Raw genomic sequence first — 43,423 nt, 5'->3', positions numbered from 1 at the left:
ATCTCGCCGCCATTCAGGCCGCCGGCCTGCGCCTTGGCATCTCCACCCACGGCTACTTCGAGCTGATGCGGGCCCGGGAGTTGGCACCCTCCTATATAGCCCTGGGTCATATCTTCCCCACCAACACCAAGCAGATGCCGTCCCGCCCCCAGGGGCTGGTGCGGCTGCACCACTACCGCTCCCTGATGCAGGACTGGCCCACTGTCGCCATCGGCGGCATTAGCGAGGAGCGCATAGTGGCGGTGAAGGAGAGCGGGGTGGGCAGCATCGCCCTGGTCTCCGCCATCACAGGGAGCGACGACTGGCAGGGGGCCACGGCCCGTCTGCTGGCCGCCGTGGGGGCCGGGGATCCGGCGCGCTCCGCCATAGCGGCGCAGGAGGTGGCACATGCGCTCTGACGAGGCATCTCTAAGTGACGAAGAGTATCTGCGCTATGGCCGCCAGCTGATGCTCGCCGAGATAGGGGAGGAGGGGCAGGTGAGGCTGAAAGCCAAGTCGGTGCTGATCGTCGGCCTCGGCGGCCTCGGCTCGCCGCTCGCCCTCTATCTCGCTGGGGCCGGTGTCGGCACCCTGTGGCTCGCCGACGGCGACGTGGTGGATTCCAGCAACCTGCCGCGCCAGATCCTGTTCGATGGGGAGGGGCTGCGCCGCTCCAAGGCCGAGCTGGCCCGGGAACGGTTGGCGGCCCACAACCCCCACGTCGAGCTGATCGCCATCAACCAGCACCTCGATGGGACTAGTCTGCCAGCCTTCGTGGCCGAGGTGGATCTGGTTGTCGACTGCTGCGACAACCTGGCCAGCCGCCACGCCATCAACGCCGCCTGCGTGGCCCAGGGCAAACCCTGGATCTCCGCCGCCGCGGTCGGCTGGCAGGGTCAGTTGATGGTGCGAAGCACCCCTGAGCACCCCTGCTACGCCTGCCTCTACCCGGCGGATACCGAAATCAGGGAGAGCTGCCAGAGCAGCGGCGTTACCGGCCCCCTGGTGGGGGTGATGGGTTCCCTGCAGGCGCTGGAGGCACTGAAACTGCTGCTCGGGCGTCCCAGCCCGGTGGCGGGCACCCTGCGCCGCTTCGATGCCCTGGCCCATGAGTGGCAGACGCTGCGCCTGCCCCCCGATCCCGCTTGCCCGGTGTGTGGCAGCCATAAGGATGACCAATGAATATTCGATTGAACGATATCGAGCTGACGCTGCCCACCGGCCAGCGCCTGACCGAGCTGCTGGCGGTGCAGGAGATTGCCCCCCAGGGGGTGGCGGTGGCCCTCAATGGCGCCGTGCTGCCCCGCAGCCGCTGGCCAGAGACCCGCCTCAATGACGGGGACGAGATCCACCTTTTCACTGCCATCGCCGGAGGCTGAGATGCTGACCATTGCGAACCACACCTTCTCATCGCGCCTCTTCACCGGCACCGGCAAGTTTGCCCACCCCGAGCTGATGGCCGCCGCCATAGCGGCGAGCGGCTCCCAACTGGTGACCATGGCCATCAAGCGCCTCGAGCCCGGCAAGCGCCACGACGACATCCTGAGCCCCTTGCTGGCCCTCGGGGTCAAGCTGCTGCCCAACACCTCCGGTGCCAAGACAGCCGCCGAGGCGGTGTTTGCCGCCCACCTGGCCCGGGAGGCGCTCGGCACCAACTGGCTCAAGCTCGAGATCCACCCCGATCCCAAGTACCTGCTGCCGGATCCCATAGAAACGCTGAAAGCCGCCGAACAGCTGGTGAAGGAGGGCTTCGTGGTGCTGCCCTACTGCGGGGCCGATCCCGTGCTCTGCAAGCGGCTCGAAGAGGTGGGCTGCGCCGCCGTCATGCCGCTGGGCGCTCCCATCGGCTCCAATCAGGGGCTGGTGACCCGGGATTTCCTCTCCATCATCGTCGAACAGGCCAGGGTGCCCGTGGTGGTGGACGCAGGGATAGGGGCGCCGAGCCACGCGGCAGCGGCCTTCGAGCTGGGCGCCGACGCCGTGCTGGTGAACACGGCCATCGCCGTGAGCGGGGATCCTGTCGCCATGGGCCGCGCCTTCGCGCTCGCCTGCGAGGCCGGTCGCAGCGCCTATGAGGCGGGCCTCGGGGCGCGCGGCAGCCAGGCCCAGGCTTCCAGCCCTCTGACCGATTTCCTGGGGGCGTTATGAATCATGATGCTGGCTTAGGGCGAGAGCCAATGGCAATGCCCTCTTTCGACGCGTCCCCCGATTCTGCCGCACTGTGCCCCCCTCTCCCTCTGGGAGAGGGGCTGGGGGTGAGGGCGTCGGGGGTGAGGGCGCAGGAAGCAGAACCCTCCTTTATCGACCGCTGGCGCGAGCTGGAGTGGGACGATATCGGCATGCAGATCCGCGCCAAGACGGCCCGGGATGTCGAGCGGGCGCTGGCGGCGCCCCGCCGCACCCTGCAGGACTTTATGGCGCTTATCTCCCCGGCTGCCGAGCCCTTCCTGCCCCGGATGGCGGAGCTGGCGGAGCGCCTCACCCGCCAGCGTTTCGGCAATACGGTGGGTTTCTACGTGCCCCTCTATCTGTCGAACCTGTGCGCCAACGATTGCAGCTATTGCGGTTTCTCCATGAGCAACCGCTTGAAGCGCAAGACCCTGAATGCCGAGGAAATCGAGCGCGAGTGCCTGGCCCTCAAGGCGCGCGGCTTCGACAGCGTGCTGCTGGTGACCGGCGAGCACGAGACCAAGGTGGGCATGGACTACTTTCGTGAGCACCTGCCGCGGATCCGCCGCCACTTCAGCACCCTGGCGATGGAGGTGCAGCCCCTGTCGCAGGCCGAATACGCCGAGCTGAAAACCTTAGGCCTGGATGCCGTCATGGTCTACCAGGAGACCTACCACGCCCCCGCCTATGCCCGCCACCACCTGCGCGGCAACAAGCAGGACATCGAGTGGCGCCTCGCCACCCCTGACCGGCTGGGGCGCGCCGGGGTTGACAAGATTGGCCTCGGCGCGCTGATCGGCCTCTCGCCGGACTGGCGCGCCGACAGCTACTTCGTCGCCGAGCATCTGGCCTGGATGGAGCGTCACCACTGGCAGAGCCGCTATTCGCTCTCCTTCCCGCGGCTGCGCCCCTGCACCGGGGGGCTGGAGCCCGAGGTGACCATGTCGGACAGGCAACTGGTGCAGCTTATCTGTGCCTGGCGCCTCTTCTCGCCGACCCTGGAGTTGTCGCTCTCCACCCGGGAATCCCCGGCGTTTCGCAACGGCGCCCTGCGCCTTGGCATCACCCAGATGTCGGCGGAATCGCGCACCCAGCCGGGGGGTTATGCAGAAGGGGATAAAGAAGAGCTGGAGCAGTTCGCCATCCACGATGCTCGCCCGCTGGGTGAGGTAGCCGCCGCCGTCAGGCAGGCTGGGTTGCAGCCGGTGTTCAAGGACTGGGAACCCTTCCTGGGCCGATAGGGGCGGCCAGGCCCCCTTTACCGGTGGCCCCCGGTGAGTTCGGCCAGACTTCGTGCCTGTGGCAAGTCTGATGGCACGGCGCTGCCGTGCAATCGTAGGGTCGATTAGCCGGTAGGCGTAATCGTCCGTTTCGTGATGTTTGGGGAGTTGGGCCGAACTCCGCTGCTGCGGTTAGCCTGATGGCACGGCTTCGCCGTGCAGGACGCGAGGCCGCTGGCCTCGAAGGGGGTTCGCCCGCCCTTCGGGCTGGGGCGAGTGACTTTGGAAAGACCCAAAGTCACCAAAGGTCTTTTCCCCCGCCAATCCGACCGCTACGCGGTTTCCCTCGGGTCAGGTGCAAGGTCGGACGGACCGCCGCAGACGGCACATCCCTGTGCCGGCTGCGGCTGCGCCATCATCCCTGATGGCGCTCCTGACCTTGCCCCTTCCCCTCGGCGGACTGGAGGGGGAACCAAAACCATGCCCGCCATAACCTCGGGAGAATCGTAGGGTGCAATAAGCGGAGCGCATTGCACCGCCAACAAACTTGCCATGGTAAGCGGTGCAATTCACGTTGTTCATTGCACCCCATGTTTTGCTTCGTTTGAACCACATTTAACAACATGGTTGATTGTGGATTGGGCAAGGCATGGCGAATTACAAACGGGCATGGCAACCGGGGGGAACCTGGTTTTTTACGGTCGTGCTGGCTGAACGTCAGAACAACCATCTACTGGTCGAACGGATTGATCTGTTGAGGAAGGTTGTCAGGGAGGTGCAAGAGAGCCATCCATTCCGGATCCACGGCTGGGTGGTCTTGCCCGAGCATTTACACGCCTTGTTGGAATTGCCGCAAGGGGATACAAATTTTCCCCTGCGCTGGCGCCAAATAAAGGGCAAGTTTTCAAGAACCATCCCCAACACAGAGGGGCGTTCTGAATCACGCTGGAATCGTGGTGAGCGGGGTATTTGGCAGCGGCGTTATTGGGAGCATTTGATCCGCGATCAGGAAGATTTCAATCATCACCTCGATTACATACATATCAATCCCGTCAAACATGGATTGGTAACAGCCCCGAAAGATTGGCCCTATTCCACCTTACATCGCTGGGTTCAGCAGGGCAGGTATCCCTTATCATGGGGAGATACCGCCACGCCAGAATATGAAATACCACGCGACAATACATAAGCGGTATCAACGTAGGGTGCAATAAGCGGAGCGCATTGCACCATTTTCGGTACCTGTGGTTGGGTGTATTGAGGTGCAATTCACTTCGTTCATTGCACCCTACGGCACTTCCTGCTTGGTGGTGTTTATCGGGCCGCAGCTTCCAGCGCGGCTATCCCCCCGCCGCCAATCAATTTCAAATTCCGGCTGATTTGCTCCACCGGCCAGTCCCACCAGGCAAGGGCGTTGAGACGCGCTATGATGTCGTCGTCGAAGCGGTAGCGGATCACTTTGGCGGGGTTGCCGCCGACCACGGCGTAGTCGGGAACGTCAGTGGTGACCACGGAGCGGGCGGCGATGATGGCGCCGTTGCCGACCTTGACCCCCGGCATGATCAGCGCCTCATAGCCTATCCAGACGTCGTTGCCGATGACGGTATCTCCCTTGTAAGGAAGCGTGCCCGGCGCGGGGGCGGCGCTCTCCCAGCCGTTGCCGAAGATAAAGAAGGGGTAGGTGGAGAAGCCGGAGCTCTGGTGGTTGGCGCCGTTCATGATGAACTTGACCCCGCGGGCGATGGCGCAGAACTTGCCGATGATGAGCTTGTCGCCGATGAAGGGGAAGTGGTAGAGGACGTTGCGCTCAAAGCCTGCGGAGTCTTCCGGGTCGTCGTAGTAGCTGTAGTCACCCACCTCGATATTGGGCCCCTTGATGGTGTTCTTGATAAAGCACACCTGGGGGAAGCCGGTCATGGGGTGGGGATTGGCGGGATCGGGGCCGTGCATGGGGCGCTCCTCTGGGCTGTGGATTTTGAACACCCTAACGGAACCTTGTGGCCCTGTGCCACCTTTTTGTTCGCCCCGGTTCGCCAGCCTTTGTCGCCCCCGGCCCATGTGCCCATCGACCCGAAGCCACTTTTTCTCTAGCATGAGCTGATGCGGGGCGCGGGCTCCGTCACACGGATTTTTGACGGAGAAGAGATGATGAAGATGCGTCCCCTGTTGCTGCTGAGTGCTGTGCTGTTGGGCGGTTGTGCGGTCAATCCCTATGGCGGCACTCCGGCGCCGGTCACTGAGCCGAGCCAGCCGGTGAGTCAGCCGGACAAGCCGGTGCCCGAACCCGAAGCGGTCAAGCCTGCCCCCAAACCCGTGGCGCCGACCGGTCTGGCGCTGGCCATGGCGGATGCCTTCTTGAAAGCCCCCGAGGTGCAGGGGCTGAGCCAGGGTGGCAGCCCTGTGTTGCTGCTGATGGCGCCCCAGAACGGCACGGGCGAGCCGTTCAACACCCAGTCCATGGCGGTGGCCATGATCCAGCGGATCCAGTCCCACGGCGGTTTCAGCTTCGCCGACCCCGGTCAGGTTTCCGCCATCACCAGCCAGCTCGAGTATCAGCAGGGGGGGATGAATCCAGCCTCCCTGGTGCGGCTGGGCCGTCAGACCGGGGCCGGTTACATGCTGTACGGGGATCTGGTCTCCGAGGGGAGTCGCTATCGACTCACCATGAGCCTGATGGACTTGCACAGCGGCGAGCTGCTCTGGAACGAGAGCCGCGCCGCCAACCGCTGAACCATGAGTTATCTGGCCCTATGTGGTCATCGACGGGGCAGTGTCTGCTGCCCGCCATATTCTGATGACCTCATCGGGCCCCGCCGCTAGCCCTCCTCTCTATGTTGCCGCTCTTCCCATGATCCAATGACTTCCTCCTGGGGGCACCTGCTGCCCACCATATTCTGACGACCTCATCGGGCCTTGCCGCTACTCCCCCTCTCCATATTGCCTTTCCACTCATGACCCAATGACTTCCTCCTGGGGGCAGTGCCTGCCGCCCGCCATATGCTGACGACCTCATCGGGCCTTGCCGCTACTCCCCCTCTCCATATTGCCTTTCCACTCATGACCCAATGACTTCCTCCTGGGGGCAGTCGCGGCGGGTATTGCCTCTCCCATGCCTACTGATCGCAGACCATAAAAACGCGGCCAGAGTGCCAGGGGCAGGGCCGCGAAGGGTGGTTTCATGACGCCGCCGGGGCGGCTGTGCCTAGCCGAGCAAGCCGGAGATCCCTTGTCCTGCCATCAAGACGCCGGTGGCCAGTACGGCAAACCAGATCAGGGTGGCCGCGACCAGGGTGTAGCCAAGGGCGACGAACAGACCGTCACGCTGCAACATGCCGGTACAGAGCAGCAAGATGGCCCAGGCAGGCAGGGTATTGGTGAGGGGGATGGCGCCAAAGGGCATCATCAGCAAGACGGCGGCCAGCATGATCATCAGGCCGTTGCCCCTGTTGATACTGCTGCTGGCGGTCAGCACCAGCAGGCGGGGGCGCACGAACTTGTCGAGCCGGGCCAGCAGATCGGCGCCCTTGTGCAGGGTTGTTTTGAGCTGCTGGGTGGCAAAGCTGCGTGCCATCAGTCTGGCGGGTAGCCAGGGCACCCGGTTGAGGGTGATGCCGATACCGATAAAGAGGATCAGCAGGCCGAACACGCTGCTGATACCGGGAATGCTGACTGGCAGCAGGAAGGGCACCGTCAGCAGCAGGCAGAACAGCAGCATGCCCTGTTCCCCCACCAGACCGAGCAGCTCCCGCAGGCTGATCTGACCCTCACCCATGGCCTGGGCTGTGCTGCGCAGGGTCTGGGAAAGCAGGACGTCAGGATCCTTGAGCTCGATGGCAACCATGTTTGTGTCCTTGAAAAAAGTATGGGGCCGCATTGTCGGGGCCCGGGCGCGCCACAGCATACGGGGGCAGGGTGAATCGCCGATGAATAGGGCGTCGGAGCCGCGCTGGGCCAAGGAGAGTGTCACTCGCTGAATAATTAAAATAGGGAAAAGGGTTCCATTGGAGGATGTCGTTGGTGGCTTATTTCATGTTTCTGTCATCTGGCAACGTCAGGATGGCGACCTCGCTTTCAAGGATAACATCATGAACAAGAAGCCATTTATTCTCTGCGTGAGCCTGGCTCAGGCCCTGCTATTCTCCCAGTCGGCCCAGGCCCTCAACATAGTGATCAGCAATGATGATGGCTGGCAGACCAACAACATCCAGACCCTGCAGCAAGATCTTGTGGCGGCCGGTCATCAGGTGATCATCTCGGCCCCCTGTACCGAGCAGAGCGGCAAGGGCGGGGCGGTCAATATCTTCAAACCGGTGCCGGTCGATGAGAGCCAGGCGGCAGAGAATATCTACTGCGTGGGGGAGACGGACAGCAGCAAATCCTTTGCCGACTACTCGGAAGGCACCCCCGTCATGGCGGCGCTCTATGGCATTCAGGTCGCGGCCCAGGCCCAGTGGCAGAAGAAGCCGGACTTGCTCATCTCCGGCCCCAACGTTGGCAACAACCTGGGGGCCATGAACGAGAACTCGGGCACTATCGGGGCGGCCATTCTGGCCCTGACTCAGGAGGTGCCGGCCATCGCGGTCAGTGCCCATCAGAACTCGGGCACGGACGCCAGTCAGGGTCACAAGATAGCCGCCGTGGTGGTCGACATAGTGCGCCAGCTTGAGGCGACCCGTCCGGCGGGCCAGCCGCTGCTGCCACCTTATATGGGGCTCAATATCAATCTGCCCGAGGAGATAGATAGCAACCTCGGCTACAAGTTCACCGACATCGGCTGGAACGGCGGCGGCATGACCTGGGCCTTTGCCAGTGACCTGGATCAGAATCCGCAAGTGGTGGATGTGTTGACGCAGAAGGCGGCCGAGGCCACGGGTCAACCGGCGGCCGTGGTGCGTCCCCTGGTCAAGCAAGGGCTCAAGGGCAAACAGGCGGTGACCATAGCCCCAGGGGATAACCAGGATCAGGATGAACAGTCGGAAGGGGTGGTGGTGAAGCAGGGTTACATCACCATCAGTACCTTCGATGGCATCATTCAGGCCTCCAGCGCCAAGGTGCAGTTGACCCGGCAGCGCCTGTTCGGTCTGGCTCAGGAGTGAACCCATGAACAAGTTACTGTTCTGCATGCCGTTTATCCTGCTGTTGGCTGGCTGTCAGCAAAATGAGAGCCAGGCCCCCGCCCTCTCCTGGACGCAATACAAGGGCAGCACCCAGGATGAGGCGGGGCGTGCCACCCTGTTTGAGCTGAGCCAGGACAGTCAGGGCCGGCAGTTGCTGACCCGCTGGGATGAGCGGGATAACCAGCAAAGCTATGCCCCGGATGAACAGGAGAGCGCCGAACTCAGCTTCGCTCAGGGAGAGTATCAGTGCCGGGCGGGGCAGGAGCGTGTCGATTGCCGCTCACCCCAGGGGGAATTCATCCTCTATCCCCTGGCGGAGGGCGCCAGCGTGGATCCCCTGTCCTGGGTGGGAGAGTACAGCGCCGTATCAGAGGGGGAGCATTATCGGCTGAGCCTCAATGAGCGGGGCGGGCTGACCCTGGCCAGTGATCGCTGTCAGAGCACGGGCTCCTGGCAGGCGGGGCAGGGGGCAACCAGCGGCCGCTATCAGTTCAGTGAGGATGGCTGTGGTGTCGATGGCCTGAGCGGGCCCCTTGAGCTGGCCACGGAACATGGTCAGCTGATCAGCCTCAACCTGCAGAGCCCGCATGAGGCACTGCCTGTTACCTGGCTCAAAGAGGACGGGCCGAGCGGTGTCACCGGCAGTTAGTCGGGGTCATCTCTCGCGGTATCCGAGTCACCGATAGCAAACAGGGAGCCGAGGCTCCCTGTTTGCTATCTGCTGCGGACAGGGTTCAACCATGCCGCTTCACCATAGTGTTATATCAACCATGCACCTTCATCATACTGCTAACCCTGCACAGGCTCGGCGCTGTGCTCATCGTGCAGCAGCGCCTTGTCGGTCTGGCCGAGCAGCTGGCTGGTGATGGTGCCGGCCGTCATGGCGCCATTGACGTTGAGGGCGGTGCGGCCCATGTCGATGAGGGGTTCGACCGAGATCAACAGTGCCACTAGCGTGACCGGCAGCCCCATGGCGGGCAGCACGATCAGGGCGGCGAAGGTGGCGCCGCCGCCGACACCGGCCACGCCAGCGGAGCTGAGGGTGACGATGCCGACCAGGGTGGCTATCCAGATCGGATCCAGGGGGTCTATGCCCACGGTCGGGGCCACCATGACCGCCAGCATGGCCGGGTAGAGACCGGCGCAGCCGTTCTGGCCTATGGTGGCGCCAAAGGAGGCGGCGAAGCTGGCGATGGCCTCGGGCACCCCGAGGCGACGGGTCTGGGCTTCCACATTGAGGGGAATGGTGGCGGCGCTGGAGCGGCTGCTGAAGGCGAAGCTCAGCACGGGGGCGACCTTGCGCAGGAAGCTGAGGGGATTGACGCCAACCAGGGCGAGCAGCAGGCCATGGACCAGGAACATCAGTCCCAGCCCCAGGTAGGAGGCAAGCACGAAGCTGCCCAGTGTCATCACCTCCTGAGGGTTGGAGCTGGCGACCACCTTGGTCATCAGCGCCATCACGCCGTAGGGGGTGAGAGTCATGATGAGGCGGACCAGCTTCATCACCCAGGCTTGCAGGGTATCGATGGCGGCGAGCACCTTGTCCCCCTTGCTGGCATCCTCCTTCTTCAGCTGCAGGGCGGCCACACCCAGCAGGGCGGCGAAGATCACCACGCTGATGATGGAGGTGGGGTTGGCCCCGGTCAGATCGGCGAAGGGGTTCTTGGGAATAAAGGAGAGCAGCAGCTGCGGCACACCCAGCTCGCTCACTTTGGCAAGGTAGCTGGTCTCAATCACATCGAGGCGCGCACTCTCTTTGACGCCCTGCACCAGGCCCTCGGCGGTCAGGCCGAACAGCTGGGTGACCAGCACGCCGATCAGGGCGGCAATCAGGGTGGTGAACAGCAGGGTGCCTATGGTGAGCAGGCTGATGCGCCCCAAGGAGCTGGCGTTGTGCAGCTTGGCCACGGCGCTCAGTATGGAGGCGAACACCAGAGGCATGACAATCATCTGCAACAGTTGCACGTAGCCGTTGCCGACCAGATTGAACCACTCGATGGAGGCGGCGATGACGGGGTGACCGGTGCCATAGCAAAGTTGCAGGGCGAAACCGAACAGCACCCCCATCGACAGGCCGGTCAGTACCTTGCGAGACAGGCTCCAGCTCGGCTTGCTGAGTCTGGCCAGGGCCGTCAGCAGGGCGGCGAACAGCAACACATTGATGATGAGGGGTAGATTCATGGGGCCTCCAGCGGCAGAGTTGAGTCACTGCGGACGGGGGAGCCCGGATCCGGCAGGGCTGCGTATGGTACCAGCGCGCTCGAGGCTGGCTTAGACAGAAATGGAATTTTATAGAAGGATCAGGCTGTTGGATTGATTTCTGAGCAAGCTGTCGAGTCCACTGGCCATGGCAGCGGGGCAAGCAAGAGGGGATTGCCTTGCCAGTCTTGCACTTCGCGAGGGGGCGCGGCCATCACCACCATCGCGACCAAGGGCCATCCCGTTGCCACAGGGTGGTGCAGCGCCGCCAGCTTGTGTGGCACAGAATCATGCCAGATAGACAGTGTGGCGTGGCGCACATGTTGGGGGATGCGGCGGGGCCGCGTCAGCCCGGCAAGCCAAAATGGCGTTATACAGCCTCTGTTTAGGAGTGGGTGAAGCGGGCTCTGATATGCTCTGGCACAACCAATGCACATCAGGGAATGGTCATGACGAGAGCAGGAGTGATGGTGGTGGGAATGTTGCTGCCGCTGGGTCAGAGCTGGGGAGAGGAGTCGGCCGCCGATCTGGGCTGGCAGCTGACCCCTTTTCTCGGTTACAGCTCATCGATCGACTTCGAGAAGATGGATGAGCTGGCCCCCATGCCGGTCTCGACCGCCGTTGACTCCCTGCAGGGGGAGAGCTCGGGCAACTGGGGCCTGTTCATCAGCAAGGAAGTCAACGACCCCGGCATGATAGAGCTGCTCTACAGCCATCAATCCACCCCCATCGCCCCGGAGCAGCCGGACAGGCTGACGGTGGACACCCTGCACTTCGCCGGCGCCCTCACCCTCTTCGACAACGTCATGGCCCCCTATATAGGTGCCGGCATCGGGGTGACCCGCTTCGATGCCTATGAGAGCGAGGTGGCGCCCTCCATGTCGTTGGCGTTGGGGGTGCAACCCCGTCTGACCCAGCGACTGGCGCTGCGGGCCGAGGTGCGCGGCTACGGCTCCCTGGTCAATGACGACAGCCAGTTCCTCTGCAATCCCGAGGTCTGTGCCTTCCGGGTACGGGGGGATCTGCTCACCCAGTGGCAGGCCAATATCGGGCTGACGCTGCGCTTCTGACGCGCCGCCGCCCATGGCGGTATCGATATCAGAGACCAGAAGGGGGCCAGCGTGGCCCCCTTTGCAATGAGCAAATCTGGGTCATCAGCGAGGGTTGAGTAGCCAGCCACTGACCCTGTTCGCCGCCAGCAGTCGGTAGGCGAGCAGGGAGAGCACCAGCAGCACCGGCACCTTCACCAGCTCCCACCACAGCAGCTTGCCCTGGGGGCCGAACACCATCAGCCAGACCACCAGCATCATATGCAGGCAGTAAAGACCCAGCACCTTGGGGGCCTGGCGTTCCAGCCAGCTGCCCTTGCCCCAGCTTGGGTTGGCCAGCAGCAGGCCGAACAGGCCGAGCGCCCAGGGCAGGGAGCCCAGCAGGAAGTCATGACGGTTGAGGGGCACGGCGGCGAAACGCAGCAGGCCCGCGGCCTCCAGGGCATAGAGACCCATCCCCGCCACCATCAGCAGGGCGCAGCGCCTGGCATCGGGTTGCCAGCCACGCAGGCGCAGCTCGGCACCAAGCGCCACAAACAAGAGCGAGAAGAAGGGGCCGTTGCGGGTCAGCAGGGCCCACTCGCCCCCCGACAGCAGCGGGCCATAGGAGCCGCCGATCAGGGCAAGCCCGTAGAGCAGCACGCCCGCCACCAGGGCCAGCCGGGGCAGCTTGACCCGCCAGCAGAGGGCCAGCAGCAGAACGGCCAGCATCAGGGCGGGCAGGAACCAGAGGTGGATCATGCCCCCCACCCACCAGGCGTTGAGGGGATCCCCCAGCTGCATCTGCCACTGGCCCGCCATGGCGGGCAGATAGCCTTCCGTCATGGCCGCGACCGGGTTGAAGGGCACCAGCAGATAGACAAGGCTCCACACCAGCCAGAGCCCCAGCAGGGGGCGGCAGTAGCGCAGCGCCACCGCCATAGGCTTGTCTGCAGCCAGGGCGGGTTGCAGGAAGTAGCCAGCGCAGAGGAAGAAGAGCGGCACCGCGAAGCGGCAGAGCTGGTTGATGATGGCCCCGAGCCAGAGGTAGGGGGTGCCGTCCCAGAGGGTGGGATCGAACGGATTGCTGAAGGGGGAGAGGTGAATGGTCATCACGGCCAGGATGGCCAGGACTCGCCCGCACTCGATGCTGGAGATGCGCATGATACCTCGTTGGCGCTCTGGATCAGGGGAGCAGCATAGCAGTCGCAACTGACGCTCCTCCAGCCTGGGTTGCGACAACTGTGACCCCTGCCGATGGCCGGTTACCCTTTGTTACCCTGGCGCGGACCTGGCTCCCCGGGAGGGCATAGCAGGGCTTGGTCTGCCATGGATGGCTGGTTTACCATCGAGGGCAGCAAGCCACCGTCGTTGTGGCCTCATCATGGATCAGGGAGTCAGGGATGGAAGAGGTGATCAGGGCGGATCTGAACAGGGCGGAACATGGGGAGGCGCTGGTGCTCTTGCTCGATGCCTATGCCAGGGATGAGATGGGCGGTGGCACGGCACTGCCTGCGGATGTGAAGGCGCAATTGGCGGCGACGCTGGCCAAGCGTCAGGGGGCCCATGTACTGCTGGCCTGGGTCGATGGTCAGCCAGCCGGGGTGGCGACCTGCTTCGAGGGTTTCTCCACCTTTGCCTGCCGTCCCTTGCTCAACATTCACGATCTGGCCGTGCACCCGGACTACCGCGGCCGCGGCCTGGGCAAGCGCTTGCTGGCCGAGGCGGAGCGGCTCGCCCGCGAGTTGGGTTGCTGCAAGGTGACCCTGGAGGTACTGGAGGGCAACCGGGTGGCCCAGGCCGCCTATCGGGCCAGTGGCTTCGCCGGCTACGCACTCGATCCCGAGCTGGGCAGGGCCATGTTCTGGCAGAAGAAGCTCTCGTGACCCTCTCCAGACCGGCACTGTAGTGGGCGCCAAGCCGGCGCTGATACTGTCCGTGGCCCCTTTCATTGCCGTTGCCTGCGCTGGATGCCGGTCGCCGAGGCCAGGCGGCCCCCTGGGGCGTTATTGTCTGACCGTGGATCGTCAAGTTGTCAGCCGGGTTTTCGTGATCATATGAATCTTGTTTGCTAGGATGATCCCATGTGCCAGGAGTGAAAAATGTCACAAAATATCTATGATAATCAGGGCTTTTTCGAAGGCTATGCCCAGTTGCCCCGCTCAATTCAAGGCTTGGCGGGGGCTCCTGAGTGGTCTTCGCTGCAGGCCATGCTGCCAGCCTTGGCAGGCAAGCGAGTGCTGGATCTCGGCTGCGGCTATGGCTGGTTTTGCCGCAGCGCCCGGGAGCAGGGGGCGAGCGAAGTGGTGGGTATCGATCTCTCCAGCAGGATGCTGGCCCGGGCGGCGGAGCTGACCCGGGACCCGGCCATTCATTACCGGCGGGAAGATCTGGCGGCCCTGGCGCTGGACGGCGCGCAATATGACCTCATCTACAGCTCGCTGGCGCTGCACTATCTGGCCGAGGTTGGCCCCCTGTTCGGTCAATTGTTCGCGGCGCTGAGACCCGGCGGCCGCCTGGTGTTCTCGGTGGAGCATCCCATCTTCACCTGTCCACGCCAGCAAGGCTGGTTGCACGACGAGGGCGGCCAGCGCTCCTGGCCCATCAACAGTTATCAAGCCGAAGGGCCACGGCTGAGCAACTGGTTGGCGGAGGGGGTCATCAAGTATCACCGTACCCTGGGCGGTTATCTCAACCCTCTGATCGAAAATGGTTTCCGGCTCGTCCATGTGGAAGATTGGGGGCCGAGCGCCGCCCAGATCGCCGCCAACCCGGCCCTGAGCGAAGAGGCCGAACGCCCGATGTTGCTGCTGGTGGCCGCCAGCAAGCCCTGAGGCTGGTGCGACTCCCCGGGCCGTGAGATAACAGAAGGGCGCCTGGCTGGCGCCCCTTACCATCTAGAGACAGGACACCGCATATGGCGCTGACGGTTGAACAACTCTATGAAGTGATGGCTCAACTACCGGATCCCCTGTTCGTGCTCAGCGAGGATGGTTACTACATCGAATACCTGGGCGGCATAGAGCAGCAATCTTATCAGGATGGCAACCCCTTGGTCGGCAAGCGCTTGCAGGACATGCTGCCAGCGGACAAGGCGGCGTGGATCATGGCGCAGATTGTCCTCACCCTCGATAGCAACCAGGTGCAGGTGGTGGAGTACGAGCTGGCCGCCGCCGAGGTAAAGGATATCGATAGCGAGGCGGGCCCTCAGGGGATGCAGCGCTTCGAGGGCAAGATAGCGCCACTGCCCTCGCGCTACGAGGGCAAGCGCGCCGTCTCCTGGATGACGCGTAATATCACCCGCCAGCATGACCTGCAGCGTCGCCTGCAAGTGCTGAGCGAGACGGACCAGCTCACCGGCTTGCACAATCGTCGCTATTTCTTCGAACACTTCCCCAGCTTGGTTGCGGGCCACGTAACGGCGGGCCTCATCATGCTGGATATCGATCACTTCAAGCAGATCAGCGATCGCTATGGCCATCAGCAAGGGGATGGCGTGCTGCAAGCGTTCTGTGCCTGCGTTGCGGCCCAGCTGCGCCGGGGGGATCTCTTCGTGCGCAGCGGTGGCGAAGAGTTCTTGCTCCTGCTCCCCCAGTTGCAGGGGGAGGGACTCTGGCAATTGGCCGAGCGTATTCGTGGCGCCGTCGCGGCCATGGTGCTGGATGACAGGACGCCCGAGCTGCACATCACCGTCAGCATGGGCACCACCGAGATACAACCGGGGGAAGAGGCGGGGGCCGTGCTAGCCCGTGCCGATGAGTGGCTCTATCGCGCCAAGCGGGCGGGCCGCAATCAGGCGGCCCACTGTCCGGCACCCTGAATCACGACACTTTCTGGCCCATCCCGCCCCAGGGCGATGACGGTATCAGGGCGCTTTTCCCATGGGGCGGGCGCTTGGTCGCGTTCTTGATGACTCTTTCCTGGGCCTGGTACCTTGACGAACAGGATTGCGAACTGTTCTCATAGCCCCTCCCTGCTATTCATTGGAACCTTGCCATGAAAAAAATCCTGTTGATTGCCCTGACCTCACTGCCGCTGTTTGCACAGGCTGGCCTGCTCGATGCCGTCACGGGCGCCGTCTCCGACAGTACCAAGGAGATGGCTCTCGGCGCCGCGGATAGCTATACCAATGATGCCGTGCAGACGGCGCTTGGAATCAAGTCCGGTGTCTCGACCAAAGAGAGCATCAAGGAGAAGTTTGGTGCGCCGACCAGCACGGGCACCGAGGATAAACTGGAACTGTGGAACTACGACCTGTCGACCCTGAACGAGAGTTCACCGACCCTGGCTCAGACCACCAAGACACTGCTGCCGGATGCCAACCTCGACAATAAAAACGTGGTCATCCGCTTCGAAGGCGAGACGGTCAAGAGCCTGCGGGTGGCGGACAAGCCCAAGGCGTAGCCCGACGGGAGAGTGCAGAGAGAAAGGGGCTGATGAGCCCCTTTTTGTATGGCTGCATGAAGATGGGCAAGAAGAGTGCGGATAAGAAAAGGGGCCAGAGGCCCCTTTTTTGTGTCTTGATGGGTCTTACTTGTGTGCGTCGGCGAACGCCTTCATGGCGTCGGCATGTTTGGTCATGCCCTCGGCGCGCTCGCCCAGCTTCTTGATGAACTCGGCCTGCTTGACCGGATCCTCTATCTTGTCATAACGCTTTTGCAGATGAGCCTGGATCTCTTCCGGGGTCATTTTCTGCATGCGTTCCATCTTGTCGTGGCGGCCACCGTGATGCTTGCCATCCTTCATGGCGCACTCGCTCATGGCACCGGGCTGGGCTGTGGTGACGGCTTCGCTGGCGGCATAGGCACCCAGCGGCAGGCCCAGGATCAGGGTGGCGGTCAGCAGTGTCTTGGTCAGTTTCTTCATGGTGTTGCTCCTCAAGGGATGAATGCAGAGTCGGCGTGTTGCCTTGACCTCAAGTAAACACCCAGTCCGTGTCTGAACTTTGCCAGCAAGGGGCTTTTTTGTAGCAGACTGTGCCACCCCGCCCATTTGCCACAGTTTGACACAAACCCCCCGGGGGATTTTCGTATAATCGGGCCAGTTACGCTCACGCCCCTTTGTCTGAGAGAGAGTCGCGTCATGAATCAGTTGAACAACCATATCCTGGTGGTCGATGACCACGGCGAGATCCGCGACTTGCTCAAGCGCTTTCTGGAGCAGCATGGCATGCGGGTCAGCTGTGCCCGCGATGGGCGCGAGATGAAGAAATTGCTGGAGGAGCGCGAGTTCGATCTGCTGGTGCTCGATCTGATGCTGCCCGGCGAGGATGGTCTGACCCTGTGCCGCGAGCTCAGGGTCAAATCCAGGCTGCCCATCATCATGCTCACCGCCATGGGGGAGGAGACAGATCGCATCATAGGGTTGGAGATGGGGGCCGATGACTATCTGGCCAAGCCCTTCAATCCTCGCGAACTGTTGGCCCGGATCAAGGCGGTGATGCGCCGTACCCAGGCCGATCAGCAACCCGCCGCGGAGACGCTGTCCCGGGATTTGCGCTTCGACCGCTGGCTGCTCGACATCAATCGCCGGGAGTTACTCGATGAGGATGGGGTGGGGCTGAGCCTCTCTACCGCCGAGTTCGACTTGCTCAAGGTGTTTCTGGAGCGGCCCCAGCGGGTATTGAGCCGGGATCAGCTGCTGGATCTGGCCCGGGGCCGGGAGGCGGTAGCCTTCGATCGCGCCATCGATACCCTGGTCAGCCGACTGAGGCGCAAGCTGGAGCGGGATCCCAAGAATCCCGAACTCATCAAGACCATCTGGGGCGGCGGTTACCTGTTCGCCGCCGATGTGACCCAGGTCTGACGCCATGGCCTTCATCAAGCGGCTCTGGCCCAAGGGGCTCACCGGTCAGATAGTGTTGGTGGCCCTGGCCGGGCTTATCCTGATCCAGCTGCTCAGCATCCAGATCTACCGCACAGATAGAGAGGAGGCGCTGGGGTTTATCAATAGCCGCAATGCCATGCAGCGCATCGTCTCTGTGGTCAGGCTGTTGACCCTCTCTCCCCCCGAGTTGCACCGGGAGATATTGAAGGCGAGCCGCAGCGAGACTCTGTTCCTGCGCCTCGCCCCCGAGCCGCTGCAACCGGACAATCGCAGCCCCCGCTTCGAGGCGCTGGTGCGCAGCAAGCTGGGCTATCCCCCGGATCTGATGGTGGAGATCAGTGCCGAGCTGAGCAAGGATGCGCCCCGCAGCCGGGCCTGGCGCCATCATGTGCGCATGATGGACGATCGCAAGGGGCCGCCTCCTCAGGATATGCGGCTCTACGGCTCCATCGAGCTGCCGGGGGGCCAGTGGTTGCAGTTCAGTTCCCTGGTAGACAAGGAGGCGGGGACCTGGTCGCGGCAGACCACCTTCAACCTGCTGCTGGTGGCCAGTCTGGTGATCGGCATGATGATCTGGCTGTTTCGCCGTGCCACGCTCCCCCTCAAGCAGCTGGCCCATAATGCCGACAAGCTGGGGCGCGGCGAAGAGACGGCGCTGCTCAAGGAGGAGGGACCGACCGAGATCCGCGACTCCATCCAGGCATTCAACCGCATGCACACCCGGCTCGATCGCTTCGTGCAGGACAGGACCCAGATGCTGGCAGCCATCTCCCATGACTTGCGCACGCCCATCACCAGCCTGCGGCTGCGCAGCGAGTTTCTGGCCGATGGTGAGGACAAGGAGCGCATTCAGCAGACCCTGCAACAGATAGAGCAGATGCTGGCGGCGACCTTGAGCTTTGCCCGGGACGAAGGCACCCAGGAGCAGACTCGGGAGCTGGACCTGGTCAGCCTGCTGGAGAGTCTGTGCGACGACTATGCCGACATGGGTCAGCCGGTGCATTTCGAGGCAGAAGGCAAGCTGGTCTACGCCTGCCGTGCCAACACCCTGCGCCGGGTGTTGCAGAACCTGATAGGCAATGCCCTCAAGTACGCGGGGGAGGTGGAGGTTCGCCTCGAACCTGGCCCTCAGGAGTTGATCATTCGGGTGCTCGATCAGGGGCCAGGCATAGCCCATGACCAGCTCGACGAAGTGTTCAAGCCTTTCGTGCGCCTGGACGAGGCCCGCAATACCGAATCGGGCAGCGTGGGGCTGGGGCTCTCCATCGCCCGTACCCTGGTGCACCAGCACGGCGGTGAGTTGACCCTGCATAACAGGGCCGAAGGGGGACTGGAAGCCAGGATCAGCTTGCCACGCTAGGGTGATGACGCTCGCCAGCACGCCCCCACTCGCCACAAGACAAGAGGCCCGCATTATGCGGGCCTCTTGTCTTGCCGGGATGGTGATTAGAACTGATAGGTCAGCCCCAGGTTGTAGCGGCGCCCGTCCAGCACTGTGCCGTAGCTACCGTAATCCACCGTCTTGTCCAGCAGGTTGTAGATGCCCGCAGTGACGCTCAAGTCCTGGTTGGCCTTGTAGACCAATCCCGTGTCGAAGAAGGTGTAGGAGGGGGTGCCGTCGGCCATTTTGGCGCGACTCTGGTAGTCCGAGGTCTTGCTGCGGAAGTTGACCCGCGACCAGAGGCTGACTTGCTCCGTGGTTTGCCAATCCACCGAGGTATTGAACATGTGGCGCGGCATCTGGTTGAGGGGTTTGCCAGCCATGGGACCGCTTTTCTGCTCGGATTGGGTGTAGGTATAACTGGAGGCCAGGGACCAATCGGTATTGATCGCCCAGTTGGCCGTGCTCTCCACCCCGCGCATGTTCGCCTCGTCGACGTTGATGCGATCGCTGATGAAGTCATAGGTGTAGCCATTCAGGGTACAGCTTGGGTCACTCTTGCTGGAACAGCGCCGAACCTCGGAGATTTTGTTGTTAAAATCGGTGTTGAACAGGGTCAAACTGGCATTCAACCCTTGCTGACCATCCCACAGCAGCGCTATCTCTTCACTGAGGCTGGTCTCTGGCTTGAGGTCCGCATTACCGACCAGGATGCCATCCTGGGTGCCACCTCCGGTGGCCTGACCCCAGTTGGCGGCAGACATGCGCAAGTCAGGGGAGCGATAGCCGGTAGAGACGCCTCCCTTCAGGGTCCAGAATTCGGCAGGATGCCAGACGCCATACAGGCGTGGACTCCAGTGGTCACCATAATTCTCGTCCTGATCCAGGCGCACACCGGCGGTGAGGGCGAAACCCTCGGTCATGGCCCACTCATCCTCCACAAACAGCGCCCAACTCCAGCGCGTCAGCTGATCGGCGCTATTGGCCACCTTGAGCTGGTTGCCCTGATCCTGCAGATCCTCATAGCGGTACTGGCCACCGATGCTCAGATAGTGATCGCCGAGTATGAACTGGGTGTGGGTGTCGGCTATGGTGTTGAGCATCTTCATCTGCCGACCCGGATTGGTGTTCTCCTCGTGTTGCAGATAGCTGGAGGATGAGCCGAACTCATATTGGCCGTCGTGGGTGATGGCGTAATTGGTGCGCTCGTAGCGATTCAGGCTCGGCTTGGCTTTGGTGGGAATCGAGTCACCTGGTGTGCGATCCCTGTCTTGCAGGCCGCGACTGGCCTCGAAGTCGAACCTGTTGTGTTCATCTGGCGTCAGACTGAATACGGCAGTACCACTGCGCATCTCCTGTTCGGCAAAGCCATTCTCGAATTGATCCTCATCCCGATGGGAGAGCAGACCATTGACCCTCACCCCCAGCAATCCCTCGACCAAGGCGCCCGCTGCATAGGCGTCGGTCTGGAAGATATCTCCGGACTCCTGATCTTCCTGAAAGGTGGAGTCGGCGTGGAGTGAGCCTTGCCATGCGGTCATGCTGGCGCTCTTGCGAGTGATGACGTTGATGACGCCGCCCATGGCATCGGAACCATAGCGGGAGGACATGGGGCCGCGTACCACCTCAATGCGATCTATGGCTTGCAGGGGAGGCAGCCAGCCTTGTTCTATGCCGGGACCATCGCTGTTGGGGCGAGTGCCACGACTGTCGACCCGTTTACCATCGACCAGCATCAGTGTGTATTTGGAGCCCATGCCCCGGATACTGATGTCGCTGCTGCTGCCACCCCCTGTCACCACAACCCCGGGCACGTCTTTCAAGGCATCGGTGACGTCACGATAGGCGCGCTTCTCCAGCTGTTCGCGTGTCACGACCGAGATGGAGGCGGCGGTGTCTTCAATCTTCTGCTGGAAACCTGAAGCCGTGACAACCATCACTTCGTTCTGGCTGGCATGAGCCTGGCTGGCAAGGGCTGCGAATATCAGAGGGGCAAGGGGGGTAATGCGTATGCTGGTCATGGGAACCTGAACTCCTGGGAAGGAAAGTTTCTCAATCCGCCATGGCATCCCGGGATCTTGGTGTCGCACTGGGACGGCTGGATTGAGCCTCAAACGGGGAAACCGTTTCGGCAGGCATTCTAATTAAATGAGAATTAAACGCAATTGATATCTATTATCATCTTGATGGGGGCAGGAGAGAGGGAACGTGTCAGGGCAAGGAGGAGGGGGCTTCACCGTTTTTCAGGCAACTTTCAGACAACAAAAAACCCGCCTAGGCGGGTTTTTTTAATTCTTGCAGTGGTCAGTCAGCAGACTTGGGTCTGGTTACTGGCCCTTGGCTTGAATTACAGACCAACTACGTTGGCAGCAGCAGGACCTTTCTGGCCTTGCTCGATGGTGAACTCAACGCGCTGACCTTCGTCCAGGGTTTTGAAGCTGGTGGACTGGATAGCGGAGAAGTGTACGAACACGTCTTTGCTGCCGTCAGCCGGGGAGATGAAGCCAAAACCTTTTTCAGCGTTGAAGAACTTAACGGTACCAGTCATTTTGTTAGACATAATAATTTCCTTTACAGTGTTTAAGTGCCATATGGCAATTTATGATTTTTCGTCAGAATACGTATGGCGCACTAAAGAAGGAGAATTATTTGATAAGTGGAATCCGAGGACAACTCTTATCTAATCACTGCTTTACTAGAGACTACCTAACATAATGTGGTCTGAACTACCGAACCATCGAGAAACATTAAAACATGCCATCTCAGTGATGGCAATCTTTATCTCGTAAATCATTTCTTTCAGCAGCCGATCTGGTGATCACTTTCCCCAAAAAAGAGACTTGAATGGTTCAGGTGCTTTTTGAGGAGAAAAGAGGCAGAACCTTGTATGGCCTGCCTTGGCGCTGAATTATCGCCCCTGCCTACTGGGTATAATGCCGGAGGGCGGGTCGGGTGAAAAAACCTGAAAAAATTGTGGTTAAGGGGCGATCCGGGTCAGGCTCGAACTCGCCACTCGGGATGTGTTGTCCCTGGGTGACGAGCCTGAGTGGTCAGCGGCGGCCGCGGAACTTGTCGCTGACGGAGTCAATCCAGCTGAAGGTTTCTGGCAGCACTTGGTTGCGAGCCCGTTCCTTGGCTTTCTCGCGAGCAAGGCGAGAGGCCTCTTTGGCGGCTTCGGCGCGATCGGCAACCACCTTGAGGCGGCCCTCTTCCCGGATTTTGTTGCGCTCGCCATTGGTCAGCGGATGATCCGCATTGGCCTGTGCCTTTTGCAGCAATTGGGCGATATCGGCTTTTTCTTTATCGGTCAGATCTTTCATTTCCAATTTTTTCACGGGGCTCTCCTGGCAAGTTGGGAATGAAATACCTTATCACATTTCGCTGATTATTTCTTATTCTCCGCTTGCCATCACATTTACCCCCTGTTAGTGCCGAATTATTTCCCTGTTCACTTGGCTCTCTGCCGGACATATTTGTGACGAGAGATAGAACATTAAATGCGGGTTCTGGCCAGGCGTTAAATTAAATAGTGATATGCATGAATGGTTTGCTCGCTCTTCAGGTCAAAAAAGCCGATGCAAAGGGAATGAGGAGGGGGAGCAAATGGGGATGGATCCCGGCCTTGATTAGGGAGTATGCTGATTTTGCTTCCCGCTCAATGGGGAGGCAAGGAAGTACTGTAGTTTACGATTCGGATTGCAGCAGGGGTTAGCCCCCCGAGTGTCGGTCACATTTTTGGAGTTTGATGATGAGTAACAAAGAACATCACAACGGCAAAGATGGCAAGAAGAAGCCGCAGATGTCACTGAAGGAAAAGCGAGAGGCCAAGCGCCAGAAAGCCGATCTCAAGAGTGATAGCGTCATGAAGTAACTCAGCTCACTCGAGCCAGTACCACAAGCCAGCCTTCGGGCTGGCTTTTCTATTGCCGCTCATCGGGTGCTTGCTGCAGGGATCATGGTTCGGCGCCATAGTTGGCGAAGATCTGCTCGTACCGACCATCCACTCGCATCGCCAGCAGTGCCCGATCAAAATGATCCCGTACTGCCGCATCCCTGAAGGCGAAGTGATAGAGGGTGGGTTTGAACAGGGCGTTGGCCCGTATCCGTTCCCGGTTATAAATGTGGGGCTCGGCTCTCTCCTGCCTTAACTGCGCCAGATGGTAATAGAAGACGCGCTCATCCATCACCACCGCATCAACCCGGCCTAGCAGCAGCTGGTGCACCTGGCCCTGCTGCTTGGCGACTTCTTCATAACGGGCATTGTTCGCGGCCATAGTGGCAAACTCGGGGCCCAGTATCTGAGTCGCCCGTTGGAAGGCGGTCACCTTGAGGGTCGTGAGCGCCGTGAGATTGGTCACGGTGAGCGGAGCGAGGGTGAATATCTGATTGTGAAAGCGGATCACGGGGCGGGAGAGAAAGGCCCCATCCAGCATGCCGGGCCTGACATTGATGATGGCGTCCAGCTTGCCGTCGGCCAGCATGCGGAAGGTGCGTTCCAGGGGCAGATAATGAAAAGAGAGTTGATAGCCACTGTCCTGGAAGGCGGTGCGCAGCAGATCCAGCTCTATGCCCTGCGCCTCTTTTTCTATGACGTAGGGTGGAATGGCAAAACTGACACCGACCTTGAGCGGTGCGGCACTCAGCAATCCACTCACTACTAACCCAATGATCAGGATCCCGCGTTTTATCATGTCCCACTACTCGATGGCGATTCACTGCATTATAACCTGCCCCCTTGCACGCCCTCTGTCCCGGGACGAGAGTCGGGCTGAAATCGGGGGGATGCGGCTTCTTTGCGTCAGGAATGCACGCAATGTTGCACAGGTTTGCAAAGAAAAGGCCCTGAATGGTCAGGGCCTTTGTAGAGCTATTAATTAGAACGGAATGTCGTCGTCAAAGTCCATCGGCGGTTCGTTGTAAACCGGCGGTGCGGACTGAGGCTGTTGCTGCGGACGGCTGTAACCACCCTGCTGCATGTTCTGTTGCGGCGCTGCATTCTGTTGGGGGGCAGAGGGACGCTGCATATTCTGCTGGGGAGCGGCTTGTTGGGGCTGACCCCAGTTGCCCTGGGACTGTTGACCACCCATTCCCTGACCGGCGCCGCCTTGAGGACGACCACCCAGCATCTGCATAACGCCGCTGAAGCTGTCTACCAATACTTCAGTGGTATAGCGCTCCTGGCCACCCTGATCTTGCCATTTGCGGGTCTGCAGTTTGCCTTCGACATAGACCTGGGAACCCTTCTTCAGGTATTCGCCAGCGACTTCGGCCAGTTTGCCCATGAACACCACACGATGCCATTCGGTGCGCTCTTTCTGCTCACCAGTCTGCTTGTCGCGCCAGGTTTCGGAGGTGGCCAGGGTGATGTTGGTCACGGCACCGCCGCTCGGCATGTAGCGCACTTCCGGGTCTTGCCCCAGGTTACCGATCAGAATGACTTTGTTGATGCCTCGACTGGCCATAATCTATCTTCCACCTTTATATGCCGACCAGCTACCTGGTCTGGTTCTACTCAAAATATTGCTGCCGCCCAGGCCCGGCGCCATCTTGCCTGCGGGGGCCCTGGCCTGTCGTCGATGGGGCATGGGCCCTGCCATCGACGTTCGGATTAGCCCGCCATAGTAACAGTTGATGCCGTTGATAGCACATCTTTAGCAACCCGAAACGGGTTTGACGCGCGGGTTCTGTATTCGGCAATACGCTAACGCAGGTGCCGGGATCCGGGCAAGCGGCGGTGTGGGGGCTGCTTCACGTTCTTAAGATATTGCCCATAGCAGAGGGATAAGGAGAGAGATGACAGCCGGAGTATCTATGTCTCATTTGCCCCCCCCAAATAGGGGGTCTGTCCTAGTCCTCTGTATTGTCTAGTAAAAAAACAGTTTCACTTGGGTTTGAATGGCGCCTAATGCTTTTTTAATGCTGTGTAAAAATCGGGGCTTGTTACTCTCTTGCGACCATTATTGGCACATAAAAACGATGCAAGCCGACAGGCACACCGTTCAAGGAAGAGCCCCATGATGACAGAGATTCCGTTGGTACTCGTGACCGAAGGCAATGTTCAGGCGACGACCTTCACTACCTATCTGATGGCCCAACTCGGTGAGCCGATACGGTTGATCAGCCATCCCGATCAACTGCTGGCCATCGAAGATTGCAACCTGTTCCTGATCGATCTGGACTATCTCAAGTCGAGCCAGCAGTTTGGCTGGAACCGGGATATTGCCGCCTTCGAATCGGCCAGCACAGTGTTGCTCAATGCGCCGACCAGCACGGATCGCGACTTGTTGTTGATGTGGCCCAACACCAGCGGTCTCTTCTTCCGTCAGGATCCCCTGGATCGTCTGGTGGCCGGTATCAAGAAGGTGATGCAGGGGGAGTTCTGGATCCCGCGTCATCTGATGTGCGAGTTGGTCAGCTATTACCGGCAGGGCATGGAGCCGGCTCAGCGCAGCCAGAATCTGCTGACGGTCCGCGAGCGCGAGATCATTCGTTACTTGATGACCGGGGCCTCCAATACCGAAATAGCCGACACCCTGTTTGTCAGCGAGCACACCATCAAGTCCCACCTTTATAACGTCTTCAAGAAGCTGAACGTCAAGAATAGGTTGCAGGCGGTGAGCTGGGCCAAAGAGTACCTCGATATGACGAGCTCCCACTGATGCGCAGCTGGCTGCTCTGTCTCTGGTTGATCTCTGGGGCCCTGGCGGCCAGCGAGGGGGATGCCAACGCGCCGCTGGAGTCCCTGCAACCCGAGCAGGAGAACGACCGGATAGAGATAGGCGGCCTGGTCATAGATCGTACCTTCACCCGCTTTGGCCAGGGCTTTTATCACCACTTCAGCCGGCTACGGGAGGATGAAGATCCCCATGCCCGAGAGAATATCACCATACATGAACGGCCGACGGCGCGCTGGGGGAGCCTTATCTGGATCACCCACAATCGCAAGGTGTTGTTCAGGACGGCGCTCTCTCCGGTACGGAGTCAGGGGGAGGCTGCCGCGCAGCAGGCCTGGGCTCAGGTGAGCGAGGTTTTACGACAGCAGAAGGTCGCCATCCTGTTCATGGATACCTTCGATCTGGAACACGATGAACTATAAGGACATGGCATATGTGCTCACGCCTCCTGCTCCTGGCGCTGACGGTCAGCATGACCGCCTCTGCCTCCGAGCTTATCTATCGGCCCGTCAACCCCAGCTTTGGCGGCAACCCGCTCAACAGCAGTCACCTGCTGGGCACGGCCAATGCCCAGAACGACTACAAGGATCCCTCAGCCGGTGGCAGCAGTGGCACCTCGGCACTGGACAGACTCACCTCCAGCCTGCAGTCGCGGCTGGTGAGCCAGCTGCTGGCCGACGTCGGCAAGGATGGCAGCCAAAGCGGTAGCCTGGTCACCGACGAGTTCGCGATCAACGTGGTGGATGAGGATGGCACCCTGGCCATCTCCATCACAGATAGAGCGACGAACGAAACCACCCTGATCGAAGTGAATGGCCTGATCGCCGACTGAGGATGCTATGAAACGGATACCCCTGTTCGCCGCCCTGCCTTTGCTTGCCACCCTCTCTCTCCTGGGGGGCTGTGCCACGCATATAGGTTCTCCCGAGGCAGACGAGAAGGCGACCCTGATGCCGAGATCCATCTCCTATAAAGAGCTGATCAGCCTGCCCAAGCCCAAGGGCAAGATAGTGGCTGCCGTCTACGATTTTCGCGATCAGACCGGTCAGTATCTGCCAGCCCCGGCCTCCAACTTCTCCACGGCCGTGACCCAGGGCGGGGTCGCGATGCTGAGCACGGCGCTCTGGGACTCCCAGTGGTTCGTGCCCCTGGAGCGGGAAGGGCTGCAGAACCTGCTGACCGAGCGCAAGATAGTGCGGGCCACGCAAAACAAACCCAATGTACCCGGCAATAATCAGCATCAATTACCCTCGCTGGTGGCGGCCAATATCCTGATCGAGGGGGGCATAGTCGCCTATGACAGCAATGTGCGCACCGGCGGTGCCGGGGCCAAGTATTTCGGCATAGGGGCGAGTGGCGAATACCGGGTCGATCAGGTGACCGTCAACCTGAGGGCCGTCGATATCCGCTCCGGTCGCATTCTCAACAGTGTCACCACCTCCAAGACCATCCTCTCCCAGCAGGTGCAGGCCGGGGTGTTCCGCTTCGTCGAGTACAAACGGCTGCTGGAGGCGGAGGCGGGTTTCAGTACCAACGAACCGGTACAGATGTGTGTCATGTCTGCCATCGAATCGGCGGTGATCCGGCTCATTGCCAACGGGGTACGAGACAACCTCTGGCAGCTTGCCGATGCGCGGGACATGGAAAACCCCATACTGCAGGGCTATCTGCAAGACAGCGCCCCCATTCTCTAGCGACAGGAACGCATCCGGCACTGCCTCCTCTGGCGAGCGCGCTCACTCCTCGAAAACGTCAACACAGGCCCGTCATGGGCCTGTTTTTTTATGTTTATTTCTCATCCCTCCCTTTGGCGCCATCTCTGTTCTCCTGGATGGCTCAGCGTGACCTCAGCCTTTTCTCCCAGACAAACCCGGGATCCGAATCAGCCTCGAATCAGCTGTGTGGCTGATGGCCCTGGCCAGGGGGGCTGGGGATACTGGACCCGCACTTCAAAAAGGTAATCGCAGATGAAATACCTGAATCCTGTCCTGCTGATCATGAGTCTGCTAGGCCTGCCCGCATTGGCGCAGGACCTGGCCTCCCTGAGCGAACTGGGTCAGGGCAACGAGCTTGAACTGATCCAGCGGGGGGAGGGCAACCAGGCCCATCTCTGGCAGCTCGGATCGGATAACGAATTGCAGCTCAGCCAGTCAGGCAACGACAACCAGGTCCGCCTGATGCAACAGGGCCAGCAGCAACAGCTGAGCCTGGAGCAGATCGGTGACAACCACTGGGTCGATGCCGTTCAGCTCGGGGTTGGTAACAGCGCCGAGCTCTATCAGGCCGGCATCGGCAACCAGATGTGGCTGTGGCAACAGGGCATGGACAACCAGGCCTGGATCAGCCAGAGCGGATATGACAACAGGGCACGGGCCGTTCAGCTCGGTGATGGCAACCTGGCCAGCATAGAGCAAAACGGCTCCGGTCTGTCGGCCACCGTCATTCAGGCGGGCGCCAACCAGCAAGTGAGAGTAGTTCAAACCAACTGAGCCCAGGCTCACACCAAAGCACGAGAGGGAAATCATGTTCAAACGTACCATCATCGCCTCTGCCGTATTACTGGCTACTTCCAGCGTCTGGGCGGCTTCCGCCAACAACCAGGCCACTGTCGCCCAAACCGGCAACAACAACCTGGCCACGGTCGAGCAGCTCGATGACAGCAACCACAATCAGGCGAGCATCAGCCAGATTGGTGCCGATAACGAGGCGAAAACCATCCAGAAGAACACCAGCCAGTCTGAGGCCAGCGTGGCTCAGACCGGGGCAGGCAACGATGCCCTGGTGACTCAGGAGTCCAGCACCGCAGGATCCGTTGCCCAGGTGGCGAGCACGGGCAACTTCAACGTCGCGACCGTGACCCAGCAGGTGTTCAACGAAGGCTCCCACGCCTCCGTCGCCCAGGTCGGCAACCACAACAGTGCCGATGTGATGCAGGATAACGGTGATGGTGCCAGCTCCACCGTGAGCCAGATTGGCAACAACAACGATGCCAGTATCAACAACTACTGGTCCGATAAAGCCATCGCCAATGTCAGCCAGCTTGGCAACAGCCATGAGGCCAGCATCTCCCAGCAGATTGCCGATGGTGCCGAAGCCCAGGTGGCCCAGTCCGGTCAGCTGAACAAGGCCACCGTCACCCAGGCAACCAATAGCTACGGTTACGTCTATCCGGAGGGTACCCTGGCAAAGGTGACTCAATCGGGAAGTGGCAACGAGGCCCAGGTCGAGCAGCGCGATCTCGATAACAAGGCTTATGTGACCCAGAGCGGTGTCGATGGCTATGTGAAAACGGCCCAGTCCGGTTCCGGAGCGGGTGAGGGCAACGTCCTGACCGCCAACCAGGCCGGTACCAACGAGAGTGCCACCCTGACTCAGGTTGGCAACCGTAACGAAATCGACACCAACCAGACTGGCCGTGACGATGTGCTGACCATCGATCAGCTGGGTGATGACAACCAGGCGATTGCCTACCAGGGTGGCGTCGGCGAGCAGGGCACCATCATCCAGGTGGGTGATGGCAACCGCGCCGACACCGAGCAGCGGGGCGCGGGCAACCAGGCCAGCGTCGAGCAGATGGGGGACGGCAACCAGGCCGTGGTCAAGCAGCTGGCGAGCAGCACCGCTGGCGTGGTGACCATCGATCAGAGCGGTGACGACAACTACGCCAACGCGGTGCAGGAAGCGGGCAGCAACAACCAGATCACCATCGACCAGCAAGGGGATCGCAACCAGGTTGCCGCCGCCCGTGATGTGGAAGGCAAAGGCGCCTGGACCTGGGGCTCGGACAACGAGCTGACCGTGACTCAGACCGGTAACGACAACTGGGCCTATGCCGATGCGTCCCACTCCGGCTCGACCGTGACGGTCACCCAGACCGGCGACCTGAACAACGCCTCCGTCGAGTCCTACCTGGGCAGCGACAACGATCTGACCGTCAGCCAGACCGGCAACAACCATGTGGCCGACGTCTATGTCAACGCCGGCATGAACGGCGGTGGCAACCTGGTCGATGTGGTCCAGACTGCCAGCTACAACACGGCTCAGGTCGATGTCTATGGCAGCAACAATCACGCCTATGTCTATCAGGGCGGCAACTGATGATTTGCACATTCGGGGGCCTGCGGGCCCCTTTTTTATTGGGGCGGACTCGGGACGGGTCGGTTGGCTCATGTCACCAGACCACTCCCCTGCACCGGCGGCTAGCGATGCTGCTCCTGTGGCTCAGCTTGTCTCCAACGGTCTGGGCGGGCGAGTCTGACCCGGCCAAGGAGGCCAAGGCGATCCCCAAGATAAGCCTCAATGCCGAGCCGGGGCCGACCGGCCTCACGGTGGCACCGACCCTGCGCAGCGCCGAGCCGGGAACCCTGACCTTCACCCTTGATCTCTGGAGTCAGGGGGCGGGAGGCCGCAGTCATCAGCGTCAGAGCGGGGGGGCCGAACTGGTCGCCAACCAACCCCATGCCCTGGGGCGATTGAGTCTGGGGCTGGCTTGCCCCTACCAGGTCAGAATACGGTTGCAACTGTGGCAGGAAACCTTGTTGCTGAGCGAGCTCGACCAGACATTCCATTGTCCCTCCTCCCCATGATTTCCCGTCTGGACTGTCTATTCATCCAGTAGTCTCTATGCCATACTGGCCCGCTCTGGTTACCGTATCGAGCGCGCAACAAGATGGAAAAAATCGTGATCCGGGGTGCCCGCACCCACAACCTCAAGAACATCAACCTGACTCTGCCCCGCGACAAGCTGATCGTGGTCACCGGCCTCTCCGGCTCCGGCAAGTCGTCCCTGGCGTTCGATACCCTCTATGCCGAAGGCCAGCGCCGCTATGTGGAGTCTCTCTCCGCCTACGCCCGCCAGTTCCTCTCCCTGATGGAGAAGCCGGATGTGGATCATATCGAGGGTCTGTCGCCGGCCATCTCCATCGAGCAGAAGTCTACGTCGCACAACCCGCGTTCGACCGTCGGCACCATCACCGAAATTTATGACTATCTGCGCCTGCTGTTTGCCCGGGTCGGCGAGCCACGCTGCCCGACCCACGCCATCCCGCTCGCCGCCCAGACCATCAGCCAGATGGTGGATCAGGTGTTGGCCCAGCCCGAAGGCAGCAAGCTGATGCTGCTGGCCCCGGTGGTGCGCGATCGCAAAGGGGAGCACAGCAAGCTGCTGGAGAACCTGGCGGCCCAGGGTTATATCCGCGCCCGCATCGATGGCGAGGTGTGCGATCTCTCGGATCCTCCCCCGTTGGAGCTGCACAAGAAGCACACCATCGAGGTGGTGGTCGATCGCTTCAAGGTGCGCGATGACCTGGCGCTGCGCCTGGCCGAATCCTTCGAGACGGCGCTGACCCTCTCCGGCGGCATCGTGCTGGTGGCGCCCATGGAGGGCGAGGAGCAGGTGCCGGTCATGACCTTCTCCGCCAACTTCGCCTGCCCCGAGTGCGGCTACTCCATGTCGGAGCTGGAGCCGCGCATCTTCTCCTTCAACAACCCGGCCGGTGCCTGCCCGACCTGCGATGGCCTGGGGGTACAACAGTACTTCGATCCCGCCAAGCTGATCCACGACCCGAGCCAGAGCCTGGCCGGGGGCGCCATCCGTGGTTGGGACAAGCGCAGCTTCTATTACTTCCAGATGCTCAAGTCCCTCGCCGAGCACTACAAGTTCGATCTGGAGCTCCCTTGGGGGGATCTGCCCGCCAAGGTACAGGAAGTATTGCTGCGGGGTTCGGGCAAAACCGAGATCGAGTTCCGCTACATGAACGATCGCGGCGATGTGGTGGTGCGCAAGCACCCCTTCGAGGGGATCTTGCACAACATGGAGCGCCGCTACCGGGAGACCGAATCCAACTCGGTGCGCGAAGAGCTCTCCAAATACATTGCCAACAAGTCCTGCACCAGCTGCGGCGGCAGCCGACTGCGGGAGGAGGCGCGCCATGTGTTCGTCGATAATCGCAACCTTTCCGCCATCGCCGAGCAATCCATCGGCGATGCCCTGGCCTTCTTCGAGGGGCTGGCGCTCACCGGCCAGCGTGCCCAGATAGCCGACAAGATCTTGAAAGAGATCGTCGAGCGGCTCGGCTTCCTGGTCAACGTGGGGCTCAACTATCTGAGCCTGTCCCGCAGCGCCGAGACCCTGTCCGGTGGCGAAGCCCAGCGCATCCGCTTGGCGAGCCAGATAGGTGCCGGTCTGGTGGGGGTCATGTATGTACTGGATGAACCCTCCATCGGTTTGCACCAGCGGGACAACGAACGGCTGCTCAAGACCCTGACCCACCTGCGCGATCTCGGCAATACCGTGATAGTGGTGGAGCACGATGAAGACGCCATTCGCCTCGCCGACCATGTGCTCGACATCGGGCCGGGGGCCGGGGTACATGGCGGCGCCATCGTCGCGCAAGGCACCCCGGAGGAGATCATCAATAACCCGGACTCCCTGACCGGTGACTACCTCTCCGGCCGCAAGGAGATCGCCGTCCCTGCGCAGCGCACCCCGCTCACCGATCGCTGGCTCAAGCTCAAGGGGGCAAGCGGCAACAACCTGCGCAGCGTCAACCTGGATCTTCCCCTCGGGGTCATGACCTGCGTCACCGGGGTATCCGGTTCCGGCAAGTCGACCCTGATCAACGACACCCTGTTCCGCATTGCCCACCGGGAGCTGAACAAGGCGACCGAATCGACCCCGGCCCCTTATCGCAGCATCGAGGGGCTGGATCAGCTCGACAAGGTGGTGGATATCGATCAGAGCCCCATCGGCCGCACCCCGCGCTCCAACCCGGCGACTTACACCGGGCTCTTTACCCCGATCCGTGAGCTGCTCTCCGGCACTCAGGAGGCGCGTTCACGCGGCTACCAGCCGGGTCGCTTCTCCTTCAACGTGAAGGGGGGTCGTTGCGAGGCCTGTCAGGGGGATGGGGTCATCAAGGTGGAGATGCACTTCCTGCCAGACGTCTATGTGCCCTGCGATGTCTGCAAGGGCAAGCGCTACAACCGCGAGACCCTGGAGGTGAAGTACAAGGGCAAGAACATCAACGAGATCCTGGAGATGACGGTGGAAGATGCCCGTGGCTTCTTCGACCCGGTGCCCGCGGTGGCGCGCAAGCTGCAGACCCTGATGGACGTGGGTCTCTCCTACATCCGCCTCGGCCAGTCGGCGACCACCTTGTCGGGAGGGGAGGCGCAGCGGGTCAAGCTGGCGCGGGAGCTCTCCAAGCGCGACACCGGCAAGACCCTCTATATCCTGGATGAACCGACCACTGGCCTGCATTTCCACGACATTCAGCAACTGCTCAAGGTGCTGCATCAGTTGCGGGACAGGGGCAATACCATGGTGATCATCGAGCACAATCTGGATGTCATCAAGACCGCGGACTGGGTGGTGGATCTGGGGCCGGAAGGGGGGGCCGGTGGTGGCCGTATCCTGGTGACCGGTACCCCGGAGCAGGTTGCCAAGAACAAGGAGTCGCACACGGCGCGCTTCCTGGCCCCCTTGCTGGACAAGCATGGGGCCAGGCAAGCCAGCCAACCGGCAGTGCGCAAGGGGCGCAAACCGCGCCAGGCAGCGCAGAGCGAATAACCGCCGCAGCCAGCATATGAACAACGGGCAACGTGACCGTTAATAGAGAGGGGCCCATCGGGCCCCTCTCTGCTATCCAGCCTCAGTGCGTCCGCACCATCAGCCAGGCGAGCCCGAGACAGAAGCCGACGAAGATAAACAGCAGGGAGCCGAGACCGAAGATAGCGGCCAGTATGCTGGTGACGGGATGAGGCTGATAGGGCTTTTTCATAAAAACAGGGTGACAACTCGACAACAATGGATGCGGAAAATACGCCAGCCGATAACAAGCTGCAATCAAAAAATAGCCAACTCGTATCACAAAACTTATATTCCGTTTATGCATTAATCGTTGAAAATAAAGAGCGTTATTATAGTTAATCATTTTAAATCAGTTGGTTATGTTATTCACACTCGGCGTTTTGCGCGTGAGTAAGCTATTTCGTACATCTATCTATTTATTGGTAACTTTTGCGCCAAATCAATAACCGGCCAGTCACATCCTTTTATAGTCGCCCTGCTTACAACACAGAACGAAAACTAAAAAAGGAAATATGGTGATGAACAAGTTTCTTCCTCTGATGATCGCAGCCGCCTTTGCCTCTCCCGTCATGGCCCATCAGGCCGGGGATATCCTGGTGCGCGGTGGCCTGGCCTTCGTCTCTCCTCAGGAGAGCAGCGACGATGTACTGGGTTCGGGCGAGTTCCAGATTGATGACGACATGCAGCTCGGGCTGACCCTCTCCTATCTGATCACCGACAACTGGGGTGTCGAGCTCCTGGCCGCCACCCCCTTCTCCCACTCGGTCAGCACGCCGGGGCTGGGAGAGGTCGCCAAGGTCAAACAGCTGCCGCCGACCCTGATGGCCCAATACTACTTCGGGGATGCCCAGAGCAAGGTGCGCCCCTATGTGGGCATCGGCATCAACTACACCACCTTCTTCAGCGAGAAGGGCAAGGGTGCCCTGGATGGTGCCGACGTCAAGCTGGATGACTCCTGGGGGGTGGCCGGTCAGATTGGTATCGACATGGCGATCAATGACCGCTGGTTTGTCAACGGCTCGGCCTGGATCATGGACATAGACACCGAGGTGCACGTCAACGGCGGCGAGGGGATCAAGACCTCCATCGACCCCGTGGCCTTCATGGTCGGCGTCGGCTACCGCTTCTAATACTCGCGAGTTGCACTGCACGTCCCTTTAGCCCGGCGCTGCCGGGCTCTTTTATGGTTTCCATTGATACCCTTGCTGTCTCAAGGGCATAAATACCCCTATCAAGGCTCCAACTATTCACTTCCCGGCCGATACCCTCAGCACTGTCCCTTTCCCCAACGAGTGAGGATGTCTCATGGGTTTGTCTATTGTGCAGCGGATCATCGCCGGATTCGTGTTGATGCTGCTGTTGTTGGTCCTGCTGGGGGTCGTCAGCGCCCTCAAGATACGGGGGATCAGTGACGGCCTCTCTCAGGTCTCGGATAAGGCCACCCCTCTGGTTATCACTGTGGCGGGCCTCAAGGGAGCGTTGCAAGACAGCAACCGCTGGGTACTGGAGTACAGGGCCAGCGAACAGGCCGGCGGCCTGCCTGAGTTGGCCAGTCGCTTCGAGCAGCAGCAGGCCGGTTTCAAGACCCTGAGTCAGCAGATGGGGCGTTTCACCGAGCTGGACGAGGCCCGGTCGCGCTTCGCCGGGGTGGAGCAGGCCACGGGACAGTTCTTCGCCCTGGCGGGTCAGGTGCTGAGTCAACATCGCCAATGGGTCGATACCCTGGCCCAGCGTCACCAGCTGGAGATGGCCTTCATCCGTCTGGAAGATACCTACCAGTGGGCTGCGGATCTGCTGTTGCAGCAGGCGTCCGCCAAGCGATCCATGCGCAACAAGGCTGAGCTCATCACCTCCGGCATCGCCCGGGATCTGAAGAACATACGCCGCGCCGATGCAGGCACGGATCTCAATGAACTGGAGCGGGTGCTCGGCAAGGACATCGAGATGGCCCGCAAGCGGCTGGAGCGGGTCGATGTGCCCGCCGACGTCAAGCAGCGCTTCGTCTCCAACCTGGACAGGATGCAGGAGCTGGCCCTCGGCAAACAGGGTCTGCTCGCCACCATGCGCCAGAGCCAGCAGCTGGCCAGCTCCCTGAATCAACTCAACCAGCAGCTCGATGCCGCGTTGGTCAGCAGCCTGAGCCAGCTCGATGAGATGGGCAAGAGTGCCGGCACCATCGCCAGCTCCAGCCGCTCCCTGGCCGATGACGCCGTCAGCAGTGCCAGCATCTGGATCCTGCTGGTGGCGGCAGTCTCTGCCGCCGCCGCGCTGCTGATCGGTTACACCACGGCCCGCAGCATACAGCGCCCCTTGCAGCGCATTGGTCATGAGCTTGGCCTGATGGCCGCAGGGGACATGACCCGCCGCATCGATTATCGCAGTCGCTGCGAGTTCGGCAGCCTGTCTCGCTCCATCGATACCCTGGCGGGCAAGACGGGTGAACTGCTGGCTCAGATCAATGCCGGTTCCCGCCATCTGGTGGAGGAGGCGAGTCGCGCCGCCGAGATTAGCGAGCGAGCCATGGCCCGGGTGCAGGATCAGAAGAGCCAGACCGATCAGGTGGCCGCCGCCATCACCGAGCTGGAGGTGAGCGCCACCGAGGTGGCTCGCTCCACCGATGGCACCAAACACGAAGTCGATCTTGCCGACGAAGAGGCTCGCGCCGGTCGGCAGCAGGTCGCCGTGACTCGCCGCCTTACCGAAGAGCTGGCCGGTGCCATGGCCGAGGCCGTGGGCATCACCCACAAGCTGGGGGAGTTCAGTCACAACATCGGCAGCATTCTGGACGTCATTCGCGGCATCGCCGAGCAGACCAATCTGCTGGCGCTCAACGCCGCCATCGAGGCGGCCCGGGCCGGTGAAGCCGGTCGCGGCTTCGCCGTGGTGGCCGATGAGGTGCGGGCACTGGCCAACCGGACCCAGACCAGTACGGAAGAGATCCAGGCCATGATCGAAAACTTGCAGAGCGCCAGCAGCCAGGTGGTCGAGGTGATGGGCCGCAGCCAGGAGCAGACCGGCAGCTGTGTCGACCAGACTCGCCAGATGGATGCGGCCCTGCAATCCATCGCCGAGCGGATGAGCGCCATCAAGTCGATGGCGGATCAGGTGGCCCACGCGGCCCAGGAGCAGATCTCGGTCAGCCAGGGGGTGGCTCGCCACATCTCCGGTATTGCCGAGGTGGCCTACGAGACGGAGCGGGAAGCCCGTCAATCGGCCAGCAGCAGCGAGGTGCTCGCCAATCTGGTTGCCAAGCAGCAGCAATTGATCGCCCATTTCAAGGTATGAGAGGACTTATGGCTAACAAGTGGATCGGAGCCCTGAGTCTCCTGTTGTGTGGTCAGCTGATGGCCAGTGAGCTGGTGATCGAGAGCTGGCGGATAGATGACAAGGCGTTATGGGAGCAGAAGATCATCCCGGCCTTCGAGGCCGCTCACCCGGGCATCCAGGTGACATTCAACGGGGTGCAGAACGTCGAGTACATGCCGACCCTGTGGCAGAGCCTGAAGGCGGGCAAGGCGGGGGACCTCATCACCTGTCGCCCCTTTGATGACTCCCTGGCACTGTTCAAGGCGGGTTATCTCGCCGAATTGACCGAGATGGCCGGGATGGAGAACTTCCCGAGCTTCGCCCAGTCGCCCTGGCAGACGGATTCCGGGGCTCAGACCTTCTGTGTGCCCATGGCCTCCGTCATTCACGGTTTTTTCTATAACAAGGCGATCTTCAAGGAGCTGGGCCTGAGCCTGCCAGAGACTCGGGAGGATCTCTTCCAGGTATTGGAGAAGGTGAAGGCTGATGGCCGCTATGTGCCGCTGGCCATGAGCGGCAGCGAGAGCTGGGTCGCCTCCGAGCTCGGCTTCCAGAACATAGGCCCCAACTACTGGAAGGGGGAAGATGGTCGCCTGGCGCTGGTTAATGGCCAGGAGCGACTCGACGATCCTCAGTACCGGCAGGTGTTCGAAGAGCTGGCGCGCTGGCGCCCCTATCTGGGCGAGGGCGCCGCAGCGCGGGACTACGCCGCGACCAATGAGCTGTTCACCAGTGGCAAGGCGGCCTTCTATGTGGCGGGCTCCTGGGAGATAGCCCCCTTCACCGGCAAGCTGGACTTCGGGGTGATGCGTCCCCCGGTCGCCAAGCGTGGTGACGGTTGCTTCTTCACCGATCACACCGACATCGGCATGGGGCTCAACCCCGCCAGCAAGAACAAAGAGGCCGCCATGGCCTTCCTGCAGTGGCTGACCAGTGCCCAGTTTGCCGAGCTGTATACCAATGCCTTGCCCGGCTTCTTCTCCCTCTCCAACCACTTCTTCGAGGTGAGCAATCCGGCGGCGCGGGAGATGATGGAGTGGCGGGATCAGTGTGACTCCACCATCCGGGTCGCGACGCAGATCCTGTCTCGCGGCGAACCCAAACTGGGGGATGAGTTGGCGAGCCAGAGTCAGGCCGTGCTGCTGGGCAAGCAGACGCCGCAAGGGGCGGCGACCTTGCTTGAAGAGGAGCTCAAGGCCTGGTATGCCCCCCACCAGGGCAACAAGGTCAAGGGTGCCGCTTGCCAATGCGAGGCTCCAGCGGCCTCCAGCGATCCCCTGGCGACAGCCCCGGTTATCGACGAGACACTGACCACAGCACCCGCCCAGACGTCAGTGCCGGTGCAGGCCGAGGGCAGTGCGGCCACTGTGGCTGAGGCCGCCCCTTTGCCTGCGACCAGCCCGCAGACGGAGGCGGCCCTGGCTCAGCAGCTGGAGGGGGCTCAGTGACTGGCTGCAGGGCCCGATGATCCGGGTTGCAGAAATAGAGAAGGGAGGCGCAGGCCTCCCTTCTCTATGCTGGTGTTCGCGAGCCAGCTCCTCAGGGGGCTTCCTCTTCCCGGGGCCAGCGGCAGAGGCTGGCGATGCGGGCAGTGGGGATGAAGCCCAGGTCACGATAAACCCGCTGGGCGTGATACTGCTCGTCCGCCACTATCACCAATTGTGGCACCCGGATCAGGCCCTGTTCGGCGACCCGGGCGAGCAACAGCTTGCAGAGGCCACGGTTGCGCCAGGCCTGGCGAGTACGCACCAGCTGGAAGCGGCCCAGGGTTGCGGTGAAGAAGAGGCCGCAACTCGCCGCCAGCTGATCGCCCTGCCAGAGACCCCACCAGTTGCCCAACCCATCGTCCGTCATGGTCTGATAGAGCCGTTGGCGGCTCTCCAGGTAGGCGAGATAACTCTCGGCCGGGTAGTCTGGCTCGCGTTCCTCCAACTCCAGGGTGAGCCAATCGGCCCAGTCTGTCGCCGTGAAAGGGCGGATATGGGCTCCTGCGCTGTCGGGGGGAGTGAGCAACTGCGCCCGCTCCAGGGTCAGCACCACGCACTCCATATACTGGTAACCGGTCGCAACGAAGCCGGCAACCCGGCTGTTCTGCCCTTCGGCCAGAGGCCATTGGAAGGTGCGATGGCGTACCCTGGGATCCGTCGCAATCAGCTTGTCGAAGCTCTGCTCCAGCCAGCCCTTGTCCCGATCGCTCGGGGCCGCGCTCAGCAACAGGTAGTTGCCGAAGTAGTAATCGGGGGCAGTGGGGGTGCGCACCGCCCAAAAGTGGGGGTGTGCGCTGACCTCGCCCTGATAGCGGTCGAACAGCAGGTCGGTGGCAAAGCCGGGATGGGTATCCATGATGAGCTCCTGCTAGTGGGATACTGGGTTATCGGCAGGGGAGGCTGGATATTGAAAAAGGGGCCGGAGCGGGGCTCCGGCCAAACAATCACACGCAGATTCAGAGCGTCCAGGACGATCCGCCGCCATCATACCCTGAGCCAAAGTGTTTTGGCATGGGAGCCAACTCGCAATAACGAGATAATGTGGCCACATATGGGCCCTATTTTGGTGGTGAGCCATTTCCTGATTGACATTCGAGCGGTTTGTCTTAAAGATAGCAAGACGTTTAGACGTCCAGACATTCATTTGGCGTCAGGAAGAGCAGCGAGCAGGGCAGGGAGTAGAGCGATGGGATTTCACAGTGCACGTCAGGTTGAAGCACTCAACCAGAGTCTGGCCGATTTAAGCGGTGACATAGGGGTCAGTTTCGAGTTTTTCCCGCCCAACAGCGAAGGGATGGAGAATACCCTCTGGCAATCCATAGAGCGCCTAAAGGTACTGGAACCCAAGTTTGTCTCCGTGACCTATGGTGCCAACTCGGGTACCCGGGATCGCACCCACAAGGTGATCAAGGACATCAAGGATCGCACCGGTCTCATCGCCGCGCCGCACCTGACCTGTATCGATGCCAGCCGTGACGAACTGCGCACCATAGCCCGCGACTACTGGAACAGCGGTATCCGTCACATCGTTGCCCTGCGCGGTGACCTGCCCCAGGGCGTCGACAAGCCGGAGATGTATGCAACGGACTTGGTCGCGTTGCTCAAGGCCGAGGCCGACTTCGATATCTCGGTGGCCGCCTATCCGGAAGGGCACCCGGAAGCCCGGAGCGCGCAATCAGACTTGCTGAGTCTGAAGCGCAAGATAGATGCAGGTGCCAATCGGGCCATTACCCAGTTCTTCTTCGATGTGGAAACCTACCTGCGTTTCAGGGATCGCTGCGCCGCCATCGGCATCGATGCCGAGATAGTGCCGGGCATACTGCCGGTCTCCAATTTCCAGACCCTGGCCAAGTTTGCCGGTTTCACCAACGTCAAGGTGCCACGCTGGATGCACCAGCGTTTCGAAGGGCTGGATAACGATCAGATGACCCGCAACCTGGTGGGTGCCAGCATCGCCATCGATCAGGTACGGGTGCTGAGCCAGGAAGGGGTGAAGGATTTCCACTTCTATACCCTGAACCGCTCCGAGCTGACCTATGCCATCTGCCACACTCTGGGGGTACGTCCCAAGGTATAAGCCTGTGGCTCTGCCAGCGACAAAAAGGCCAGTGCACTGCACTGGCTTTTTGCTATGTGAGGGATCCCCAGATGAGGATCAGCTGCGCCTTAACCGATACAGGCCCCAGCCGATGAGCAGGCCCCAGCAGGCGGATCCCACACCGATCAGGCTGATGCCAGAGGCCGTGACCATGAAGGTGAGCAGGGCGGCTTCCCGCTCCCTCTCGTGTTGCAGCGCCGAGTAGAGACTGTTGCCTATGGTGCCGAGCAGCGCCAGGCCCGCGATTGCCGTCACCAGGGCTGGCGGAAAACCGTTGAACAGGGCGACGACAGTGGCGCCAAAGCAGCCGCTGATCAGATAGAAGCCACCTGCCCAGACGGATGCCGCCCAGCGTCTGGTCGGATCCTGATCCACCTCCTTGCCCATGCAGATGGCGGCGGTGATGGCGGCCAGATTGAAGGCAAAGCCTCCGAAGGGGGCCAGTATGACGCCGATGAATCCCGTCCAACCCACCAGGGCAGAAGAGGAAATGTGATAACCATGGGCTCTGAGGGTGGCGATACCCGGCATGTTCTGAGAGGTCATGGTGACAATGAACAGCGGCAGAGCGATGCCAAACAAGGCATCGAGGGAAAAATGCGGGCTGACCCAGACCGGGCTTGCCAGCTGCCAGCTGACCTCGGCCAGCTGCAACTGACCACGCAGGCCGCACAAGGAAACCCCCACCGCCAGCACCACCACCATGGTATAGCGTGGCCAGAGATGGCGGGCGACGATAAAGCTCAGCAACAGGGCCCCGATAAGCAGCGGGTCTGTCGGGGTGATCTTGAACAGATCCAGGCCGAAGCGCAGCAGCACCCCGGCCAGCATGGCGGCGGCCAGACTGGCCGGGATCTGCCGCATCAGCCGCTCGAACCAGCCAGTGATGCCACACAGGGTGATCAGGAGCGAAGAGAGCAGAAAGGCGCCGATGGCGTCTGCCAGGCTGAACTGGCCCAGACTGGTGATGAGCAGGGCCGCCCCCGGGGTCGACCAGGCCGTCAGTATCGGCGTGCGGTAATAAAGGGAGAGCCCGATGCAGCTAAGGCCCATGCCTATCCCCAGCGTCCAGAGCCAGGAGGCGGTCTGGGCGGGATCGGCACCGGCGGCACTGGCCGCCTGGATGATGAGCACCACTGAGCTGGTGTAACCGACCAGCACGGCAATGAAGCCGGCGACCAGATGGGGGAGTGCGAATGGCATGGGGACATCCTTGTGTCAGTTTGTGCGTTATTACGTACAATAAGGGCTGAGTATAAGATTGAGCGCTATAACGCACAAGGGGTTGTCATGCAGACCATGAGCCAGCATCTGGCACAACGATTAAAAGGCCTGAGGAGTGAACTGGGCTGGAGCCTGGATGTCGCGGCGCGGGAAACCGGGGTGAGCAAGGCCATGCTCGGTCAGATAGAGCGTGGCGAATCCAGCCCGACAGTGGCAACCCTCTGGAAGATTGCGACCGGCTTTCGGGTCTCTTTCTCCAGCTTCATCGAGCCGGCGCCAGAGCCCAGCCGTGCAACCCTGCGACGGGTCGCTGACGAGATCCGTCAGCAGCCCGCCGGGGAGGGAATGTTGGTCGCTCCGCTCTTTCCATTCGAGGCGAGTGTCGGCTTTGAGTTGTTTGAACTGACCCTGTTGCCCGGCTATCGGCGCGAATCCGACGCTCATGAGGTGGGGGTGACCGAACATGTCATCGTCATCGCCGGAGAGATGGATCTGTTGGTCGAGGGAGAGTGGCACCGACTCGGCAATGGTGAGGCGATGCGCTTTGCCGCCGACCGCCCCCATGGCTATCGCAACCTGGGCGAGCAGCCAGCCAGGTTCCATAACCTGATCCACTATCCCGCCCGGAGCTGAATCCTCCTGGGCCATCCAGCGACCAACCCGCTTAGCCGGGTCTGCCGTCAAGTCGGGGACGACTCAATATGGGCGCATATACCCAGACGAAGAGTGCATAGGCCAGGGCCCAGCTCACACCGCTCAGGTTCCAGCCAAGCAGGGTCTGGGCGGGCCAGAGCAGAGGAAGCAGTGGCCTCGCCAGGCCAGCCAGCAAGATAAGGACAAAGGCCAGAATGATGCGGCGCCCAAGCTGCAGGGTTCGTCCGCTGTGACCTAGCGAGACCCTGGCGATCATCGCCAATATCATGGTGCCCATCGCCCCGGCGCTAAGAAAGTGGCTGGCCGCCGAGGCTGTGATGGGGAGCCCCATGGCCTGGGCGGCAAAGGCAGTCAGGCCGAAGGGAATAAACAGATACGCCAGATGCAGGGACCAGAGCAGGGGATGGGGTAGCGTACTTGGCAGGCGCCAGCGCAGTTGCCGCCACAGGTTGAGCAGGGCCGCCACTATATATAGAGGGGCGAGTTGGCCCGAGTTCAACCAGTCACCTGGCAGAGACAGCCAGCAGGCAAGCAGCAGCCAGAGCGTGCCGAGTGCCGCCCCCTCCAGCCAGGGCTGCGCGGGTACCTTATCTTGCCCGGTACCGCGTGCAGTAAAGAAGGGAATGACGCGCCCTCCCATGACGGCAATCAGCGTGATGAACAGCAAGACGGTGGCGATCAGTACCCGTTCCGCGAATAGCCAGTCTGCGCGCCAATACCAGCTGGCGCCATTGAGCAGAGTCAGTAGCAACAAGAGAGGCACGAAGAAGAGGTTGCGCCATTGACGAGTCACCATGATGGGTTTGGCCAGAAACCAGGCGCAGAGTGGTAACCAGATGAGATCGGCCACCATCAATACCGTTGTGCTCTCACCCAGCCAGGGTAGCAAGAGCCGGGGCAGGGCCCAGAGCCCGACCACCAGGGCCAGCGGCCATCCTCGCACGCCCGGATGAGCCGTCCAATTCTGCACCGCCGTCAACAGAAAGCCTGCCACTATCGCGGCGGCAAAGCCGAACAGCATCTCATGACCATGCCACCAGACAGGGTTCTGTAACCCGGGCAAGGAGACGTAGCCATTGAGTTGACCCAGCCAGGCGAACATGACCAGCGTGGCGAACAGGGCTCCTAATAAGAAGAAGGGACGAAAGCCGAGGCGAAACAGGGGAAGGATCCGCTCTTCTTTCTGGCTGTCGAGGATCTGGTGCATGGGGCGACCTTAATGAGCATTTGAAAAGACAATTATAAAGTGGCTTTTCAAATGTTCAATTAAAAACCATGCGCAGCAGCTTGAGAGCCATAAACGGCGGTATTTCACCCGCTTTGCTGGATAACTGAACGAACGAACATTTATGCTGAAAAAGCCCTTGCCAGCGCGGCTGCCATCCCTATAATGCGCCCCTACCAGCACGGCACAACACGCCGGACTGATGAGCTAGCTTCACAGTGAAGCGGGCGCCGAAAGAAAAGCGA

Annotated in this window: 43 protein-coding genes and 1 pseudogene; 30 read left to right on the top strand and 14 right to left on the bottom strand. The window is 61.2% G+C overall.

The genetic code is table 11. The features are described from left to right. From BN1130_RS10960 to BN1130_RS21670, 6 genes are all read left to right on the top strand, one after another. A partial coding sequence (locus tag BN1130_RS10960; protein ID WP_042042051.1) for a thiamine phosphate synthase occupies positions 1–398 on the top strand: 398 nt, incomplete at its 5' end. Further along, positions 388–1,161, top strand: coding sequence for a HesA/MoeB/ThiF family protein (locus BN1130_RS10955; RefSeq protein ID WP_042042050.1), 774 nt, complete (start codon positions 388–390; stop codon positions 1,159–1,161). The genes BN1130_RS10960 and BN1130_RS10955, both read left to right, overlap by 11 nt. Continuing rightward, on the top strand, positions 1,158–1,358 hold the full coding sequence (thiS, locus tag BN1130_RS10950; RefSeq protein ID WP_042042049.1) for a sulfur carrier protein ThiS: 201 nt from the start codon (positions 1,158–1,160) through the stop codon (positions 1,356–1,358). The genes BN1130_RS10955 and thiS overlap by 4 nt, the downstream gene beginning before the upstream one ends. A 1-nt stretch (position 1,359) precedes the next feature. Beyond that, the gene (locus tag BN1130_RS10945; protein WP_042042048.1) at positions 1,360–2,127 is read left to right on the top strand and encodes a thiazole synthase; all 768 of its coding nucleotides are present in this window, start codon (positions 1,360–1,362) and stop codon (positions 2,125–2,127) included. Positions 2,128–2,162: 35 nt separating this feature from the next. Then, positions 2,163–3,389 carry a 2-iminoacetate synthase ThiH gene (thiH, locus tag BN1130_RS10940; protein WP_084218187.1) on the top strand — a complete coding sequence of 409 codons (1,227 nt, stop codon included), beginning with the start codon at positions 2,163–2,165 and terminating at the stop codon, positions 3,387–3,389. A 628-nt stretch (positions 3,390–4,017) separates the two neighbouring features. Further along, positions 4,018–4,557 (top strand): REP-associated tyrosine transposase, encoded by a 540-nt coding sequence (locus BN1130_RS21670; protein ID WP_084218186.1) that lies wholly within the window; start codon positions 4,018–4,020, stop codon positions 4,555–4,557. A 125-nt stretch (positions 4,558–4,682) separates the two neighbouring features. On the opposite strand, the gene BN1130_RS10935 is transcribed toward BN1130_RS21670, so the two are convergent. Then, positions 4,683–5,318 carry a Vat family streptogramin A O-acetyltransferase gene (locus tag BN1130_RS10935; RefSeq protein WP_042042046.1) on the bottom strand — a complete coding sequence of 212 codons (636 nt, stop codon included), beginning with the start codon at positions 5,316–5,318 and terminating at the stop codon, positions 4,683–4,685. A 198-nt stretch (positions 5,319–5,516) separates the two neighbouring features. On the opposite strand from BN1130_RS10935, the gene BN1130_RS10930 reads away from it, so the two are divergent. Then, positions 5,517–6,098, top strand: a complete 582-nt coding sequence (locus BN1130_RS10930; protein ID WP_042042058.1) for an LpoB-related protein — start codon at positions 5,517–5,519, stop codon at positions 6,096–6,098. A gap of 472 nt (positions 6,099–6,570) precedes the next feature. On the opposite strand, the gene BN1130_RS10925 is transcribed toward BN1130_RS10930, so the two are convergent. Continuing rightward, a complete protein-coding gene (locus tag BN1130_RS10925) occupies positions 6,571–7,209 on the bottom strand; it encodes an exopolysaccharide biosynthesis protein (RefSeq protein ID WP_042042045.1) in 639 nt (212 codons plus the stop codon). 244 nt (positions 7,210–7,453) lie between these two features. On the opposite strand from BN1130_RS10925, the gene BN1130_RS10920 reads away from it, so the two are divergent. Together BN1130_RS10920 and BN1130_RS10915 are read left to right on the top strand one after the other, a co-directional pair. Next, positions 7,454–8,464: a 5'/3'-nucleotidase SurE gene (locus BN1130_RS10920; RefSeq protein ID WP_042042044.1), complete on the top strand. Its 1,011-nt coding sequence runs from the start codon at positions 7,454–7,456 to the stop codon at positions 8,462–8,464. Positions 8,465–8,468: 4 nt separating this feature from the next. Beyond that, positions 8,469–9,134, top strand: coding sequence for a hypothetical protein (locus BN1130_RS10915; protein ID WP_042042043.1), 666 nt, complete (start codon positions 8,469–8,471; stop codon positions 9,132–9,134). Between the two features lie 140 nt (positions 9,135–9,274). Here BN1130_RS10915 and BN1130_RS10910 read toward each other — a convergent pair whose 3' ends face one another. Next, the gene (locus BN1130_RS10910) at positions 9,275–10,666 is read right to left on the bottom strand and encodes an L-cystine transporter (protein WP_042042042.1); all 1,392 of its coding nucleotides are present in this window, start codon (positions 10,664–10,666) and stop codon (positions 9,275–9,277) included. Between the two features lie 467 nt (positions 10,667–11,133). Between BN1130_RS10910 and BN1130_RS10905 the strand changes: the two genes are divergently transcribed. Beyond that, complete coding sequence (locus BN1130_RS10905) at positions 11,134–11,754, top strand: outer membrane beta-barrel protein (protein ID WP_042042041.1); 621 nt, start codon at positions 11,134–11,136, stop codon at positions 11,752–11,754. 84 nt (positions 11,755–11,838) lie between these two features. Here the strand turns inward: BN1130_RS10905 and BN1130_RS10900 are convergent, their stop codons facing one another. Then, positions 11,839–12,876: an acyltransferase family protein gene (locus BN1130_RS10900; protein ID WP_042042040.1), complete on the bottom strand. Its 1,038-nt coding sequence runs from the start codon at positions 12,874–12,876 to the stop codon at positions 11,839–11,841. A 239-nt stretch (positions 12,877–13,115) separates the two neighbouring features. Between BN1130_RS10900 and BN1130_RS10895 the strand changes: the two genes are divergently transcribed. From BN1130_RS10895 to BN1130_RS10880, 4 genes are all read left to right on the top strand, one after another. After that, positions 13,116–13,598 carry a GNAT family N-acetyltransferase gene (locus BN1130_RS10895; RefSeq protein ID WP_042042039.1) on the top strand — a complete coding sequence of 161 codons (483 nt, stop codon included), beginning with the start codon at positions 13,116–13,118 and terminating at the stop codon, positions 13,596–13,598. 216 nt (positions 13,599–13,814) lie between these two features. After that, complete coding sequence (locus tag BN1130_RS10890; protein WP_042042038.1) at positions 13,815–14,546, top strand: class I SAM-dependent methyltransferase; 732 nt, start codon at positions 13,815–13,817, stop codon at positions 14,544–14,546. Between the two features lie 83 nt (positions 14,547–14,629). Then, positions 14,630–15,532, top strand: a complete 903-nt coding sequence (locus tag BN1130_RS10885) for a sensor domain-containing diguanylate cyclase (protein WP_042042037.1) — start codon at positions 14,630–14,632, stop codon at positions 15,530–15,532. 176 nt (positions 15,533–15,708) lie between these two features. After that, entirely contained in the window at positions 15,709–16,116 is a 408-nt protein-coding gene (locus BN1130_RS10880; RefSeq protein WP_042042036.1) for a hypothetical protein, read from the top strand. 126 nt (positions 16,117–16,242) lie between these two features. Here the strand turns inward: BN1130_RS10880 and BN1130_RS10875 are convergent, their stop codons facing one another. Then, complete coding sequence (locus tag BN1130_RS10875; protein WP_042042035.1) at positions 16,243–16,578, bottom strand: hypothetical protein; 336 nt, start codon at positions 16,576–16,578, stop codon at positions 16,243–16,245. Between the two features lie 216 nt (positions 16,579–16,794). Here BN1130_RS10875 and BN1130_RS10870 point away from each other — a divergent pair, with 216 nt between their 5' ends. After that, positions 16,795–17,517 carry a response regulator gene (locus BN1130_RS10870; RefSeq protein ID WP_042042034.1) on the top strand — a complete coding sequence of 241 codons (723 nt, stop codon included), beginning with the start codon at positions 16,795–16,797 and terminating at the stop codon, positions 17,515–17,517. Positions 17,518–17,521: 4 nt separating this feature from the next. Next, positions 17,522–18,898 (top strand): ATP-binding protein, encoded by a 1,377-nt coding sequence (locus BN1130_RS10865; RefSeq protein WP_042042033.1) that lies wholly within the window; start codon positions 17,522–17,524, stop codon positions 18,896–18,898. Between the two features lie 86 nt (positions 18,899–18,984). On the opposite strand, the gene BN1130_RS10860 is transcribed toward BN1130_RS10865, so the two are convergent. The 3 genes from BN1130_RS10860 to yjbD all read right to left on the bottom strand — a co-directional run bounded on the left by BN1130_RS10860 (position 18,985) and on the right by yjbD (position 22,254). Next, the gene (locus tag BN1130_RS10860) at positions 18,985–20,940 is read right to left on the bottom strand and encodes a ligand-gated channel protein (protein ID WP_042042032.1); all 1,956 of its coding nucleotides are present in this window, start codon (positions 20,938–20,940) and stop codon (positions 18,985–18,987) included. A 326-nt stretch (positions 20,941–21,266) separates the two neighbouring features. Then, positions 21,267–21,479: a transcription antiterminator/RNA stability regulator CspE gene (gene cspE / locus BN1130_RS10855; protein WP_005316548.1), complete on the bottom strand. Its 213-nt coding sequence runs from the start codon at positions 21,477–21,479 to the stop codon at positions 21,267–21,269. A 490-nt stretch (positions 21,480–21,969) separates the two neighbouring features. Beyond that, on the bottom strand, positions 21,970–22,254 hold the full coding sequence (gene yjbD / locus BN1130_RS10850; RefSeq protein ID WP_040319253.1) for a DUF3811 domain-containing protein: 285 nt from the start codon (positions 22,252–22,254) through the stop codon (positions 21,970–21,972). A 413-nt stretch (positions 22,255–22,667) separates the two neighbouring features. Here yjbD and BN1130_RS23040 point away from each other — a divergent pair, with 413 nt between their 5' ends. Then, entirely contained in the window at positions 22,668–22,790 is a 123-nt protein-coding gene (locus BN1130_RS23040; protein WP_157013978.1) for a hypothetical protein, read from the top strand. Between the two features lie 82 nt (positions 22,791–22,872). Here the strand turns inward: BN1130_RS23040 and BN1130_RS10845 are convergent, their stop codons facing one another. Next, the gene (locus BN1130_RS10845) at positions 22,873–23,610 is read right to left on the bottom strand and encodes a substrate-binding periplasmic protein (RefSeq protein ID WP_042042030.1); all 738 of its coding nucleotides are present in this window, start codon (positions 23,608–23,610) and stop codon (positions 22,873–22,875) included. Positions 23,611–23,793: 183 nt separating this feature from the next. Beyond that, on the bottom strand, positions 23,794–24,381 hold the full coding sequence (locus tag BN1130_RS10840) for a single-stranded DNA-binding protein (RefSeq protein ID WP_042042028.1): 588 nt from the start codon (positions 24,379–24,381) through the stop codon (positions 23,794–23,796). Positions 24,382–24,933: 552 nt separating this feature from the next. On the opposite strand from BN1130_RS10840, the gene BN1130_RS10835 reads away from it, so the two are divergent. The 8 genes and pseudogenes from BN1130_RS10835 to uvrA all read left to right on the top strand — a co-directional run. Continuing rightward, positions 24,934–25,578, top strand: a complete 645-nt coding sequence (locus BN1130_RS10835; protein WP_052448217.1) for a LuxR C-terminal-related transcriptional regulator — start codon at positions 24,934–24,936, stop codon at positions 25,576–25,578. Further along, positions 25,578–26,015: a CsgE family curli-type amyloid fiber assembly protein gene (locus BN1130_RS10830; RefSeq protein ID WP_052448216.1), complete on the top strand. Its 438-nt coding sequence runs from the start codon at positions 25,578–25,580 to the stop codon at positions 26,013–26,015. Before BN1130_RS10835 ends, BN1130_RS10830 begins: the two co-directional genes overlap by 1 nt. Positions 26,016–26,026: 11 nt before the next feature. Next, positions 26,027–26,425, top strand: coding sequence for a curli assembly protein CsgF (locus tag BN1130_RS10825; protein WP_042042027.1), 399 nt, complete (start codon positions 26,027–26,029; stop codon positions 26,423–26,425). Between the two features lie 7 nt (positions 26,426–26,432). After that, the gene (locus BN1130_RS10820; protein ID WP_042042026.1) at positions 26,433–27,287 is read left to right on the top strand and encodes a CsgG/HfaB family protein; all 855 of its coding nucleotides are present in this window, start codon (positions 26,433–26,435) and stop codon (positions 27,285–27,287) included. 273 nt (positions 27,288–27,560) lie between these two features. Beyond that, a complete protein-coding gene (locus tag BN1130_RS10815) occupies positions 27,561–28,082 on the top strand; it encodes a curlin (protein WP_042042025.1) in 522 nt (173 codons plus the stop codon). A gap of 34 nt (positions 28,083–28,116) precedes the next feature. Beyond that, positions 28,117–29,691, top strand: a complete 1,575-nt coding sequence (locus BN1130_RS10810) for a curlin (RefSeq protein WP_042042024.1) — start codon at positions 28,117–28,119, stop codon at positions 29,689–29,691. A gap of 107 nt (positions 29,692–29,798) precedes the next feature. After that, positions 29,799–30,179 (top strand): curli-like amyloid fiber formation chaperone CsgH, encoded by a 381-nt coding sequence (gene csgH / locus BN1130_RS10805; protein ID WP_052448215.1) that lies wholly within the window; start codon positions 29,799–29,801, stop codon positions 30,177–30,179. Positions 30,180–30,262: 83 nt separating this feature from the next. Beyond that, positions 30,263–33,082 (top strand): annotated as a pseudogene (gene uvrA / locus BN1130_RS10800) (excinuclease ABC subunit UvrA); the annotation flags it as partial. Positions 33,083–33,245: 163 nt separating this feature from the next. Here uvrA and BN1130_RS23035 read toward each other — a convergent pair. Next, positions 33,246–33,374 (bottom strand): hypothetical protein, encoded by a 129-nt coding sequence (locus BN1130_RS23035; protein WP_263479990.1) that lies wholly within the window; start codon positions 33,372–33,374, stop codon positions 33,246–33,248. A gap of 328 nt (positions 33,375–33,702) precedes the next feature. Here BN1130_RS23035 and BN1130_RS10795 point away from each other — a divergent pair, with 328 nt between their 5' ends. The 3 genes from BN1130_RS10795 to BN1130_RS10785 all read left to right on the top strand — a co-directional run bounded on the left by BN1130_RS10795 (position 33,703) and on the right by BN1130_RS10785 (position 37,938). Continuing rightward, positions 33,703–34,314, top strand: a complete 612-nt coding sequence (locus BN1130_RS10795; RefSeq protein WP_042042023.1) for an OmpW family outer membrane protein — start codon at positions 33,703–33,705, stop codon at positions 34,312–34,314. A 175-nt stretch (positions 34,315–34,489) separates the two neighbouring features. Beyond that, complete coding sequence (locus BN1130_RS10790; RefSeq protein WP_042042022.1) at positions 34,490–36,469, top strand: methyl-accepting chemotaxis protein; 1,980 nt, start codon at positions 34,490–34,492, stop codon at positions 36,467–36,469. 8 nt (positions 36,470–36,477) lie between these two features. After that, positions 36,478–37,938, top strand: coding sequence for an ABC transporter substrate-binding protein (locus BN1130_RS10785; protein WP_042042020.1), 1,461 nt, complete (start codon positions 36,478–36,480; stop codon positions 37,936–37,938). A 91-nt stretch (positions 37,939–38,029) separates the two neighbouring features. Here the strand turns inward: BN1130_RS10785 and BN1130_RS10780 are convergent, their stop codons facing one another. Beyond that, positions 38,030–38,833: a GNAT family N-acetyltransferase gene (locus BN1130_RS10780; protein ID WP_042042018.1), complete on the bottom strand. Its 804-nt coding sequence runs from the start codon at positions 38,831–38,833 to the stop codon at positions 38,030–38,032. Positions 38,834–39,163: 330 nt separating this feature from the next. Here BN1130_RS10780 and metF point away from each other — a divergent pair, with 330 nt between their 5' ends. Then, positions 39,164–40,054, top strand: a complete 891-nt coding sequence (gene metF / locus BN1130_RS10775; protein ID WP_005907772.1) for a methylenetetrahydrofolate reductase — start codon at positions 39,164–39,166, stop codon at positions 40,052–40,054. A 78-nt stretch (positions 40,055–40,132) separates the two neighbouring features. Here the strand turns inward: metF and BN1130_RS10770 are convergent, their stop codons facing one another. Beyond that, positions 40,133–41,278 (bottom strand): benzoate/H(+) symporter BenE family transporter, encoded by a 1,146-nt coding sequence (locus tag BN1130_RS10770; RefSeq protein ID WP_042042017.1) that lies wholly within the window; start codon positions 41,276–41,278, stop codon positions 40,133–40,135. Positions 41,279–41,365: 87 nt separating this feature from the next. Between BN1130_RS10770 and BN1130_RS10765 the strand changes: the two genes are divergently transcribed. Continuing rightward, positions 41,366–41,932 (top strand): helix-turn-helix domain-containing protein, encoded by a 567-nt coding sequence (locus BN1130_RS10765; protein ID WP_042042016.1) that lies wholly within the window; start codon positions 41,366–41,368, stop codon positions 41,930–41,932. Positions 41,933–41,963: 31 nt separating this feature from the next. Here the strand turns inward: BN1130_RS10765 and BN1130_RS10760 are convergent, their stop codons facing one another. Further along, on the bottom strand, positions 41,964–43,160 hold the full coding sequence (locus BN1130_RS10760; protein ID WP_042042014.1) for an NnrS family protein: 1,197 nt from the start codon (positions 43,158–43,160) through the stop codon (positions 41,964–41,966). Positions 43,161–43,423 lie beyond the last annotated feature (263 nt).

It is taken from the genome of Aeromonas rivuli (assembly GCF_000820045.1).
Taxonomy (GTDB): Bacteria; Pseudomonadota; Gammaproteobacteria; order Enterobacterales; family Aeromonadaceae; genus Aeromonas; species Aeromonas rivuli.
This window is presented reverse-complemented; position numbering and strand designations above follow the sequence as displayed.

Excerpts from the sequence above, each read along its gene's own strand:
- BN1130_RS10810 (WP_042042024.1), top strand. The coding sequence starts at position 28,117 with ATGTTCAAACGTACCATCATCGCCTCTGCCGTATTACTGGCTACTTCC.
- BN1130_RS10780 (WP_042042018.1), bottom strand. The coding sequence starts at position 38,833 with ATGGATACCCATCCCGGCTTTGCCACCGACCTGCTGTTCGACCGCTAT.
- BN1130_RS10925 (WP_042042045.1), bottom strand. The coding sequence starts at position 7,209 with ATGGTTGCCATCGAGCTCAAGGATCCTGACGTCCTGCTTTCCCAGACC.
- BN1130_RS10905 (WP_042042041.1), top strand. The coding sequence starts at position 11,134 with ATGACGAGAGCAGGAGTGATGGTGGTGGGAATGTTGCTGCCGCTGGGT.
- BN1130_RS10825 (WP_042042027.1), top strand. The coding sequence starts at position 26,027 with ATGTGCTCACGCCTCCTGCTCCTGGCGCTGACGGTCAGCATGACCGCC.
- cspE (WP_005316548.1), bottom strand. The coding sequence starts at position 21,479 with ATGTCTAACAAAATGACTGGTACCGTTAAGTTCTTCAACGCTGAAAAA.
- BN1130_RS10770 (WP_042042017.1), bottom strand. The coding sequence starts at position 41,278 with ATGCCATTCGCACTCCCCCATCTGGTCGCCGGCTTCATTGCCGTGCTG.
- BN1130_RS10835 (WP_052448217.1), top strand. The coding sequence starts at position 24,934 with ATGATGACAGAGATTCCGTTGGTACTCGTGACCGAAGGCAATGTTCAG.
- BN1130_RS10915 (WP_042042043.1), top strand. The coding sequence starts at position 8,469 with ATGAACAAGTTACTGTTCTGCATGCCGTTTATCCTGCTGTTGGCTGGC.
- BN1130_RS10865 (WP_042042033.1), top strand. The coding sequence starts at position 17,522 with ATGGCCTTCATCAAGCGGCTCTGGCCCAAGGGGCTCACCGGTCAGATA.
- BN1130_RS10890 (WP_042042038.1), top strand. The coding sequence starts at position 13,815 with ATGTCACAAAATATCTATGATAATCAGGGCTTTTTCGAAGGCTATGCC.
- BN1130_RS10815 (WP_042042025.1), top strand. The coding sequence starts at position 27,561 with ATGAAATACCTGAATCCTGTCCTGCTGATCATGAGTCTGCTAGGCCTG.
- BN1130_RS10885 (WP_042042037.1), top strand. The coding sequence starts at position 14,630 with ATGGCGCTGACGGTTGAACAACTCTATGAAGTGATGGCTCAACTACCG.
- BN1130_RS10765 (WP_042042016.1), top strand. The coding sequence starts at position 41,366 with ATGCAGACCATGAGCCAGCATCTGGCACAACGATTAAAAGGCCTGAGG.
- BN1130_RS10820 (WP_042042026.1), top strand. The coding sequence starts at position 26,433 with ATGAAACGGATACCCCTGTTCGCCGCCCTGCCTTTGCTTGCCACCCTC.
- BN1130_RS10945 (WP_042042048.1), top strand. The coding sequence starts at position 1,360 with ATGCTGACCATTGCGAACCACACCTTCTCATCGCGCCTCTTCACCGGC.
- BN1130_RS10880 (WP_042042036.1), top strand. The coding sequence starts at position 15,709 with ATGAAAAAAATCCTGTTGATTGCCCTGACCTCACTGCCGCTGTTTGCA.
- BN1130_RS21670 (WP_084218186.1), top strand. The coding sequence starts at position 4,018 with ATGGCGAATTACAAACGGGCATGGCAACCGGGGGGAACCTGGTTTTTT.
- BN1130_RS10840 (WP_042042028.1), bottom strand. The coding sequence starts at position 24,381 with ATGGCCAGTCGAGGCATCAACAAAGTCATTCTGATCGGTAACCTGGGG.
- BN1130_RS10895 (WP_042042039.1), top strand. The coding sequence starts at position 13,116 with ATGGAAGAGGTGATCAGGGCGGATCTGAACAGGGCGGAACATGGGGAG.
- BN1130_RS10785 (WP_042042020.1), top strand. The coding sequence starts at position 36,478 with ATGGCTAACAAGTGGATCGGAGCCCTGAGTCTCCTGTTGTGTGGTCAG.
- BN1130_RS10790 (WP_042042022.1), top strand. The coding sequence starts at position 34,490 with ATGGGTTTGTCTATTGTGCAGCGGATCATCGCCGGATTCGTGTTGATG.
- thiH (WP_084218187.1), top strand. The coding sequence starts at position 2,163 with ATGCCCTCTTTCGACGCGTCCCCCGATTCTGCCGCACTGTGCCCCCCT.
- BN1130_RS10795 (WP_042042023.1), top strand. The coding sequence starts at position 33,703 with ATGAACAAGTTTCTTCCTCTGATGATCGCAGCCGCCTTTGCCTCTCCC.
- BN1130_RS10760 (WP_042042014.1), bottom strand. The coding sequence starts at position 43,160 with ATGCACCAGATCCTCGACAGCCAGAAAGAAGAGCGGATCCTTCCCCTG.
- csgH (WP_052448215.1), top strand. The coding sequence starts at position 29,799 with ATGCTGCTCCTGTGGCTCAGCTTGTCTCCAACGGTCTGGGCGGGCGAG.
- BN1130_RS10870 (WP_042042034.1), top strand. The coding sequence starts at position 16,795 with ATGAATCAGTTGAACAACCATATCCTGGTGGTCGATGACCACGGCGAG.
- metF (WP_005907772.1), top strand. The coding sequence starts at position 39,164 with ATGGGATTTCACAGTGCACGTCAGGTTGAAGCACTCAACCAGAGTCTG.
- BN1130_RS10845 (WP_042042030.1), bottom strand. The coding sequence starts at position 23,610 with ATGATAAAACGCGGGATCCTGATCATTGGGTTAGTAGTGAGTGGATTG.
- BN1130_RS10875 (WP_042042035.1), bottom strand. The coding sequence starts at position 16,578 with ATGAAGAAACTGACCAAGACACTGCTGACCGCCACCCTGATCCTGGGC.
- BN1130_RS10930 (WP_042042058.1), top strand. The coding sequence starts at position 5,517 with ATGAAGATGCGTCCCCTGTTGCTGCTGAGTGCTGTGCTGTTGGGCGGT.
- BN1130_RS10860 (WP_042042032.1), bottom strand. The coding sequence starts at position 20,940 with ATGACCAGCATACGCATTACCCCCCTTGCCCCTCTGATATTCGCAGCC.
- BN1130_RS10955 (WP_042042050.1), top strand. The coding sequence starts at position 388 with ATGCGCTCTGACGAGGCATCTCTAAGTGACGAAGAGTATCTGCGCTAT.
- BN1130_RS23035 (WP_263479990.1), bottom strand. The coding sequence starts at position 33,374 with ATGAAAAAGCCCTATCAGCCTCATCCCGTCACCAGCATACTGGCCGCT.
- BN1130_RS10830 (WP_052448216.1), top strand. The coding sequence starts at position 25,578 with ATGCGCAGCTGGCTGCTCTGTCTCTGGTTGATCTCTGGGGCCCTGGCG.
- thiS (WP_042042049.1), top strand. The coding sequence starts at position 1,158 with ATGAATATTCGATTGAACGATATCGAGCTGACGCTGCCCACCGGCCAG.
- BN1130_RS10935 (WP_042042046.1), bottom strand. The coding sequence starts at position 5,318 with ATGCACGGCCCCGATCCCGCCAATCCCCACCCCATGACCGGCTTCCCC.
- BN1130_RS23040 (WP_157013978.1), top strand. The coding sequence starts at position 22,668 with ATGAGTAACAAAGAACATCACAACGGCAAAGATGGCAAGAAGAAGCCG.
- BN1130_RS10900 (WP_042042040.1), bottom strand. The coding sequence starts at position 12,876 with ATGCGCATCTCCAGCATCGAGTGCGGGCGAGTCCTGGCCATCCTGGCC.
- BN1130_RS10910 (WP_042042042.1), bottom strand. The coding sequence starts at position 10,666 with ATGAATCTACCCCTCATCATCAATGTGTTGCTGTTCGCCGCCCTGCTG.
- BN1130_RS10920 (WP_042042044.1), top strand. The coding sequence starts at position 7,454 with ATGAACAAGAAGCCATTTATTCTCTGCGTGAGCCTGGCTCAGGCCCTG.